We start from the raw sequence: 56,702 nt of genomic DNA on the forward strand, positions 1-56,702 counted from the left end.
ACCCAAAGAATCCAGTTCCAACCGTCTGGCAACACCCCTCTACTGCCAAATGCGATTCCCCTACCCCGCAAGGGGGGAGGGAGCATAGCTGAGCACGCGGAAACACTTCGGATCCCTTTTCGTTTCTGAAACAGAGACAATATGAAGGGCCTTGCATCACACAGGACCAACGATGACCGATAGCGACGTCGCAATCTCCATGTTCGAGCGGATCGGCGGCAGTGCCACGATTGATCGTCTCGTCGACCGCTTCTACGAGCGGATGGACACGCTGCCGGAAGCGCAAATCATCCGCGCCATGCATGCGGACGATCTCGGCCTGATCCGGGATGTGCTGAAGCGCTACCTCACCGAATGGACCGGCGGCCCGCGCCTCTATACTCCTGAGAAGGGACATCCGCGGCTGCGCCAGCGCCATATCGGCTTTGCCATTGGGGACGCCGAACGCGACGCGTGGATGCTCTGCATGCGCGGCGCGATGGAGGAGACGATCGCCGACCTCGCTGCGCGGCAGGACCTCGATAAGGCGATATCAGGCCTCGCCGATTGGATGCGCAACCGGCAGTGACGCTGCTTGCCGGGGTGTAGCCCGTACTTCCGACGCGGCTAGATCGACCAGTAGTTCGGATGCTGGTAGGGCCGCGAGCGGTCGCCCCAATCGAACGCCTCGCCATCGACTTCGCAGGGGCCGCTGCTCAATTGCTCCGACGTCAGTTCGACCTGGAAGGCCTGACGGGCCGGATCATATTTCAGTGCGCTCCACTGCACCGGATAATGGTGATGAGTACCAAGCAGGCCGCCGGTCTTGATCACGGCGTAGGCGACCGTTCCGCTCACCTTGTCGAGCATCAACCGCTCGATCGTGCCGAGCTTCGTGCCGTCACAACCATAGACGGCGACGTGCTGCACGCGATCACTGGGAACCATGGTGTGTTGCATGGCGTGCTCCCTGGTCTTGTGTGGGGCGCATTATAGTCCCGTAGCCCGGATGAGCGAAGCGACATCCGGGATTTTGCGATGGTTTCCCGGGTGTCGCTGCGCTCACCCGGGCTACGGGGCTACAGCAATTGCGAACGCACCGCCTCCGCGCCTTCCCGGAGCAGCGGCAGGAAGCGGTCGATCAGTTCCTGTGCCGGCACGCGATCGACATGGGCGCCCATGTTGATGGCGGCGACGATCACGTCGTCGTAGCGGCGGACGGGGACCGAGATCGAGCGGAAATGCGGTTCGGCCTCGCGGTCGACCAGCGCATAGCCCTGCGCACGGTCGGCGGCGATGCGCGCGAGCAGCGCCTTCGGGTCGGTCACCGTCTGCGGCGTCAGCGCCTCCCGCTTCATCGCCGTCAGGCGCGCGGCGAGATCGGCATCGTCGAGCCGGCCGAGCATGGCGCGGCCGACCGAGGTGCAGAAGGCCGGCAAGCGATAGCCGATCTCCAGCCCACCCGAGAACATGCGCGCCGGACTGCTGCGCGCGATGAACACGACCTCGTCGCCGTCGAGCACTGCGAGCGAGGAGATTTCGTTCGCCGCCGTCGCGACGCGATCGAGCACAGGCTGGAGCACCGCGACGAGCTGATTGGAGCGCAAATAGGACGCAGCCAGCGTCAGCACATGCGGCGTCAGCGAGAACAGTTTTCCGTCGCCACTGACGAAACCGCCGCGCTGAAGCGTGAACAGCATGCGCCGCGCGGTCGCGCGCGGCAGATCCGCGGCACGGGCAAGATCGCTCAGCGTCATCGGACCCGCATTGGTGCCAAAGCACTGAAGCAGGCGCAGGCCGCGATCGAGGGCCTCGACGAAATCCGTCGGGCGCTCGTCAGTCTCACTCCGCTTCAGCTTGGGCATGGCGCCGGGACAATCCTGCAAAATAGTGCTTGCTGCCGATCCAGGGCATGTCATAATTCGCCCATTCGTTCAATAGGCGAACAAACGCCACTCCACAAAGGATGCAGTCGCCATGATGAGCCAGGAGCAGAACGACCTGATCACCCGCACCGGGCCGAAGGACCCCTGCGGCAAGCTGATGCGGAGCTACTGGCAGCCGGCGGCGCTGGTCGACGAGCTGGAAGGTGCGCGGCCGATCCGTCCCGTCAAACTGCTCGGCGAGAACCTCGTGCTGTTCCGCGACGAGACCGGACGCTACGGACTGATCGACCGCCACTGCGCGCATCGCGGCGCCGACCTCGCCTTCGGACGGCTCGAGCATGGCGGCCTGCGATGCGCCTTTCACGGCTGGCTGTTCGACGCCACCGGTCAATGCATCGAGACGCCGGCCGAACCGAAGGACTCGAAGCTCTGCCAGAACATCCGCCAGCGCTCCTATCCCGTGGTGGAGAAGAGCGGCATCCTCTGGGCCTATCTCGGCGAAGGCGAGCCGCCCGCATTCCCGGAGATCGACTGCTTCATTGCGCCGGGCAGCCATACTTTCGCGTTCAAGGGTCACATGGCCTGCAACTGGCTGCAGGCGCTGGAAGTCGGCATCGATCCCGCGCACGCCTCCTATCTGCACCGCTTCTTCGAGGACGAAGACACCTCCACAGCCTACGGCAAGCAATTCCGCGGCGCCTCGGCCGGCTCCGACCTGCCGATGACGAAGATCCTGCGCGAATACGACCGCCCGATCATCAATGTCGAGCACACCGAATATGGCCTGCGGCTGATCGCGCTGCGCGAGATCGATGAGGAGCGCACCCATGTGCGTGTCACCAACCAGCTGTTCCCGCACGGCTTCGTCATCCCCATGAGCACGGAGATGACGATCACGCAGTGGCACGTGCCTGTCGATGACGAGAACTGCTACTGGTACGCGATCTTCACCAGCTACACGAACCCGGTCGACAAGCAGAAGATGCGCGACCAGCGGCTCGAGCTCTATGAGATGCCCGACTACAAATCGCGCAAGAACCGCAGCAACGATTACGGTTTCGATCCGCACGAGCAGCAGACCGCGACCTATACCGGCATGGGCAACGACATCAACGTCCACGACCAGTGGGCGGTGGAGTCGATGGGCGCGATCCAGGACCGCACCAAGGAGCATCTCGGACAGTCCGACAAGGCGATCGTGCAATATCGCCGCCTGCTGCGGCAGGAGATCGAGAAGGTCCAGGGCGGCGAGAAGCCGATGCTGTTCCTGGACGAGGCCAACGCGCGCAGCATCCAGGGGCCGGCGACCATGGACGGCATCGGGCCGACGCGGGGCTGGGAGACCTACTGGATGGAGGTCGACGTCAAGCGCCGCCGCGGCGCGCCGTGGACCGCACCGGTGCCGAAGGAGATCGAAGGCAAGGTGCATCGGCTGACAGCGGCGGAGTGACGTGCGTGCACGGACCCCGTAGGGTAGGCAAAGGCGCAAAGCGCCGTGCCCACCATGTTTCCGTGAGGACGATAGACACGGTGGGCACGCTTCGCTTTGCCCACCCTACGGCAGTTGAGGGAGTGATGAAGTGACTTTCGTCGCGCGCCATGCGCTGTGGTCGGATGAGCAGAAGGACGCCGCGGCGCGCATGCGCCGCATCGTCGAGGATAGGAACCTCGAGGTCATCCGCCTCGCCTTCCCCGACCAGCACGGCATCTTGCGCGGCAAGACCATCGTCGCAACTGAAGCGATCGCCTCGCTGGAGAGCGGCTGCTCCATCACCACGACCATGCTGGCGAAAGACACCTCGCACCGCACGGTGTTTCCGGTGTTCACGTCAGGCGGCGGCTTCGGCATGAAGGAGATGGAGGGCGCCGCCGATGTGCTGATGGTCGCCGATCCCACCACCTTTCGCGTGCTGCCGTGGGCGCCGACCACGGGCTGGGTGCTGTGCGACCTCTATTTCCAGGACGGCCGTCCCGTGCCGTTCGCGACGCGCGGGCTCTACAAGCGCGTGCTCGATGAGCTCGGCGGGCGCGGCTACGATTTCGTCGCCGGGCTCGAGGTCGAATTCCACATCTTCAGGCTCGACGACCCGCATATGCGCGCGGAGGACGCGGGACAGCCCGGCACGCCGCCGTCGGTGAGCCTGCTCAGCCACGGCTATCAATATCTCACCGAGCAGCGCTTCGATCAGATGGAGCCGGTGCTGGAGATTCTTCGACGCGATGTCATCGCGCTGGGGTTGCCGCTACGTTCGGTCGAGGTGGAGTTCGGGCCGAGCCAGTGCGAATTCACCTTCCAGCCGAGAAAGGGCCTCGAGCCCGCCGACAACATGGTGCTGTTCCGCAGCGCCGTGAAGCAGATTGCCCGCCGCCACGGCTATCACGCCACCTTCATGTGCCGGCCGAAACTGCCGAACGTGTTCGCGAGCGGCTGGCATCTGCACCAGTCGATCGTCTCGCGCACGAGCGGCGAGAACCAGTTCATGGCGAAAGAGGGCAGCGAGCCGCTCAGCGCCTTCGGCAAGTCCTACCTCGCCGGCCTGCTCGACCACGCCCGTGCGTCCACCGTGTTCACCACGCCGACCATCAACGGCTACAAGCGCTACCGCTCCTATTCGCTGGCGCCGGACCGCGCGATCTGGGGCCGCGACAATCGCGGCGTGATGATCCGCGTGCTCGGCGGCGCCGACGATGCCGCCACGCGCCTGGAGAACCGCATCGGCGAGCCCGCAGCCAACCCCTATCTCTACATGGCCTCGCAGATTCTCTCAGGCCTCGACGGCGTCGACCGCAAGCTCGATCCCGGCCCGTCGGCCGACACGCCGTACGAGACCAAGGCACCGCTGTTGCCGAAGTCGTTGCGCGATGCGGTCGCCGCGCTGAAGGACGATCCGTTCTTCCGCGAAAAGTTCGGAGCAGAGTTCGTCGACTACTACACTCACATCAAGAACGCCGAGATCGACCGTTTCCTGTCTGAAGTGACCGACTGGGAGCATCGCGAATATTTCGAGATGTTCTGAGCGCATCCGGCCCAATCCGGCACCGGCGACTTACTTCAGCGGAATCGTGTCGACGCGACCACACGGGACACAAGTATAGGCGTGCTCCGGAGGTAGTGTGACTATTCCCGGTAGTGTCGCCAGGAACTTCATTGGGCGCCTGCATTTCGAGCAGATGAGGATCGGCGGATTCTCTTCGCGATCGGAACTCATTCAACAGCCAGGCCTGAAGACGCCGCACGATACCGCCGTGCCGCGCGCGCTTCATCTCGGGACAACTACCGGCCTCTATCGGAATCCGGCCGGCCTCTGCCCGATGCAGTGCTCACACCCGTGTGAGGCGATTTCATCCGGAATGTTCCGACGACATCGCAACCATCCTGGATGAAGTCATTTTCTCTATGCCGAGAAAAACGCCGGAAAGACGCGCGGTCTATAAGTTCAGCACGTGATCAACAACGGAGTTCGGTCATGTGGGGTCGATTGTTCAGCCTGATTTATCGCCTGTCCTGCCGGGCAACCCTGATCGAGATCGGGATGCATCGGTTTACGCGTTAGTGCCGGTGTAGGCGAATTGGGTAAGACGGATTGACCAGATGATGAGGGTTGTCATGCGCAAGCTGATCCTGATCGCGGTGATGTCGCTGCTCGCAACCGGGGCTCATGCCGGCGGTTCGCGGAGCCTGAGCCTGGCAGCCAGCAGTGCGAGCCAGCAGGCGGAGCAGCCCGCCACAACAGTGGCGACGCCGCAGACCACCCAGGCCCCGTCGGCACCGCTACCGACGAATGTGCAGACGGCGACGACCGCGCCAACGTCAACAGCGACGACCGGTGCAGCGACATCGACAGCGCCTGTCACAGCAGCTCCGGCCGCCACAACGCCCGCCCGGCCCGTCGCGGCGCCGGCGGCAACCACGGCCGAAACCGCCAAGCCGAAGCGCCACCAGCCCTCCACCGAGGCGCGGGTGATCCGCGAGCTGCATCGGCATGGGATTTATTGGTGATGGCCGACGTCGTCCTGGCCTAGTGCGCAATTGCGCACGGGAGCCAGGACCCATTACCCCAAGAGGGCGTTTGGCGAAGACTCCTCACCCGGTGTTCATACTGACCACAGCCGATAGATCACGCGGTATGGGTCCTGGCTTTCGCCAGCACGACACTGAGTGTGAGGCGTCCGCATTCCACTCCTCACCTCGCCTTCCAGCTCGCTAAATCCCCAAATATTTGTGCTGCAAATCCGGCTCGGCCATCAGCTCGTTGGATGTGCCGCTCCATACGGTCTTGCCGCGCTCGATGATGAAGTGGCGGTCGCAGATGCGGGCGAGGTGGTCGACGTTCTTGTCGACGACCAGGATCGACTGCCCCCGGCTCTTGAGCAGCGACAGGCAGTGCCAGATTTCTTCGCGGATCAGCGGCGCGAGGCCCTCGGTCGCTTCATCCAGGATCAGCAGCTTCGGATTGGTCATCAGCGCGCGGCCGATCGCGAGCATCTGCTGTTCGCCGCCGGAGAGCTGGTTGCCCATGTTGGCGGCGCGCTCGGCAAGCCGCGGGAACAGGGAGTAGATCGCGGCCAGCGTCCAGGGGTTACTGCTGCCGAAGCGGTCGGCGGCAGCGGCGACAAGATTTTCGCGGACGGTGAGGTTCGGGAAGATCTGCCGGCCCTCGGGGACCAGGCCGACGCCGAGTTTTGCAATTCTGTAGGACGGCAACTGCCGCACTTCCGCGCCGGCAAAACGGATCGCACCGGCGCGTGCCGGCGTGAGACCCATGATGGAGCGGATGGTTGTGGTTTTGCCCATGCCGTTGCGGCCCATCAGCGAGACCATCTCGCCCGAGCTGATCGACAGCGACAGACCGAACAGCACCTGGGACAGGCCGTAGCAGGTCTCGATGCCGTCGACCTCGAGCAGCGCGTCAGCCATGATGCGTCACCACATGCTGATCGCCGAGATAGGCGCGCTTGACCTCTTCATTGGCGCGGATCGCGGCCGGATCGCCGGAAGCGATGACGCGGCCATAGACCAGCACCGAGATGCGGTCGGCCAGCGCGAACACCGCCGGCATGTCGTGCTCGACCAGCACGATCGAGACCTCTTTGCGCAGCTCCTGAAGCAGCTTCACCATGCGCTGCGATTCAGTCACGCCGAGGCCCGCCATGGGCTCGTCGAGCAGCAAGAGTTTCGGCTTGCTCGCGAGCGCAACCGCAAGCTCCAGCTCGCGCCGCTCGCCATGGCTGAGCCTGTTCACGACGACGTCGGCACGATGGCCGAGACCGACGCGGTCGAGTGCGGCGTGGGCGGTATCGCGCAGGCCCTTCTCCTTGCGCGCGTTAGCGAAGAAGCGGAACGAGGTGCCGGCATGCGCCTGCGCCGCCAGCGCGACGTTGTCCGCCGCGGTGAAGTCGAGCAGCAGCGAGGTGATCTGGAACGAGCGCGCGAGCCCCAGCGCGCAGCGGCGATAGGCCGGCAAATAGGTGATGTCGCGCCCGGCCAGCGAGACGCTGCCGGAATGCGGCTCGAGATGCCCGGTGAGCTGGCTGATCAGCGTGGTCTTGCCGGCGCCGTTCGGGCCGATGATGGCGTGCAGCTCACCGGCCGCGACGTCGAGCGAGACGTTGTCGGTCGCGAGGATGCCGCCGAAACGACGCACTAGCTTTTCGACGCGGAGCAAGGGTTCAGCCACGGCCAGCCCTCCCGAGCATGCCCATGATGCCGCCGCGGCCGAACAGCACGATCAGCAGCAGCAGTGGGCCCATGATCAGCGCCCAATATTCGGTGATCTGCGACAGGAACTCTTCCAGCAGCAGGAACACCACCGCGCCCATGATCGGGCCGAACAGCGTGCCCATGCCGCCGAGGATCACCATCACCATGAGGTCGCCGGAACGCGTCCAGTACATCACGGCCGGGCTGACGAAATCGGTATTGTTGGCGAGCAGCGCGCCGGCAAGGCCGCACATCGTGCCTGATATGACGAAGCAGACCAGCTGGTAGCGCTTGGCCGGAAAGCCGATCGCCTGCATGCGCTGCTCGTTCGAGCGCAGGCCCTGCACGACGAGGCCGAAGCGTGAATTGACGATGCGCCAGATCAGGAAGATCACGCCGAAGAGGCAGGCGAGACAGAGATAGTAGAACTGCGTGCGGTTACCGAGATTGATCAGCCCGGAAAAGTCGCTGCGCTTGTAGACGGTGAGGCCGTCATCACCGCCGTAACGCGCCAGGCCCGAGGCGACATAATAGGCCATCTGCGCGAAGGCGAGCGTGATCATGATGAAATAGACGCCGCGGGTGCGCAAAGAAAGCGCGCCGATCACCAGCGCATAGATCGCGGACGCCGCGAGCGCGACCGGAAACTGGACGAAGCCGGAACCGACGCCTTCCTGCGCCAGCATGCCGACCGCATAGCCGCCGATGCCGAGATAGGCGGCGTGGCCAAAGCTCATCATGCCGCCAAAACCCATGATGAGGTTGAGGCTCGCCGCCGCCAGCGCCAGGATGACGATGCGGGTGAACAGCGTCAGGATGAAGATGTTGCCTGATAGCGACGAATAAAGCGGCAGCAGCACGAGGCCCGCCAGCATCAGGGCCGTGACGGCCTTGCTCACGCTCAACCCCTTCATCGACGGTTGGCCGGAAACAGCCCCTCCGGCCGCACCACCAGCACGATCGCCATCAGGAGATAGATCAGCATGGAGGACAGCGCAGGCGCGGCGGTGGAGGCGGCGGCGCCGCTCAGCACCTGCCGCAGCAGATTGGGCAGGAAGGCGCGGCCGAGCGTGTCGATCATGCCGACGAAGATCGCGGCCAGGAAGGCGCCGCGGATCGAGCCGATGCCGCCGATCACGATGATGACGAAGGCGAGGATCAGGATGTTCTCGCCCATGCCAATCTGCACGGTGAGGATCGGCGCCTGCATCAGGCCGGCAAGGCCGGCGAGCGCGGCCCCCAGGCCGAACACCAGCGTGTAGAGCAGCTTGATGTTGATGCCGAGTGCGCCGATCATCTCGCGGTTGGAGGCGCCGGCGCGGATCAGCATGCCGATGCGGGTGCGCATCACACCGAGATAGAGCAGCAGAGCAACCAGCAGCGCCACCGCGATGATGGCGAGCCGATAGGCGGGATAGTGAATGCCAGGCAGGATCGGCACGGGCACGGTGAGCCAGGCCGGCAAAGGCAGCGCAAGGCCCGCCGGGCCCCAAATCAACCGCACGGCTTCATTGAAGAACAGGATCAGGCCGAAGGTCGCGAGCACGTGGTCGAGATGGTCGCGCCCGTAGAGATGCCGCAGCGCCGTCACCTCGAGCACGATGCCGAGCACCAGCGTGGCCCCTAACGCCATCAGCGCACCGAGCAGGAAGCTGCCGGTCCACGCCGCGAAGGTCGCGGCGAAATAGGCGCCCATCATGTAGAGCGAGCCGTGCGCGAGGTTGACGAGATCCATGATCCCGAACACCAGCGTCAGGCCGGCGGCGAGCAGGAACAGGAGCAGGCCGAACTGCAATCCGTTCAGGAACTGTTCGACGACGAGCAGCATCAAAACTCTTTCAGGCGCACGCAGCGTCGCGCCGATGTTCGAACACAGTCGCCATCAGTGAAAGAGCTCCCCCTGCCTCTTCAAGGCCGAAAAATGGGTAATGGCAGTATCGTTCCGAGGCAAGAGCGATTCGACACCAAACATGCACTTTGTTGCATCCCGGCACATGTGGGCCGCGACACGCCTCGCAATGCAAAAAGGCTGCCGCGCAGGATGGGGCAACCTGCCGCACCCAAATGACTTCACCCTCCCCCCGCTCTTCGCGGGGAGAGGGTGCGAACGTCGTCGAATGAAGCAAGGATGCGTCTAGTGCGACGTCATCTGCTGGGGAAAATCGTCCGGCTCGGCGAGCACGGTGTTGACCGTCGAAGCCTCCAGCGCCGCCATCCGGAAGAGATAGGCGAGCGTCGTCAGTCCGGAGTCGTCCGCCATCTGCGCCAGTTCGAGCGCCATGTCGGACATGTAGCCGAGGTTCTCGTCCTGGGTTTGCGCCATGATCTGGCTGTCCCGCATCATGTTCGACATCTCAGGCACTCTTTCGTTGCGCGGCAGCAAGACCGCAGAGGTTGGCACGGGCGACGGCATCGAGATGCGGGCCGTCCTGCTGCACGACGGAAGCCATGCCGATGCGACCATGCAGGGCATCGAGCGTCTCCCGGCGAATGTCGATGGTGGCCGCCATGGTCCACGCGCTCTCCACCAGGGCCGGCAGGCCGAGCGGCGTCACGACGAAACCCGCCTCGTGGAAGCGCGGCAACCACCAGGTTTCCATGATCGCGCTGACCTGCGCGATTCCCTGATTGAGGCAGAACTCCTGCACCGCCGCCATCAGTTGCAGGTTGAGAGCGCCGTCGCGGCGGTCGCGGACGACGAAGTAGCGTGACCACTCCCAGATCAGCGGATCCACGGGACAGCCGCGCACCGCCGCCAGATGCGGGAAGACCTCGCTCATCATCGAAGGCTTGGTGGTCGGGTAGAGCCGGTGGCCGCCGACGACGCGCCGGCCCTCCAGTGCAAGCAGATAGACGGTGTCCTCGTCGTCATAGGAATCCATCTCGCGGCCATCCGGCCGGCGCAGCGTCTCCCAGCGCCGCTCCTCGACGAAGATATCGTGGCGCAGCCTGAAATGTTGTTCCAGTACGTCTTCGTAAAGGTGGCGATTGACCGCGGAAATTGCGTGAATCATGAAAACCCCCATTCAGCCTCAATGGGGGAAAGAATCTGCGAAAAGACGCAGGTTCGATATTGGGAAATTTCCCAGTACGTCGGCTTAGGGATTGATGATCTTGCCGCGAATCGCCAGCGCCACCGCATGCGTACGGTTGACCGCGCCGAGCTTGCGCGCGGCGGTTGCAAGATGCTCTTCGGCCGTACGCTGCGTGATATGCAAGATCTCGCCGATCTCCCAGGCCGACTTGCCTTGCGAGGCCCACGAGATCACCTCGCGCTCGCGCGGGGTGAGACGCGTCGAGGGATACGGCGTCGGCTCGAGCAGACGGCGGATGTGGTCGAAGCCATACATCGCCATCAGGTGCAGCGCCGGCTTGCTGCGGGGATTGAGGTCGAGATGGACGCCGCCGAGCGACACCGCGGCTTCATAGCCGGTGAGCCCGTGGATCGGCACGATGAAGCCGCGCGACATGCGAAAATCGCCGGCGCGGTTCATCACCTCGGCCGCCTCAGGCTCGAGCTCGGCATCATAGGGGGCTTCCGACCACTCGAACGGGTTGACCGATTGCCGGCACAGCCGAACCACCGGATCGACGCGGTCATAGTTGTTCTGGGTGTAGAGGCTGAACCAGCCCGCGGGCCAGCGCTTGGCGAGCACCATCTGCGCAAAGCGCTGATCGGGATTCGGCAGCCCCGTCACGATGATGGTTTCGAAGCCGAAGCGACCGAACGCTGTTTCAAGCGCGTTCATCGCGTCTGGGACGGCGCGATAAGCCCCAAGGCCTTCAATGAAGTCGAGCGCCTCCCGGCCATAGTCTACGGCGGACATCGGTGCAATTCCTGACCCACACCGTCCCGTATAGCACGTATTCGAGGGCTGCCTCAATTCGCTGGTCCCGTAGTTTACCGGTAGCGACCTGCTCTAAGGCCTTAATCTACTTGTGGAAGAAGTGACGTCAAGTTACACCTAAAGGCGTAGAAAGCGGGAAAACCACGATGGACGACGAGAACATCGCCCTCAACAGCGTGCTCGGCCTGGAATTGAACCGCGTGTTTTTCGCCGTGCGCGAAACGGCAAACAAGCAGAAGATCATCGAGTTCGCGCGCGAGGTGCTGCAGAGCGAGCGCGCGGAGTTGGCGGACAGCATTTTGCCCGAGGGCCCGGCGAGCTAGAACGCAGTTGCAGCAAGCGACGCCGATGCAAAAGATCGCGCGACGACGACGCCCTTCCATCTGAACGCGCAGATTTTAGTCGAAACACTCTGACCGGGAAATTCTTTCCTTCTCCCCTTGTGGGAGAAGGTGGCGCGAAGCGCCGGATGAGGGGTCTCTCTCCGCGAATCCAACTCCCATTTGAAGTCGCGGACAGAGACCCCTCACCCGTCTCCCACAAGGGGAGAGGGTAAGAGCAGGCCACTCTCCCTCCACATTGACACACACTTGCCGCTGGATGACATCACGGCTCTCGTGAGATGATCACTTCCAAGATCGTCTTTCGGATGTCAGGACATGATGACGCTGCGCCAGGTTGAAGTGATCCGTGCCGTGATGGTGACGGGCACCATTGGCGGCGCGGCGAAGCTGCTCAACGTCTCGGCGCCGGGGATCAGCCGCCTCGTCAAATACACCGAGCGCTCGCTCGGCATCCGCTTCTTCCAGCGCCAGAACGGCCGCTACTTCCCGACGCCGGAAGCCGAGAACATCTTCGAGCAGATCAACGGCGTCTACAAGAAGGTCGACGATCTCTCCGAGATCATCTCCAAGATCGGGCGCGGCGGCCTCTCGGAATTGCGCATCGGCTCGGTGCCGAGCATCTCGCAAGTGATGGTGCCGCGCGCGATCGAGCGCGTCCGCCGCCGCTACCCCGATCTCGGCATCGACATCAACATCCTCAAGCTCGAGGAGGCCATCGACTATCTCCTGCTCGGCCGCGGCGAGTGCGTCGCGATGAGCTACCGACTCGAGCATTCCGGGCTCGACTTCATGCCGCTCGCCTCGGGCGAGCTCTATTGCATCGTGCCGCCGGGCCACGAGCTCGCCGGCCGCAAGCAGGTCTCGGCCGCCGAGATCACCCGCTATCCGCTGATCGGCATCGATCCCAACGACCCTTACGGGCGGATCATGGCCGAGATCTTCGCGCGCCACCGACTCGATTACAACATCACCATCCGCGCACGCTTCGGCACCACGGTCTGCGCGCTGGTGAAGGCGGGGCTCGGCATCGCCATCATCGACCAGTTCACGGTGGCCCATGGCGGCTATCCCGGGATCGAGCTGATCAAGATCACTGAGCCGACGCGTTTCGACACCTATATCGCGGTCAAGCGCGGCGCGCCGCTGTCGCTTCACGTCGAGTATTTCATCGAGTCCCTGCGCGCCGAGATGCGCGCGGTCGAGCCGGCCCGCGGCAACGGCAAGGCCGCCCCGGCACGCGGACGGAAGAAATAACATCATGTTAGGTTTGCAGGACAAAAGGGTAATTGTGTTAGGCAGGGGAAAGACTATCGTCGCCCCTGGAAGCCCCTTGGAATTGAGCGGATTTCTCCGCTAATGGCCGGGACTGAACGCTCCCAACGAGACGATAGCGAACCATGTCGAAGCGCGGATATGCCGCCAGCAAGAAGCTCCTCACCGGCCTGATCGGCGCGCCGATCGCGCATTCCGCCTCCCCCGCCATGCACGAGCGCGCCGCCGAGGCGCTCGGCCTGCGCGGCCATTACCAGCTCATCGAGGTGGCCGGCGCCGACACCGCCGGCCTCGCCATGATGCTGGAAGGCGTGCGGCGGCTCGGCTTTGCCGGCGTCAACGTCACCTTTCCCTATAAGGAAGCCGTGGTGCCGCTGCTCGACGAGCTGGCACCGGCTGCGGCGAGGATGGCGGCGGTCAACACCGTCGTCGTCAAAGACGGCCGGCTGATCGGCCACAATACCGACACCACGGGCTTTGCGCGCGCGGTCGCGCCGCTGCTGGCTCCCACCGGAAATGCGGTGGCCGTGATCGGCACCGGCGGCGTCGGCAAGGCGATCGCCTTTGCGCTGGCGAGCCTGAAGGTAACGGACCTCCGGATCTTCGACAGCGAGCCGGCACGCGCCGAAAAGCTTGCCGCGCTGCTGGCCAGGCATGGCGGCGCACGGGTGGCCCGAAGCGTCGAGGACGCGCTTGACGGCGCGACCGGCCTCGTCAACGGCACGCCGGTCGGCATGCTGCCGAACCGCGACACCCCGGTCCCCGCCTCGCTGCTGCGCGAAAACCTGTGGGTCGCGGACGCCGTCTATTCGCCGCTGATCACGCCGCTGCTGGCCGCGGCCAAAGCCAAGGGCGCCAAGATCATGACCGGGCGGGAGCTCGCGATCTACCAGGCGGCCGACGCGTTCGAACTGTTTACGGGCCTTGCTCCATCGACCGAAGTCATGGGAGAGGCATTCGATGAGGTGATGGCGGCACGTAGCTCAGCCTATCACGCAGCATAACGGAAGCGGCCGGACACAAGGCCGCGGACAACATCAACGACAATGGGAGGAGAGACCATGAAATCGACTTTGCTGGCAGGCGCCCTGCTTGCCTTCGCGACTGCAACCAGCGTCCACGCGCAGGCGATCAAGCTCGCCGACGTCGCCGAGCTTTCGGGCGGCGGCGCCACCGTCGGCACCAACTGGAAGAACGGTATCGATCTCGCAATCGAGGAAATCAACGCCAAGGGCGGCGTGCTCGGCCGCAAGCTCGAGGTCACCCATGCCGACTCGCAGTCCAACCCCGGCGTGGCGCGCGCCCAGGTGCAGAAGGCGCTCGACGCCGAGCCCTATGTGCTGCTCGGGCCCGGCTATTCCGGCTCGGTGAAGGTCACCGCCCCGCTCGCGGCCGAAGCCGGCATCGCGCAGATCATGGGCGGCGAAGCGGCCGAGCTGACGCAAGCCGGCAACAAGTTCCTGTTCCGCACCTCGTTCGGCCAGCAGTCGTCGATGCCGAAGGTCGCAAAGTACATTCACGACGAGATGAAGGCGAAGACCGTCGCGGTGGTCTGGGTCAACAATGACTTCGGCCGCGGCGGCCGCGACGTCGTGGTCAAGGAGCTCGACCGGCTCGGCTCCAAGGTGGTCGCGGATCTGTCGACCGAGGCGGGCCAGGCCGACTTCGCCGCCGACGTCGGCAAGATCAAAGCCGCCAATCCCGACGCCGTGTTCGTCTATCTCAACGAGGAAGAGAGCGCGCGCATCCTCAAGGAGCTGAAGCGCCAGGGCGTCACCGCACCGCTGATGGGCGAGACCACGCTGATCGGCCAGAAGGTGATCGAGCTTGCCGGCGAAGCCGCCAACGGCGCGCGCGGCCATGTCGGCCTCACCACCGATGCGCCGGTCGATCTGATCAAGGCGTTCCGCGAAAAGTTTTCCAAGAAGTACAATTACGTCCCTGACCATAACGGCCTGAAAGGCTACCTCGCCGTCTACATGGTGAAGGCCACCACCGAGAAGATGGGCAAGGTCGACCCGAAGAAGTTCGCCGACACGCTGCACGGACTGACCATCAAGGCCGCGGACGAGCCGGGCATCCTGATGGACGTCACCTTCAGCGACACCGGCGACATCGACCGCCAGAGCTTCCTGGTCGAGGTGGTCGAAGGCAAGCAGGTCGTGAAGCAGGTGCTGCCGAAGGTGAAGTGAGGCTTTCTTTGCCTCTCCCCGCTTGCGGGGAGAGGCCGGAATTTGCGTAGCAAATTCCGGGTGAGGGGGAGCCTCCACGAGTCCAACTATCAGCGACCTCGCGGAGACTCCCCCTCACCCCGACCCTCTCCCCGCAAGCGGGGAGAGGGAGAGGCGAGAGGGGAACATGTCCAACCTATTCGATCTTCTGGTCGCAGGACTTGCCACCGGCGCGATCTATGCGCTGGTTGCGGTCGGCTTCACGCTGCTGTGGCAGACCTCGCAGACCATCAATTTCGCGCAGGGCGAGTTCGTGATGCTGCCGGCGTTTCTGATGCTGGCGGCGATGCATGCGGGCGCGCCATTCTGGCTCGCGATCATCCTCGGCATCCTCTTGTCGATGATCCTGCTGGGCCTCGCCTTCAAGATGCTGCTGGTCGACCCGATGATGCGCCATGGCGTGCTGCCGCTGGCGATCGCGACCATGGCGCTGGCGATCGGCATCAAGGAAGCGGTGAAGCAGTTCTTCAGCGCAGAGGCTTCGCCCTTCCCCTCGATCGTGCCGACCGGTGACATCTCCATCCTCGGCCACGCCGTCTCGCTGCAAAGCATCGGCGTGCTCGGCGTCGCCATTCTCGCCGTCCTCGGCCTGACCACGCTGCTGAATCGCACCTCGCTCGGCCACCAGATGCAGGCGGCGGCGCAGAACCCGACGGTGGCGCGCATCATCGGCGTGCCCGTCGAGCGCATGATCCTCCTGACCTTCCTGATCAACGCCTTCCTGGTCGCGCTGGCCTCGCTGCTGATCACGCCGATCTACCTCGCAAAGTTCTCGTCCGGCGAGGTGCTGGGCCAGGCCGCGTTCATCGCCGCGATCGTCGGCGGCTTCAACCAGGTCCGCGGCGCGATCGCCGGCGGCCTCCTGATCGGCGTGCTCGACAATCTCGCGGCCGCCTATGTCTCGACGCAGTACCGCGCCGCCGTGCCGATGATCTTCCTGATCGCCGTCATCCTGTTCCGGCCGCAGGGCTTGCTCGGCCGCGCCGAGGAGCGCACCGTATGAGCGGCTTCGCCAAACCGTTGAAGATCGCGCTCGGCCTTGCCGTCATCGCCGGCCTGATCTTCGTCCCCATGAACTTCAACCGCTACGGCCTGTTCATCCTGAGCCAGTGGGCGGTGATGAGCATCGCCGCGATGGGCCTCAACCTTACGCTCGGCTATGCCGGCCAGGTCTCGCTGGCGCAGGGCGCCTTCGTCGGCATTGGCGCCTACGCCGCCGCGATCATGACGACGCATGGCTGGCCGCTGCCGGCGGCGATCCTGGTTGCGATCGCCTTGAGCTTCGCGGTCGGCTGGGTGCTCGGCTATCCCGCGCTGCGCGTCCAGCATCACTATCTCGCCTTCGTCACGCTCGCTTTCTCGACGCTGGCCTTCCTCGTGTTCCGCAACGAGAGCTGGCTGACCGGCGGCATCTACGGCATCTCAAACATTCCGCGTCCGCACATCTTCGGCTTCGCCACCAACAAGCCGCTGCCGTTCTATTATGTCTGCCTCGGCTCGCTCGCGATCGTGTCGGTGGCGGTGTGGTGGTTGATCCGCTCGCCCTGGGGCCGTGCCTTCATGGCGCTGCGCGAGAATCCCTTGCGCGCGCAATCGCTCGGCATCGACACGCGGCGCTACACGCTGATGGCGTTTGCGATCGGCTCGGCACTCGGCGGCGTCGCCGGCGCGCTCTATGCGCCGCTGACGCAATATATCGATCCTGTTCCCTTCAACCTGTCGCTCTCGCTCGACCTGTTGATGATGGTGATCGTCGGCGGCGCCGGTTTCTATTTCGGCCCCTTCCTCGGCGCGATGATCGCGGTGCTGCTGCCGGAATGGCTGCGCTTCACCGAAGGCTATTATCTGATGCTCTACGCGGTCGCAGTGATGCTGCTGCTGATCTGGTCGCCGACCGGCATTCTGGGAATCCTCGATCGTTACATGGCGGCGCGGCGGACCAAGGCGGCCTCTGCGCTCCGCGCCGTCGCCAAGTCGCGCCTGGAGACGGTGCAATGAGCGCGGTCCTCGAAGTCACCGACATCAAGAAGAGCTTTGGCGGCATCCACGCAGTCAACGGCGTCAGCTTCGACGTGCGCGAAGGCGAGATCCTCGGCCTGATCGGCCCGAACGGCTGCGGCAAATCCACGCTGTTCAACTGCATTCTCGGCCAGCTCACGCCATCAGGCGGCGAAGTGAAGCTCGACGGCCAGGTGGTCACGGGCCTGCGTCCCTCCGAGCTCAACAAGCTCGGGGTCAGCCGCACCTTCCAGCTGTTGCAGGTGTTCCCAAAACTCTCGGTGCGCGAGAACCTGATCCTCGCTGGACAGGAGCACCAGGGCAACATGGCCTCGCGCCTCGTCGGCCGCTCCGATGCCGGACTGACTGATACTGCCAACCAGATGATCGGCTTCTTCAAGCTCGACCATCTCGCCGACGAGCCCGCCGGCGGCCTCTCCTATGGACAGCAGAAGCTGCTCGATGCCGCCATGGCCTTCATGGGCGGACCGCGCCTGGTGCTGCTCGACGAGCCCGCCGGCGGCGTCAACCCGTCGATGCTGGCGGATTTGAAGGAGCGACTGGTCGCGATCAACCGCGAGAAGAACGCCACTTTCGTCGTGATCGAGCACAACATGGAGTTCGTGATGTCGCTGTGCTCGCGCGTGATGGTGATGGCGGAAGGCAAGGTGCTGGCGATGGGACGCCCCGACGAGGTCCGCAAGAACCCCGCCGTGATCGAAGCCTATCTCGGGCATTGAGGAGGTCACAATGAGCGATCCGATCCTCTCGGTCCACAACCTCGTCGGCGGCTACGGCAAGATGACGATCTTGAACGGCACCACGTTTTCGGTGCCGCCGGCCACCATCACCACCATCATCGGCCCGAACGGCGCCGGAAAATCCACCGTGTTCAAGGCGATCTTCGGCTTGCTCAAGCTGCGCGAAGGCAAGATCACTTTCGCGAACCGCGATGTCACCAATCTGAGCCAGCGCGCGCTGCTCAATGCCGGCATCTGCTACGTGCCGCAGGGCCGCAACATTTTCCCGGAGCTCTCGGTCCGCAGCAACATCGAGCTTGGCGGGGTCTCGGCCGGGAAAGGCATCGACCTGCCAAGGCGGATCGAGGCGGCCCTCGATCTGTTCCCGGCACTGCGGCGGAAATCGGCGCAACAGGCCTCGACGCTCTCCGGCGGCGAACAGAAGCAGCTCGAGATCGCCCGCTCGCTGCTGCTCGAACCCAAGCTCGTGCTGATCGACGAGCCTTCGATCGGCCTGTCACCGCTGATGGTGCAGCAGACCTTCGATATCCTGAAGAGCTTGCGTGACCGCGGCGTCACCATCCTGATGATCGAGCAGAACGCACGCTCGGCACTGGAAATCTCCGATATCGGCATCGTGCTCGAGCTCGGCCAGACCCGCATGCTTGACAAGGCGGAGCGCATCCTGAACGATCCGCGCATCGGACAGCTCTTCCTCGGCGGCGCCATGGAGGAGAGTGCGGCATGAGCGCGCCAATGCGCATTGCAGTCGCCGGCGCCGGCCTGATCGGCCGCCGCCATATCGCGCTGATCGAGGAGTCGCCGGGCTGCGTGCTATCGGGCATCGCCGATCCCTCGCCTGCCGCGAAGGATCTCGCGGAAGGACACAATGTGCCCTGGCATGCGGATCATCGCTCGCTGCTGACGCAGGACAAGCCCGACGGCCTCGTCATCGCCTCGCCCAACACGCTGCATTTGCCGATGGCGCTCGATTGCGCAGCGGCGGGCGTGCCGGCGCTGATCGAAAAGCCGGTGACGGAGACGGTTGCCACCGCGCAGCGCCTCTGCGCCGCCGTCAAGCGAACCGGCGTGCCGATGCTGGTCGGCCATCACCGCCGGCACAACCCGATCATCAAGGCTGCGCGCGAGGCCGTCGCGACCGGCAGGCTTGGCCAGCTCACCGCCGTGGTCGGGCTGTGGCTGCTGAAGAAGCCCGACGACTATTTCGAGGTGACGTGGCGGCGCGAGCAGGGCGGCGGACCGCTGCTCATCAACCTCATCCACGACATCGACAACCTCCGCTTCGTCTGCGGCGAGATCACCGAGGTGCAGGCGCTGACCTCGAACAAGGTGCGCGGCTTCGCGGTCGAAGATACCGCAGCGCTGCTGCTGCGCTTTGCCAATGGCGCACTGGGAACCGTGACCGTGTCGGATGCGACGCCGGCGCCGTGGAGCTGGGAGCTGTCCTCGGGCGAGAACCCCGCTTATCCCCGGCACGACCAGCCCTGCTACATTTTTTCCGGCACCGGCGGTTCGCTGTCCGTGCCGAATATGGAGCTGTGGTCCTATACGCGAGAGCCCGGCTGGTACGCACCGCTGTCGCGCGAGACCGTCGCGCCGCCCGCGTTCGATCCGCTGGTCGAGCAGCTTCGGCATTTCTGCGCGGTCATCAGGGGCCAGGAACAGCCGTTGATCACGGCCGCTGACGCGATGGGAACGCTTGCGGTCGTCGAAGCCGTCAGCGAGGCCGCGCGCACGGGCCACACAATCTCACCGGGGCGGATCATGGAGCAGGCAGCATGAACAAGCGCTCGATCGCGACCGTCTCTCTTTCAGGGGCGCTGGACGAAAAGCTCCGCGCCATCGCCGCCGCCGGCTTCAACGCGGTCGAGATCTTCGAGAACGATCTGCTGTCGTTCGGCGCGGGCCCGCGCGACATCGCAAAGCTGTGCAAGGACCTCAATCTCGAGATCTGCGCATTCCAGCCGTTCCGCGATTTCGAGGGCATGCCGGAGCCACAGCGCACGCGCAATTTTGCTCGCGCGATGCGCAAATTCGATCTGATGCAGGAGCTCGGCACCGACCTCTTGCTGATCTGCTCCAACGTCTCGCCCGCCTCGCTCGGCGGCATCGACCGCGCCGCGGACGATTTTCGCGAGCTCGGCGAGCGCGCCGCCAAACGTGGCCTGCGCGTCGGCTACGAGGCGCTGGCCTGGGGGCGCCATGTCAACGACTACCGCGACGCCTGGGAGATCGTGCGGCGCGCCGATCACCCCGCGATCGGCGTCATCCTCGACAGCTTTCATGCGCTGGCACCGGGCTTTCCGACCCGCGCCATGGCCTCGATCCCCGGCGACAAGATCTTCCTGGTTCAGCTTGCCGACGCGCCGAAGCTCGAGCTCGATATTCTGTCATGGAGCCGGCACTACCGCTCCTTCCCCGGACAGGGCGATCTGCCGGTCGGCGAGTTCATGACCGCGGTCGCGGCGACCGGCTATGCCGGGCCGCTGTCGCTGGAGATCTTCAACGACCAGTTTCGCGCTGGCTCGGCGGCGCAGACCGCGGTCGACGGCCTGCGTTCGCTGATCCTGCTGGAGGACCAGCTTGCACCGGACTGGCCGAAATTTGCCGGCGAGCCGCTGGCCCCGAAGGCGAAGAGCCGCGGCACCGGCTTCATCGAGTTTGCCGTCAACGAGACCAAGGCCGGCGAGCTCGCGCGGCTGTTCTCGCAGCTCGGCTTCCGCAGGAGCGGCAAGCACCGCAGCAAGGCGGTGGAGCGCTGGTCGCAGGGCAAGGTCGAGCTCGTGATCAATTGCGAGACCGACGGCTTTGCGCATTCCCACTATGTGACGCATGGCCCCGGCGTCTGCGCGATCGCGCTCGATGTCGACAATGCCGGCCGTGCCATGCAGCGCGCCGAGACGCTGAAAGCGCGCACCTTCTACCAGCCGGTCGGACCGGGCGAACTGGAGATTCCCGCGATCCACGGCGTCGGCGGCAGCCTGCTCTATTTCCTCGATCAGGCCGGCAAGAACTGGGACACTGATTTCGAACCTGTGCCGAGCGATGCAAGCGCCGACGCCCTGCTCGCCGTCGATCACATCGCGCAGTCGATGCCCTATGACGAGATGCTGTCCTGGCTGCTGTTCTACACCGGCATCCTCGACCTCAAGCGCCTGCCGCAGATGGAAATCGCCGATCCCAGGGGCCTCGTGCAGAGCCAGGCCATCATCAATGGCGATCAGAGCCTGCGCTTCGTGCTCAACGGCTCCTCCGCCAACCGCACGCTGCCGGCGCGCTTCATCTCGGAGTTTTTTGGCTCAGGCGTGCAGCATGTCGCGTTCGCATGCCAGGACATTTTTGCCACCGTCGCGGCGATGCGCAAGCGCGGCGCCGATTTCCTGGATATCCCCGACAATTACTACGACGACATCGAAGCCAAATACGACCTCGCACCCGAGCTGATGGCGCAGCTGCGCGCCAATCACATCCTCTACGACCGCGACGGCGACAGCGAGTTCTTCCAGGTCTACACCCACATCTTCGACGAGCGCTTCTTCTTCGAGATCGTGGAGCGCAGGGATTATCAGGGCTTTGGCGCCGCCAATGCCGGCATCAGGCTGGCAGCGCAAGCGCGAGAGGTGCGGCCCGCCAGCATGCCAAGGGTGTGATTACCCTCTCCCCTTGTGGGAGAGGGTGGCTCGCCGCGATAGCGGCGAGACGGGTGAGGGGTTCCGCGCGAACAACTCTCGCAAGGAATCCGCGGAGCGATACCCCTCATCCGGCGCCATAGCCGAAGCTTTGCTTCGGCGTTCTTAAGAACGGCGGCCGAAGGCCACCTATGCCACCTTCTCCCACAAGGGGAGAAGGGGCTACGTCGATCGTGGCTACACCGCGCTCACTTCATCTTGCACTTGTCGTGGAAGCGATCCTGGTCGTTCTCGACGATCGTGGCGACGGTCTTGAGCGCGAGCTGGCCTTCGGCGTCCTTGACCACGTCCTGCAGGTAAAAATTCTGGATCGGGATGTGGTTGTTGCCGTACTTGAACGGACCACGCACCGATTTGAAGTTCACCTTCTCCATCTCGGCCTTCATCGCGTCCTTCTTGCTGGTGTCGCCCTTCACGGCGACGACGGCGCTGTTGATCAGGTTCGCGGCGTCATAGGACTGCGCGCCGTAGAAGGTCGGGCGCAGGCCGGTATACTTCTTGCGATAGTCGGCGACGAACTTCTTGTTCTCGTCATTGGGCAGGTCGTTGACCCATTGCTGCGCGCCGGGCACGCCAAGCGCGTTGTCCTTCTGCAGCGGCAGCGACAATTCATCGATCGTGAAGGCGGTGTAGAGCGGGATCTGCTGCTTGATGCCGGCCTGCGCATATTGGTTCAGGAACTGGACGCCGGCCGCGCCCGGATAGAACACGAAGATCGACTCGGCCTTGGAGTTCTTGGCCTTGGTGAGCTCGGCGGAGAAGTCCAGCTGGCTCGGCCACACCGTATATTCCTCGCCGACCACCTCGCCCTTGAAGGTGCTCTTGACGCCGGCCAGCATGTCCTTGCCGGCCGCGTAGTTCGGGCCGATCAGGAACACGCTCTTGACGCCCTTCTGGTTCATGTAGGTGCCGACCGCCTGCGGCGTCTGGTCGTTCTGCCACGAGGTCGAGAACACGTAAGGGCTGCAGAGCTCGCCGGCGAGCTGCGACGGGCCGGCATTGGCCGAGATCAGGAAGGTCTGCGAGTCCACCGCGGTCTTGAGCGAAGCCAGCAGCACGTTCGACCAGATGTAGCCGACGATGAAATCGACCTTGTCGGACTGCACCAGCTTCTCGGTCTTCTGCTTGCCGACGTCGGGCTTCTGCCCGTCGTCCTCGTAGATCACCTCGACCGGCTTGCCGCCCATCTTGCGGCCGAGATGGTCGAGCGCGAGCTCGAACGAGTTGCGCATGTCGTTGCCGATCACGGCGGTCGGGCCGCTGAAGGTCGAGACGAAACCGATCTTGATGGTGTCGCCGGCGAATGCCGGGCTCGCCAGCACCAGCGCCGCTGCGCCCGCCAGCCAGAATGCCGTCCTCATAACCACTCCCCTCCTTAATTATTGGTCCCGGAAGCGGGGTGATCGCCGCCCCGGGCCTGTCTCTATTGAACGCAAAATCTGTCGAGCCGCCAATGGCTCAGCGCCTGCCCCTGCACCATATTTCGCCCCAATCGGCGATGGCAAGAAATATAATGCTACTTACTTCGGCCAAGGCCTGGTCAAGCCTGCGGCGCTTTTTCGCGCCAGGTCGATACATCAAGCCTATGCCGCGATTGATGACGGCTATTGGACCGCGGCGCCCGATCCGCACTTAAATGAAGGTGAGCAGCAGCGAGATTCGAGGGTGCATCATGGCCACAAATCCCCATCGCGTCGTTATCGTCGGCGCCGGCTTCGGCGGGCTGGAGGCGACCTATCGGCTGGCGGGCGCCCCGGTCGAGATCACGCTGATCGACCGCCGCAACCACCACCTGTTTCAGCCGCTGCTCTACCAGGTCGCGACCGCCTCGCTCGCGACCAGCGAGATCGCCTGGCCGATCCGTCATCTCATGCGTGACCGGCGCGAGGTGACGACGCTGTTCGCGACGGTCAGCGGCGTCGATGCCGAGCGGCGCTGTGTGCTGATCGACGATGGCAGCGAGGTGCCTTACGACACGCTGGTCATCGCGACCGGCGCACGGCACGCCTATTTCGGCCATGACGAGTGGGAGGCATGGGCGCCGGGCCTGAAGACGCTGGAGGATGGGACCACGCTGCGCCGCCATATCCTGGTGGCCTTCGAGCGCGCCGAGCGCGAGACCGATCCGGCGAAACGCGCCGCGCGGCTGACCTTCGTCATCGTCGGCGCCGGTCCCACCGGCGTCGAGCTCGCCGGGACCATCGCCGAGATGGCGCATCACACCTTGCCCGGCGATTTCCGGAACATCGACACGACCAAAGCGCGCGTCGTGCTGATCGAGGCCGGTCCGCGCGTGCTCGCGGGCTTTGCCGATGACCTCTCGGCCTATGCGCAGGCCTCGCTGGAAAAGATCGGTGTCGAGGTCGTGCTGGGACAGGCCGTCACCGAGATCAATCGCGAGGGCGTCGTGTTCGGCGGCAAGCTGCTCGAGGCAAAGACAAGAATCTGGGCCGCCGGCGTCCGCGCCTCGCCCGCCGCCGAGTGGCTCGGTGCGCCGGCCGATCGCGCCGGGCGCGTCCAGGTCGAAGACGATCTGACGATCCCAGGTCATCCCGAGATCTTCGCGATCGGCGACACTGTCAGCATCAACGCCTGGGACGGCAAGCCGGTGCCCGGCATCGCACCGGCGGCCAAGCAGCAGGGACGTCATGTCGCCGAGACCATCAAGGCGCGGTTGCACGGCACGCCAACGGGCCCGTTCCGCTACAAGCACGCCGGCAGCCTCGCCCAGATCGGCAAGCGCCTCGCGGTGATCGATTTCGGCAAGATCAAGCTGCGCGGCACCATCGCGTGGTGGATCTGGGGCATCGCCCACATCTACTTCCTGATCGGCCTGCGCCACCGCCTCAGCGTCGCGCTGAGCTGGCTCTGGATCTACGCGCGAGATCAGCGCGCGGCGCGGTTGATTACGCAGGGAAGCAGCAAGGTGGTGTAGCAGTGCTCTCGTGTCCCGGACGCGGCGCGGCATGAAATGACGCGACGCAGAGCCGGGACCCAGAATTGTGGGCCCCGGCTCTGCGGTGCATCGCTTCGCGCTGCATCGCGCCCGGGGCACGGGACCAACTATTTCACCAGCTCACACCCGCCCTCCGCCAGCGGGCGGAACGCCTGCTCCGCGGGAATCGTCGAAACCAGCTTGTAATAGTCGTACGGATATTTCGACTCCTCCGGCTTCTTCACCTCGAACAGGTACATCGGATGCACGACGCGGCCGTCCTGGCGGATCGTGGTATCGCCGAACAGCTTGTCCTTGCCTCTGAACTTCTTCATCTCGGGCACGGCGTCCTTGGCATTGTCGCTGCCGGTCGCCGCGACCGCGTTGAGATAAGCGAGCGTGGAAGCATAGACGCCGGCCTGGTTGCCGCTCGGCATCTTGCCGTTCATGCCGGGCCGCGCGGCGAACCGTTTTGCGAAGGCGCGGGTGTCATCGTTCATGTCCCAGTAAAAGGCTTCCATGAGCTGGAGGCCCTGCGCGACCTTGATGCCCATGCCGTGGACGTCGTTGATGAAGAGCAGGAACGCGACGAGCTTCTGCCCGCTCTGCTGGATGCCGAACTCGGCGGCCTGCTTCACCGCATTGATGGTGTCGCCGCCGGCATTGGCCAGCCCGATCACCTGCGCCTTCGAGCTCTGCGCCTGCAACAGGAAGGACGCGAAGTCGGAGGTGCCGAGCGGATGTTTTGACGAGCCGATCACCTTGCCGCCATGCGACTCGATGTACTTCTGCGCTTCCGACTCGATGCCCTTGCCGAGCGCGAAGTCGACCGTGAGGAAGTACCAGTCCTTGCCACCGCGCGACACCATCGCGGCCGCCGTGGTGTTGCCGGTCGCCCAGGTATCGTTGACCCATTGGATGGTGTTGGGCGAGCAGGCCTTGCCGGTGAGATCGGAGCTTGCGGTCGAGGATGCCAGGAACGTCATGCGGCTGTCGCGCAGCAGCGTGTTGATGGAGAGGCCGACGGCCGAATTCGGGACGTCGACGATGGCGTCGACGCCTTCGACGTCGAGCCATTTGCGCGCGATGGCATTGCCGACATCGGCCTTGTTCTGGTGGTCGGCATAGACGATCTCCACCTTGATGCCCTTAGCCCCGCCGTTGAAATCCTCCGCCGCCATGCGCGCGGCCTCGACCGAGCCCATGCCGTTGGTGTCCTGGAAGATACCGGAGATGTCGTTGAGCACGCCGACGCGCACGACATTGTCGGAGATCTCGGCACTCGCGGCGCCGGTCACCAGGCTCGCGGCCAGCGCGAGTGTCCATTTCAGATGCTTCATCATTCCCTCCCCTGCTTTTTGGTTGCCGGTCGTTGCCGGCGCGTCGAAATTCAGACCTGCCGCTCCGGCAGACGCAGCACGAGCCCATCGAGTTCGGGCGTGATGTTGATCTGGCAAGACAGCCGGCTGTTCGGCCGCCGCTCGGCGGCGGTGCCGTCGAGCAGCGCATCCTCATCGTCGGCCATCGCGGGCAGGCGCCCGAGCCAGGCCTCGTCGACATAGACGTGGCAGGTCGCGCACATGGCGTTGCCGCCGCATTCGGCCAGAACGCCGTCGAGACCGTGATGGGTTGCGGCCTGCATGGCGCTCTCGCCGCCTGCGGTCTCGACGCGGTCGGACTTGCCGTCGGAATGGATGAAGGTGATGGCGGGCATCAAGACTCCTCGTCAGGCCGGGGTGATGGTGACAGGCAGGCTGTCGAGCCCGCGCAGCGTGTTGTTGAAGCGGCGCTTCGGCTCGCCCGTGATCTCGATCTTCGCGATGCGCCGCGCCAGCGCCGTCAGCATCACCTCGCCTTCGAGGCGGGCGACGAGCTGGCCGACACACATGTGGATGCCGGAGCCGAAGCCGACATGGCCGGAGGTGCGGCGGGTGATGTCGTAGCTGTCGGGGCTGTCCCAGCGCCTGGGATCGCGATTGGCGGCGGCAAGGAACATCAGCACCTTCTCGCCCTCGCCGATCGTTGCACCCGACAGCTCGACCTCGCGCGTCGTCGTGCGGAAGAAGGTCTGCACCGGGCTCTCGAACCGCACCGCCTCCTCGAAGGCGCCACGCGCCAGCGAGAGATCGCCGCGCAGGCGCTGCCATTGATCGGGGAAGCGGGCAAGGCAGTACACGGCCGCGCCGATGCCATTGACCGTGGTATCGAGACCGGCCGAGAGCAGCGAGCGCACCAGCAGCGGCGCCTCGGTGGCCGTGATGGCGCCCTCGTCGACCTGGGCATGGATACAGGCGCCAAAGCCGCCGGGTGCGAGATTCTCGCGCTGGCATTGCTCGGCGACATAGGCCTGGTGCGGCATCGAACGTTCGATCGCCTCCTGACGCAGCCGGTTGGGCGGGCCGAAGGCGTTGAACACGACGCTCGCATAGGGAATGAGATGCTCGCGGCCTTCGGGTTTCAGGCCGAGCGCATCAGGAAAGATCGACAGCGGGTAGGCCTCGGCGAGGTCGGTGATTGCATCGAAGCTGCGCTTTTCGAGCAGCGCATCCACCCGCTCCTCCGCCGCCGCGGCAAAACGATCGCGCACCTGCTTCATCACCGTCGGTGACAGCACCTTTGACAGCACCGCACGCGTCCGGGTGTGCGCGGGCGGATCGGCCTCGAGGATCAGGCTCGGCGGCCGCCACGGCGTCTCCTTCTTGAAATCGGACAGGCCGACGCCGCGGCTGGAGCAGAAGGTCGCGGGATCGTTCAGCACGGCATGGACCTCGGCATAGCGCGCCACGCCGTAGACCTTCCATTTGTCGAGATAGACCACCGGCCCCGCCTCCCGCAGCAGCTGATGCGTGGGATAGGGGTCGGCAAAAAATGTCATGTCGAAGGGGTCGACGTCGAGATGCGGGACGCCTGATACGCCGGAGCCGGGTGCGCTCATTGAAGTCCTCCCTCATTTTGATCTTGTGAAAGGCCGGCGCATGCCCTTAGGTCTTTCGGCACGCCGCGAGTCAGAAACCCGATATGCCGCCGTCTTCGACCAAAGCCCGCCAAAAGCCCGCGCCCACGGATGCGGGGCCGACGCTCGATCTCGAGCGTTACGTGCCGGCGTTCATCACCTTCATCGCCAACAAGCTCTCGAACAGCGCGACCGCGTTCTATCAGAAGCAGTTCGGCGTCAACGTCACGGAATGGCGGATCATGTCGCTGCTGGCGATCGAGCCCGGCATTCCGGCCTCGCGCATCTGCCACGTCATCGGCTTCGACAAGGGGCCGGTGAGCCGGACGCTGGCGGGCCTCGAGAAGCGCGGGCTGATTTCGATCCGCACCGATCCCAACGACGGCCGCACCCACTCGATCTCGCTGACGGCAAGGGGCCGCGCCACGCATGACAAGGTGATCGTGGCGGCGTTCGAGCGCGAGCGGCGCCTGTTGTCCTGCCTGAGCAAGGACGAGCGCGAGGTGCTGATCGACCTGCTTCGCCGCCTGCACGAGAATCTCGGCGCCGTGACGGACAGCAGCTACACCTGACGCGCCGCATCGCGGGCGCGTCGTGCCGACGTCTTTAGGCATGCGCCCGCGTTTGCCCGCGGCACCATCCCTGCCGAGCATTGTTTCCTCCGAGATCGGACGCGGCGGTTCCTCCGCCGTCGTCCTTGTCCGGAAGGGTTCGCACAAATTAGTTGCTTAGGCAACAAAAGAATCGGCAGGATATTGCGACAGGATGGCTGGCGTATCCCGCTCGCCATTCCGGGGCGCGCGCAGCGCGAACCCGGAATCCATCGTGCAACACCTCTGCGGTGAAATGGATTCCGGGCTCGCGCCAAGAGGCGCGCCCCGGAATGACAGCGGAATGTGGCTTCGCTACCTCGGCCGCTACAGGCCGATCCATTCCCCCGACGCATCATCATTCAGCCGCGTCACGGCCTCCGCGCGCCGCATCAGGACGGCGCGCTGGTTGATGTAGCCCTTGTCGGTGATCTCGCCGCCGTCGACCGATGGCGGCTCGGCGAGCAGCAGCGCGCGCGTGGCATGGCCGGAGGAGTTGGCGCTCTGCTGCTTCAGCTTTGCGAGACCCTGCGCGATGGCGCTGCGGACCCTGGCATGCGCCAGCACATCGCTCACAGCCGCCGTCTCGGGCAGGCCGGCATGAGCACGGCAGGCCGCGATATTCGGAAATACCAGGAAGCGCACCTCGTCGCCGCCATGACCTGCCACGACGATGTCCTGCGCGAGCGGCGCCAGCGCGGCAATGCCGGCAACGCGCAGCGTGCCAACACTGACCCAGGTGCCGGAATTGAGCTTGAAATCCTCCGCAACGCGGCCGTCGAAGAACAGGCCGCGCTCCGGCCGCGCGCTATCGGCAAGCTTCACCGCATCGCCGATGAGATAAAACCCCTCCTCGTCGAACGCCTGCTTCGTGAGTTCGGGCGCCTTCCAATAACCCGGCGTGACATTGGGACCGCGCACGCGCACCTCGAGCTTGTCGCCTGACGCGACGAGCTTCAGCTCCGTGCCGGGAATTGGCACGCCGATATTGCCGGAGCGCTCGGCGAGGAAATGACAGTCGGTGGCGAGCGGCGAGGTTTCGGTCGAACCCCAGGCCGACACCATCGGCAGCGGGCGGCCGACGGCCTCGACGGAGAGCTCTTCGAGCGCGTCCCAGAGATTCTGCGGCAGCGCCGCACCGGCATAGAAGGCGAACTTCACCTCGCCGAAGAAGCGGCGACGCAACGCCTCGTCACCGCGCAGCGCCGCGATCAGCATGTCGAAGCCGCGCGGCACGTTGAAGTAGACCGTCGGCATCACGCTTTTCAGATTCGCGAGCGACGTCGCAAACAGACCGGGGGCGGGCTTGCCGCCGTCGATATAGAGCGAGCCGCCGTTGCGCAGCACGAGGTTGAAATTGTGATTGGCGCCGAACGTATGGCTCCAGGGCAACCAGTCGAGGATGACAAGATCGCCGCGCTCCTGCTCGAGAAAGGTCCAGGTCTGCGCCTTGGCCTGCTGGCTCGAGGTCAGCATGCGCTGGGTGTTGATGACGGCTTTCGGCGTGCCGGTCGAACCCGACGTGAACAGGAATTTTGCGATCGTATCAGGCGTGAGTGCAGCGAAGGCTTTTGCGACGTCAGGCGTTTCAGCCGTTGTCGCGATGGTGCGGAACGCGAGCGCATCGGCGTCATCGGCATTGCCGCTGATGATCTGCGCGTTGTGCAGCGGCTTGATCGCGGCCAGCGCTGCGGCAAATGGCTTGGCCGCGGAAACATAGATTGCACCCGGCTCAAGCAACGCGATCATGCTCTTGAGCTTGTCGAAATCTTTCGACATCAGCGAATAGGCCGGCGAGATCGCGGCCGAGGGCACGCCGACATGCTGGGCGGCAAGCGCGAGCAGCGCGTGGTCGATGCTGTTGTCGGAGAGGATCGCGAGCGGACGTTCCGCGCTGAGGCCTTGCGCCAGGATCCATGACGCCGCGCCGCGCACCTGCCGCAACGCCTGAGCATAGGTGACGGTGGTCCATGGCGCGTCGATGCTTCCACGCTCGGCGAGGAAGATCGCGTCGGGCGTCTGCCGCGCAAAATGCTCCAGCCAGTCACCGATGCAGCGCGCGCTCTCGCGCAGAGGCTCGGGCGAACGCAGCAGGATGCTGCCGTCCGCGCGATGCTCCGCGACGGTCTTTGGCGCTGCGAACAGGCTCGAAGCTTCACCGCGTGCGGCGGCTGTCATGGTTTCCTCCTCGCCCGGATCAGGGATCGGCCGCAGCCTCGTTCCGGGCTGCTTTGGTCATAATGTTGGTCTGGACAATTGTTGTCGTCAACAACAATCTTTCGCTTGAACCGCCAAGGCGCTAAGGTTGCGCGGCAGGAGACAAGATGTGACAGCCACCGCAGCCCGGACTTCCCCACGCAAACGCGCGAGCAACGGTGCGGCGCGGCGGACCGACGCCGACGAGATCGGCCTCGACGCCCTGGTCGGCCACGCCGGCTACGCGGTGCGACGCTTCCAGATCTGGATCTTCCAGGACTTCATCAAGACGCTCGGCAATGTCGACATCCGGCCGACGCAATATTCGGTGCTGACGGTGATCGGCGCCAATCCCGGCCTGTCGCAGATGGCGGTGGCAAAACGCCTCGGCATCGAGCGCGCCCGCCTGGTGCACCTGCTCGACAGCCTCGAGCAGCGCAAGCTGGTGAAGCGGATCAAGTCGAAAGAGGACCGGCGTTCGCACGCGCTGCATCTGACCGCGCAGGGCGCCACCGCGCTGGCGAAATTCAAGCGTCTCGCCGCCGAGCACGAGCGGAATGTCGAGACCAAGATCGGCAAGGAGAACCGGGAGCAGCTGCTTCGGATCCTCGCGGGCTTCACCTGATCCGGCCCGCCCAATATTTATGCAGATGCCCGTAACAGGGCGTTGGCACGACGACCTGAAGTGCCGCCAAAATATCCCCCAACCTACTGATCTCACGATAGTATCCGGAGCGACCGTTCTGCCCGGATTCTGTACACAATGGCACATCGCTTGCTTCAATCCGGGTGAAGCATGTTGCCGGAGTTTGGACGCCATGGGGGCTGAGCAGCCTGAAACGATCGCCGCGATTGTGGCCGCGCATCGCGCGGGCACGATGACGCCGGCAGAGACGATCGCGCGGACCTACCAGCGCATCCGCGATTACAACGATCCGGCCGTCTTCATCAGCCTGCGCGACGAGAAGGACGCGATCGCCGAGGCCGAGAAGCTTGCGACGAAGGATGCCGCAAGCCTGCCGCTCTATGGCGTGCCGGTCGCGGTGAAGGACAATATCGACGCGCTGGGCTTTCCGACCACGGCGGCCTGCCCGGCCTTCTCCTACACGCCCGCGCACGACTCGACGGCCGTGGAGCGCCTGCGCGCGGCGGGCGCCATCATCATCGGCAAGACCAATCTCGACCAGTTCGCAACCGGCCTCGTCGGCGTGCGCTCGCCTTACGGCATCCCCCGCAATTCGATTCGGGAGGATCTGATTCCCGGCGGCTCGAGCTCGGGCTCGGCGACCGCCGTCGGCGCCGGCCTCGTCCCGCTGTCGCTCGGCACCGACACGGCCGGCTCGGGCCGCGTGCCGGCGATGCTCAACAACATCGTCGGTCTGAAGCCGAGCCTCGGCATGATCTCGACCGCGGGCCTCGTGCCGGCCTGCCGCACGCTTGACTGCATCTCGGTGTTCGCCCTGACGGTGGACGACGCCGCGCTGGCGCTGTCGGTGATGGCGGGGCCGGACCGGGCCGATCCGTTCTCGCGCGACCGGCCGCTCGGCGCGCTCACGCCGTTCCCCGCGAATTTGCGCCTCGGTGTGCCGCGCAATGGACAGCTGATCTTCTTCGGCGACAAGAAAGCGGACGCCGGCTATGCCGATGCGCTGAAGCGCTGGACCGCGCTTGGCGCGACACTGGTCGAATTCGACCTCGAGCCGTTCTACGAGACGGCGCGGCTGCTCTACGAGGGGCCCTGGGTCGCCGAACGCTATCTGGTGATCAAGAATCTGCTGGCGTCGGCGCCTGACGCAATCCATTCGGTCACGCGCGAGATCACTGCGGCCGGGGCGCGGCTCACCGCGGCCGAGACCTTCTCGGCGCTCTACCGCCTGCAGGGCCTGCGCAAGATCGCCGAGCGCACGTTTGCGAACATCGACGCGCTAGTGCTGCCGACCGCACCGACCGCCTACATGACCGCGCAGGTGCTGGCCAACCCGATCGAGCTCAACAGCCGGCTCGGCACCTATACGAACTTCGTCAACCTGCTCGATCTCTGCGGCCTCGCCGTGCCGGCATCGATGCGCGCCGACGGCATTCCGTTCGGCATCACGCTGCTCGCGCCCGCCGGACGCGATGCGATGCTGGCAAGCATCGGGCGCGTGTTCCATGCGGACACGAAGCTGAGCGTCGGGGCAAAGGGCGTCGCGCAGCCCGCGCTCGCGCCGCTGCCTGCAAGCGGCGGCGACGAGATTCCGATCGCGGTGGTTGGCGCGCATCTGTCCGGCATGGCGCTGAACGGCGAATTGAAGGCACTGAACGGAAAGCTGGTCGAGGCGACCAAAACCGCACCGGACTACAAGCTCTATGCGCTCAAGACCACGCCGCCGAAGCCGGGCCTGCTCCGCGTGGAGGCCGGCAAGGGCGCGTCGATCGAGCTGGAGCTCTGGTCGCTGTCGGCGGCTGCGTTCGGCAAGTTCGTCAACGCGATTCCGGCGCCGATGGCGATCGGCACGGTGCGGCTTGCCGATGGACGCAACGTGAAGGGATTTCTCGTCGAGCCGGAAGTGCTGGGCGAGGCGCGGGACATTACGGCGTATGGTGGCTGGCGCGCCTTCATGAAGGAAGCCGCGGCAACGTAGGTCTCGTAGGGTGGGCAAAGCGAAGCGTGCCCACCATTCCGTCCATCATGAAGAAGATCGTGGGCACGGCGCTTTGCGCCTTTGCCCACCCTACGGCACTGTGTGTGCGGCCCTACACCGACACCGCGTAGATCTCATACTCCCCGCGCACCAATTCGATATGCGCGCGCATGGCGGCGGCGGCGCCCTGCTTGTCGCCGCGCATGATGGCGACGACGACGCGGTCGTGTTCGGCCTGCGACTTGGCGAGGCGGCCGAGGTTGCGGAACTGGGCGCGGCGGAACGGCTGCACGCGCACGCGCGTCGCCAGCGTGATCTCGGCGATGTAGCCGTTCTGCGAGCCCGCATAGATCGTGTTGTGGAAGCGCTCGTTGACCTCGTGGAAGCGCTCGGGATTGCCGGCGTAGCTCAGCAGCCGCAGCTCTTCGTGGACGGCCTCGAGGGCATGGCGCTCGCCAGGGGACATGCGCTCGGCGGCAAGGCCGGCGCACAGCGCCTCGAGCTCGGCCATCGCCTCGAACATGCTCTTCAGCCGCTCGATCGAGGGCTGCGCCACCACCGCGCCGCGATGAGGCCGCGCCTCGACCAGGCCGCTCGCCACCAGCTGCCGCAACGCCTCGCGCACCGGCGTGCGCGACACGCTGAAGCGCCGCGCGATGTCGGTCTCGTCGAGCGGCGCGCCGGGCGCCAGGGTTCCACGCACGATCTCGTCGGCAAGCTGAAGCCGCAGTTCCTCGGCGCGCGTGACCTTCTGCACCGACGGCAGCGCCCGGTCGACGCGGGGCACCACCGGCTCGGCCGGCAGTGTCCCGGGCGGAAGATCGTCAAGCGTCATTCGATCAGGCCTCTTTCGGCTCGTCGATGATGCTGACATGAGCCGCGACGACGCGCCAGCCCTCCGGGAAACGAATCCACGTCTGCATCTGCCGGCCGACCTTGCCGGGCGCCGTGTCGCGATAGAACAAGGTGGAGGCCACGGCCGTGTCGCGGCCATAGCTGGTGATCACGGTTTTCGCGGTGCGGCGGTTCAGGCCGACCGGCGAACGGCCGGCGCGGAAGCCGGAGATCGCCTCATAACCATAGAGGTTCTCGCCGATGCCGTAGCGCAAAGTGCGGGGATCGTTGCGGAACAGCTCGCCGAGCACGGCGACGTCGTTGCCGACGAGGGCCTGCTCATAGCGCTCGAACGCGGCTTTGACTTCCGCGATCACCTCGGGGAGATCGATCTCCATTTCAGAATCCTCTCGGCGCGGGCGCGGCGGCGACGCCCATCTGTTCCAGGGCGTAGGCGACACGCAGCGCGACGTCCTCGCGCCAGGGCGCGGCGATGATCTGCACGCCGATCGGCAGCGGCTCGAGCGGCACCGGCACCGCCACGACCGGCAAGCCGATGAAGGAGATCGGCTGGGTGTGGATGCCGATATTGGCGCGCACCGGCAATTCGACGCCGTCGAGATTGAAATTGACCTGGCCAAGTTTTGGCGCGGTGCAGGGCGTCGCGGGTGCGATCAGCACGTCGACCGACCTGAAGATCTCGGCGAGCTGGGCCCGATACCAGCGGCGGAATTTCTGCGCGCGGTCGACCAGCGCTGCCGGCACCATGGCGCCGGCGATCAGGCGGTCGCGCACGGCGGGATCGAAGTCGTTCGGACGCTGGCGCAGGCGATCGAGATGCAGCGAGGCGCCTTCGGTGGTGGTGATGACGTAGGCTGCCGCACGGGCGCGCGAGGCTTCGGGTACATCGATCACCTGCGTTGCGCCAAGCGCCTTGGCGACGCGGCCGACGGCTTCGACAGCTTCCGGAAACACGTTCTTCTGGAAATGGCCGCCGGCAATCGCGACGCGCAAGCCCGATATGGACTCAGCCAACAGTGGCGTGACTGGCTCTAACCCACGCGTCGTGCAGGCGCCGTCGTCCGCGTCCGGCCCCTGCATCACATCGTAGGCGAGCGCGAGATCGGTGACGGAACGCGCGAACGGCCCGAGATGATCGAGGCTCGCGACGAACGGGAACGAGCGCGCACGAGAGAGCCGGCCATAGGTCGGCTTCAGGCCAAAGATGCCGCAGAACGAGGACGGTACGCGGATCGAGCCGTTGGTGTCGGAGCCGAGCGCGATCGGCACCAGCGCGCCGCCGACGGCGCTGCCCGAACCACCCGACGAGCCGCCGCTCATCCGCGTGGTGTCATGCGGATTGCGCGAGGGGCCGTCATGGACGTTCTCGCCGGTGAAGTCGTAGGCGTATTCGCCCATGTTGAGCGCGCCGACGAGGACGGCGCCGGCCGCCTCCATCCGCTCGATCAGCGTGGCGTCCCGCTTCGCGGGCGCGAGATCACGGTTGATCTTCGAGCCCGCGCGCGTGGCAAGGCCCGCGACGTCGAACAGGTTCTTCACCGCAAAGGGCACGCCGGCGAGCGGGCCGACTTTCTTGCCCGCGGCAATGTCCACATCGATCGCGCGCGCTTTCGCGCGGGCGCGCTCGGCGGTGACGTCGGTGAAGGCATTGAGGATGGTGTCGTGCTGCTTGATGCGCGCGAGCGCAGCTTCCGTGGCAGCGAGCGCGGACAATTGGCCGCCGGCCACCGCTTTCGCGATGTCGGCAGCATTCATCTCTGGCTTGGCGGTCATGGCGGCGTCAGGCGGTGAAGATCGGCGCCGGCTCGGTCTCGTCCGGCAGCGCAAATTCATCGACGAGGCGGGCAAGCCGCAACGAGACTTCGAGGTTGGCGCGAACCGCCGGTCTCCAGGCGTCCTCGACCGGCAGCGCCAGCGCTTTCGATACGGCGTCGATGTAGTCGTCCAGTGGTTCGGCGGCCATTACTCTCTCAAACTGTCCGTCGGGCTCATCAGTGCACCGGCAACGGCGGATGCGGGATCGCCGTCAGCAGCTCCTTGGTGTAGTCGTCCTTGGGATCGCTGAGGACCTGCTCGGAAGAGCCTTCCTCGACGATTCGACCGGTCCGCATGACAATGACACGATCGCACAACAAGCGCACTACATTCAAATCATGCGAGACGAACAGATAGCTCATACCTAGCCGCGCCTTGAGATCCTGCAGCAGGTTGAGGACCACTGCCTGGACCGAGACATCCAGCGCGGCCGTCGGCTCGTCCAGGATGACGAGTTTTGGATGCAGGGTGATGGCCCGGGCGATGCCGACGCGGGCCTTCTGGCCGCCGGACAATTGGTGCGGGAAGCGGTCGAGCAGGTTGTGCGGCAGACCGACCATGGTGGCCAGTTCCTCGCAGCGGGCGCGGAGCGCGCCACGTCCCCTGATGTCGCCCAGTTGCATGATCGGGTCGGCGATGGCGCGCGCAGCGGTGAAGCGCGGGTTGAGGCTGTCGGTCGGATCCTGGAACACCATCTGGATGCGGCTGCGCTGCGGCAGCCGGGCAAAGGCGGCAGGTGCGATGCCGCCGATGTCCTCGCCGTCGAACTGGATCAGGCCGGAGGTCTGGTCAAGGAGCCGCATCACCATCATCGACGTGGTCGATTTGCCGCAGCCGGATTCGCCGACGAGGCCGACGCTCTCGCCATGGCCGATCGCAAAGCTGATGCCGTCGACCGCGCGGAACACGTCCGGCTCGACCGGCGGCTTGCGGCCGAACAGCTTTCCGAGCGTGGCCGTGGCGCCCTGGCGGGGATATTCCTTGACGAGCTTTTCGATAAGGAGGAGGGGCGTCTCGCTCTTCGCGCCATCTTGCGAGGCGTGATGGATGGCCGGCTCGGGCCCGGCCATGACGGATGCGGACGGAGACGCGCCCTCCTCTTCCGGCAGCAGATCCCGCAAGGACACCCCGAGCCGCGGCGTCGCGCGCATCAGCTTCTTGGTGTAGGGGTGCTGCGGGTTGGCGAAGATGTCGGCGGCCTTGGCGGTCTCGACCACGCGGCCCTTCTCCATCACAACGACGCGGTCGCAATAGGCGGCGGCAAGGCCGAGATCGTGGGTGATGAGGATGGTCGACATCGCCCGGCGTTTTGTCAGCTCGACGATCAGGTCCATCACCGCCTTCTGCGTGGTGACGTCGAGGCCAGTCGTCGGCTCGTCCGCGATCAGGAGCTGCGGATTGCAGGCGAGCGCGAGCGCGATGACGACGCGCTGGCACATACCGCCGGAGAGTTCGAACGGATAGGCATGATAGCGTTCGCGCGGGCGGGCGATCTTGACCTGCTCCAGCGCCTCGATCGCCTTCTCGCCGTGATCGGCGACCTGGGCCTGCTGCACATGGGTGCGCAGCACGTCCTCGATCTGGTCGCCGACTTTCCGGATCGGGTTCAGCGCCGCGCGCGGGTTCTGGAAGATCATCGAGACTTCGCGGCCGCGCAGGTCGCGCATCTGGTCTTCGGTCGCCGCCTTCACGTCGATGCCGGAGAACATCACCGAGCCTTCGGCGATCTTGCCGGCGCGGTCGAGGATGCGCATCACCGCGTAGGACGTCACCGACTTGCCGGAGCCGGACTCGCCGACGATGGCGAGCGTCTCGCCCTTGGCGACGGAGATGTTGACGTGCTGGACCGCCTTCACGATGCCGCGGCGGGTGGTGAATTCGACCGTGAGGTCCTGGACGTCGAGCAGGGGCTGGGCGGTCATGGGTGCCTGCCAATCAAAAAGGTCGAAAACAACCCCATGCACAGTAGAACGAGATTGATTTCATTGGTGAATTTTTGATGAGGATTCGCGTGTGAGGGAGGCACCGGCCTCGCGCTCCCTCCCCCCTTGCGGGGGAGGGTTGGGGAGAGGGGTGGCTCCGGGAGAGGTCGGAGTTCGTGGCTACCCCCCTCCCTGCCCCTCCCCCGCAAGGGGGGAGGGAATGAGAGAACAGTGCCCACCTCACATGCGTGCTTCGCGCTCCTCTTGCCGCGCCGGAGATCAGCCATCACGTCCTCCGCTGGGGGTCGACGATGTCGCGCAGGCCGTCGCCGAGGAGGTTGAAGCAGAACACGGCGATCATCAGGGCGAGGCCGGGGAACAGCGCGATCCACCATTCGCCCGACACCATGAAGCCCGCGCCTTCCGCGACCATGATGCCCCATTCCGCGGTCGGCGGACGGACGCCGAGGCCGATGAAGGACAGGCCCGCGGCATTGAGGATGGCGTAGCCCATGGTCAGCGACATCTGCACGATCATGATCGGCATGATGTTGGGCAGGATGTGCACCAGCAGGATGCGGAACTCGCCGTTGCCGGAGAGACGCGCGGCCTGCACGAAGCCGGCGTTGCGGCGGACATTGGCTTCGGCGCGCGCGACGCGGGCATAGAGCGGGAAGTTCACGATCGCGGTGGCGAGGATGATGTTCTGCACGGTGTTGCCGAGGGCTGCGACGATGCCCATGGCGAGCACGAACAGCGGAAAGGCCATGATGGTGTCGGCGATGCGGCCGACGATGCGATCGGTCCAGCCGCCGAAATAACCGGCCGCGATGCCGGCGAGGCCGCCCATCAGGAACACGAGCACGACGGAGGCGACCGCGATAAAGGTGTCGAGCCGCGTCGCCACCACGACGCGGCTGAAGATGTCGCGGCCAAGTTGGTCAGTGCCGAACCAGTGCGCGGCCGAGGGCGGCTTCAGTGCCGCGGCGGTGTCGGAGGCGAGCGGATCATACGGCACCACATAGGGACCGAAGATCGCCGCGATCAGAATCACGATCAGCAGCGCGAAGGCGAAGCCGGTGACCTTGTTCTCGCTGAGAACGTAGCGGGTCTGTTCGAGGATAGCGGTGAGTCCCGACGTTCGCGCGGGGCCGACAGGTTCAACAGCAGGCGCAACGGAGCTCATGGGACCACCCGGATGTTGTTTGACCGAACCTGCAAGCCGCCGGGGTGCCTTACCTCTCCCGCTTGCGGGGGAGGTCGGCGCAACGCGCCGGGTGGGGGCTCTCTCCGCATCGGGACTCTCGCCCGCGGAGATACCCCCTCCCCAACCCTCCCCCGCAAGCGGGAGAGGGGGCGCACCTTCATCGGAGTTTGCATCGGACGAAACCTCATGATGGTTCAGCCCTCCAACCTGACGCGCGGATCGATCACGCCATAGAGGATGTCGATCACGAGATTGAGCAGCACGTACATGACCGCCATGGTCAGCACGAAACCCTGCACCGGTGCGAAGTCCGACGAGATCAGCGCTTCCACCGCGTAGGAGCCGATGCCGGGCCAGGCGAACACCTTTTCGACCAGCACGTTGGCGCCCAGCAGGAACGAGAACACCATGCTGAGCGTGGTGATGACGGGCAGCATCGCGTTGCGGAAGGCGTAGGTGACGATGACGGTCGCCGGCGACAGGCCGCTGGCGCGCGCGGTGCGGACGAATTCGGAGGCGAGCACCGCCAGCATCGAGGCACGCGTCATGCGCGCAATCGGGGCCAGCGAGAAGATCGCGAGCGTCGTCGCCGGCAGGATGAGCTGGCTCAGCGCCGAGCGGAACGCCTCGAGATCGCGCGCGATCAGCGTGTCGATCAGATAGAAGCCCGTCACCGTCGGCGGCGCGCTGTAAAACACGTCGAGGCGGCCGAGCGGCGCCGGCGACCAGCCGAGCCGGAAGTAGAAGACATAGACCAGCACGAGACCGGTGAAGAACACCGGCAGCGATACGCCGGCTGTTGTTGTCACGCGGCATAAATGGTCGACCCATGACCCTGGTCGCGTTGCAGCCAGCACGCCGAGCGGAATGGCGATTACGATGGAGACGATGAGGCCGAGCAGCGTGAGCTCGGCGGACGCTGGCAGACGGTTGCGGATTTCCGCGGCGACCGGCTGGCCCGTCGTGAGCGAGTTGCCGAAATCGCCGTGCGCGAGATCGTTGGTGTAACGGAAGAACTGCTCGATCAGCGGCCTGTCGAGACCGAGTTTTTTCCGGATCTGCTCGACGGCTTCCTTCGTTGCGGCGGGACCGGCGAAGTAGGCGGCGGGATCACCGGGCAGCGCGCGCGTCAGCAGGAAGGTGACGATGACGACGCCGACCAGCGAAGGAATCGCAAACATCAGGCGCTTGCCGATCATAGTCAGCATGATGGGTTCCTCGTGCGCGTGTTGGGCACGCTGCCAGCCGCGAGCGTTGCTGCGTTCCCTCCCCCCTTGCGGGGGAGGGCTAGGGAGAGGGGTGGCCGCGGGAGAGGTCTGAGTTCGTGGCTACCCCTCTCCCCAACCCTCCCCCGCAAGGCAGGGCTATCGCATATGGATTTCACGAAGATTGTCCGCGGGCTTGCTCCGCCTCTCCCGCTTGCGGGAGAGGCCGCCGCGCTCGCAGAGCGCGGCGGGTGAGGGCTCTCGCCGCGCAGAGACGTCCTCCACAATCCTCGACAATCCCAACGCGGAGACACCCCCACCCCAGCCCTCCCCCGCAAGCGGGAGAGGGAGCCCAGCGCCGATGCCGCAGCACCGTGCACGCCATATGCGATTGCCCTGCCCCGCAAGGGGGGAGGGAGCCTGAAGAGCGTGCTCACCTCACTCGACCAAGAGACATCGAGAGACGCGGACATATCGCTCGCGCCAATCATGACTCACCCCTTCGCCATCGCGCGATAGTCGAGCCTCCGGTGGAACCAGTACTGATACCCGCTGATGTTCTTCTGCATCGCGACGTTGACGAAGGGCTGGTACAGCGGGATGCGCGGGACGTCGGCGAAGGCGAGATCGACGAAACCCTTCACAGCCTTGTCGTAGGTCGCGGTGTCGCCGGTGGCGGCGGCGGTGCGCGCGCCGTCGATGAACTTGTCCATCTCCGTCGACTTGTAGCTCATGGTGTTGAAGACGGAATTGTTGCCGTGATAGCACCAGTAGAAGAAGTACTCGGGGTAATCGAGCCAGCCCGAGAACACGTTGGTGAAGAGCGGCATCTCCTTCTTGTTCAATTCGGTGCGCCAGTTGGCGCCGGGCACCTTGTTGATGGTGGTCTTGATGCCGAGCTGGGCGAGGCTCTCCTGCACCAGCACGCAAAGCGGCTCGTTGACGCCGGCGAAGTTGAGATCGAACGAGATCGTGGTCTCGAAGCCGTTGGCGTAGCCGGCCTCGGTCAGCAGCGCCTTCGCCTTCTCCATGTCGGTGTTGTATTTGTGCGGCTGCGGCCAGGCGACTTCGGTGGCCTTGTCCGCAGGTGCGCCGAACATGGGATTGCCAAGGCCGAACAGCACGGCATCCATGATCTTCTGATACGGCAGCGCATAGGCGATGGCCTGCCGCACCTTGACGTTATCGAACGGCGGCTTGGTGACATTCATGCCGATATACTGGATGCCGTTGGAGAACGGCAGCGACACCACGTTGAGCTTGCCGCTCGCCTTCATCTCCTGGAAGTCCTTGAACGGCAGCTCGTAGGAGATGTCGGCGTCACCGCGCTCCAGCAGCGCGCGGCGGTTGCCGGCCTGCGGCACCATGCGCCAGATCACGCGCTTGATCTTCGGCAAGGGACCGCCGACCCAATCCTCGTTGCGCTCCATGATCACTTCGGTGCCGGCGGTCCACTTCGTCACCTTGTAGGCGCCGGAGCCGGCGGTCTGCTGCTTGGTGAACTCGAGGCCCCAGGGATCCTTCTCGCTGGCGTTCTTCTTCACCAGCTCGGAGTTGACGATGCAGGGCACGATGACGGCGAGGTCGGGAATCGTCAGGCGATCCTTCTTGGCGAAGTCGACGCGCACGGTGGCATCGTCGACCACCACGAACTGCTCGGGTTTCGTGAGCGAGCCCGCGCTCATCTGGAAGGTCGGGAAGCCGCCGACGCTGACGGCGCGGTCGAGCGACCATTTCACGTCTTTCGCCGTGACCGGCGCGCCGTCGTGGAATTTGGCGTTCTTCTTCAGCTTGAAGGTGACCGACATGTCGTCGATCTTGAAATCGTCGGCGAGCTCGCCCTTGAACTTGTCGCGGTCGTAATAGGGCACGCCGCCGGGGCCGCTCTTCATCTCGTGGCTGATCAGCCGGTCGTAGCAATTCCAGGACACCTCATAGCCGGGCACGTTGGTGCCGACGCCGTGGATGTCGAGATTGTTGGGGCCACCTTCCGAGACGATCAGCAGCGTCTCCGAGCGCGCATCGGCCCTGGCGGAGGAGATCACGGACGGCATGGCCGGAAGCGCCGCGCCAGCGGCCAATCCGGAAACGGACTTGAGGAAATCGCGGCGCTTCATGAAATCGCTCCAACACAAAAGTTTCTGGTTGGAACTGGATTCGCAAGGTTCGTGCCAAGGCTTAAGGGGTGTTTGCGACTAGGCTAAGTGACTGAAATATATACAGAAATATGATCATTGGGGCACGCGACCTTCACGCCCAAGCGATGCTATTGCATACAAAGATCGTCATTTGCACATAAAATAGACTGCTGCTGTCGCCGGCTCATTTGGTGAGCGCACCCTCTCCCCCGGCGTCGTCCTGGCGAAAGCTAGGAATCGCTTCGCTGCGCTTGTCCAGGACGACGGCGGAGGTTGAGCGCGGGCGATCACTCCGCCCAGATTAACTCCTGCAGCTCGACCAGATCCTCCGCCTGCTCCTGCCAGCCGTCGATGCAGATGTGGCTGTTGAGGTCGCTGGCCTGGTGCAGCAGCATCAGGGCCATCAGGCGGCGCTTGAGCGTGCCGTCCAGCTTTGCATAGCCAAAACCTTCGAGCAGGCTGCGCACCCTGCCCGGCCGGCCTGCGGCCATGAAGGCGCTGGGGCCGAGCAAATCGTAGTCGCGCCAGCCGGCGCGCACGTCGCCGAAGTCGAACAGGCCTTTGAGCGACCACGTGCCGTCATCGCAGCCGAGCAGGAAATTCTCGGGGATGTATTCGCCGGTCAGGATCACCGGCGGCGCCTCCATCGGAATCAGCGCGGCTGCGTCGCGCAGGAGATCGTCGAGGCCTTCGAGGAATTTTGGCGCAAGGCCGAGGCGCTCGTGCCGGCTACGACAACCGCGCATCTGGGTGCGCATGAAGTCGTCCCAGCGCGGCTCGATGTGTGCGAGCGGACCGAGCGGGGCGCGCTGCACCGACGCGATGGTCTCGCCGATCTGGCGCAGCACGCGCTCCTTCTGGTCTTCGGCTAGGGATGGCCAGACCTCCGAGCCGAGCGTGCCGGCAAGGCGCGTGATGACGAGATAGGGCCAGCCGTCGCGCACCCCTTCCGCGACGATCTCGGGGATCGGCAAGGTCAGCCGGCCCTTGAGCTGAGTCAGCGAACCGCGCTCGGAGAGGAATTGTGCGCGAAGCAGCGGCGGGAAGATCTTCAGGATCAGGCGCTCGCCGAGCCCGACCACGAGATTGGTGCCGGTTACGAAGACTTGCGGCGCGCTGACATCGAGACCGTGGCCGCGCGCGATGTCGAGCGCGATCGGCAGCCATCGCGCACGGTCGGCGCGCAAGGCGCGGTAGGCGTTGAGGCTCGTCGACGCGGACATGCCCCAAACGCCCGCGGACTCCGGCGGCAGCGTCCCCTCCATCACAGCGCCAACCCGCCCCTATTCCAAGACATCCCTGACGCTGCTCTTGATGGCCGAGGGGACCGCGTGCTCGGGGACTTCGATCGTCTGCGCGCCGCGCGTGATCCGATAGCTGAACGCGTCGGCCTGGCCCCGACGCGCAGCGGGGACCTTGCCCGGATCGGCAAACAGCTGCTCCACCGTCTTCTGATCGGCAGCCGACAGATCCGACAACGCCACCTCGCCGCGGCTCTTGAGATGAGGGCCGCCGAAGCCGGCGAACCCTCCGACGCGCTCGATCTTCAAGCGATCCACGCTTGCTTCCTTTCGTAACGCGCTCTGCGTGACGCGCGCTCTGCGACGCGCTGCAACTAGAGCCCGACCTTCTTCCATCCCGCATCGACGGCGGCGAAGACCGCGGCGTCGCCGGGATACAGGGTGTGGGCACCCTGCCGGGTCCGCGCCGCGAACGCCTTCATCGTCATGTTCGGCGCCGGCCCGAAACCGGTGAGCGAATGGTACCACACCTGGCCGATCCTGGCCCAACTGTATCCGCCGAGCGTGGTGCAGGCCGTGTAGAAGGCAAGGTTCGGCGGGCCGCTGGCGTAATGCGGGTCCATGCCCGGCGTGATTTGCGAATATCTGGTCGGTTGCGGCGCCAGGCAGTGCTTGGCCGCGGGATCGGCCATGTCGCGCAGGCAGGTGAACCCTTTCTTCTTGGCGCCCGATCCCATGATGTCCTTGCCGATCAGCCAGTCGGCCTTCTTGACGTCCTGCTTGGCCTCCCACTGCCGGAACATCGAGCCGAAACAGTCGGAGATGCTCTCGTTGAGGCCGCCGGCATCGCCGCTATAGGCGAGCTGGAGGCTGTGCTGGGTGACGCCATGGGTGAGCTCGTGGCCGATGACGTCGTTGCCTTTGGTGAAATCGACGAAGATGCTGCCGTCGCCATCGCCATAGATCATCTGCGAGCCGTTCCACATCGCGTTGTTGTACTTCTCGCCGAAGTGAGCCGACGACATCATGGTCATGCCGTGGTCGTCGATCGAATTGCGGTTGAAGACCTGCTGGTAGAATTTTGCGACCTTGGTGGTCTGGTTGAAGGTGCGCTTGATCGACGCATCCGAAGACGTCTTCGGCTTCGGGATGGGCGTGCCCGGCAGCGTCTGGGTGTGCTTGCAATCGTAGACGGTGACGGACGGCGCCGCCGCCAGCGTGACCAAACCTCTGGCACGCGCGGCGGTGACGCTGGTGAGTTTCGCGGCCTGGTTCCGCAATTCGCGCAGTTCATGGCTGATCTGGACCGTGTCGACCAATTGCTTGCGCAGCGGCGCAGACAGCTTCTTGTCCTGGGACAGCCTGGTCAGAACGTCATTCGGGATGATGCAACACGTGCAGGGCATCGATGATCTCCAGTGCACTTTTTCGAAAATGGGCAGATGAAACGATCTCGAGAGTATTGCTGCCGGCGAGCGGCAGGCGCCGGCGCCAGCCGGGCGTCACGCATGCGGGATTATCGCAGGCGCAGGACCTGTTGCGTGTGAGATCGCACACACTTCCGGGTTGCGTGATGTCGGATCGGATTCGCGGGCCGATGAAATCGCGCCCGCGCGGGAGCTATCGCTCCGGGCTGGCGCGCTCGAACTGGCGCAGCAGCTTGTTGCCGCGCTCGACGGCGGAATCGAGCGCTTTCTGCGCACTCTTCTGGCCGGCGAAGGCCTGCTCGAGCTCGTCCTCGATCACGCCGCGGATCAGGACGAAGGAGCCGAGCCGGATGCCCTTCGAATTCTGCGTCGGCGGATGCAGCGTGATCTCCTCGAACGAGATCGCCGAGCCCGGATTGCGCTCGTAAAAGCCTTGCGCCCGCGTCAGCTCGAAGGCGGCGCGGGTGACCGGCAGATATCCGGTGTTCTGGTGCCAGGCGGCCTGCACGCCGGGCTGCGACAGATAGGCGAAGAACCGGGCCACGCCCTTGTATTCCTCGCGCGGCCGGTCGCGCAGCACCCACAGCGTGGCGCCGCCGATGATCGAGTTCTGCGGCGCGTCCTTCACGTCCGGCCAGTACGGCATCATGCCGTAGCCGATCTCGAACTTCGAATTCGCCTTGATGTCGGCGCGCGTCGCCGAGGAGCCGATGAAGATGCCGCATTCGCCGTTCTGGAAGCGCGGCTCGGCCGCTTGTCCGCGGCCGCCATAGTCGAACAGCTTCGTCTTCTGCCACTCGCTGAGCGCTGCGATGTGATGCACGAGCGACGGATTGTTGATGGTCAATTCCGCATCCAGCCCGGCAAAGCCGTTGGTGCGGGTCGCGAGCGGCAGATTGTGGAAGGCGGAAAAATTCTCGATGTGAATCCAGGACGGCCAGGACGTGGTGAAGCCGCAAGGCGCACCGCGGTCGCGCAGGCGCTTCGCAGCCAACCCGAGCTCGGGCCAGGTCTTCGGCGGCGTCTCCGGATCGAGGCCGGCGTCGCGGAACATGGTCTTGTTGTAATAGAGAATCGGCGTCGAGGAATTGAACGGGAACGACAGCAGGTTACCGGCCGCGTCGGTGTAATAGCCGGAGACCGCGGGAAGGTAGTCGTTGAGCGAGAACGGCTCGCCCTGGTCGCGCATCAAGCTGAACACCGGATAGATCGCGCCTTTGGCCGCGGTCATGGTGGCGGTGGCGACCTCGTTGACCTGGACGATGGCGGGCTGGCTGCGCGAGCGGAAGGCGAAGATCGCGGCCGTCACCGTCTCGGTGTAGCTGCCCTTGTAAGCCGGGACGATGCGGTAATCCGGCTGCGAAGCGTTGAAGTCGGCAGCGAGCTTGTCCAGTTGCCGGCCGAGTTCGCCGGACATGGCGTGCCACAGCGCAATGTCGGTGGCGGCGCGCACCGGGGCGGCCAGCGCGACAGAAGCGAAGACGGCGAGGACCTGCATAAGGCGCGATGCTGACGTCACGATGGCTCTTCCCGTGTCGCACGACGAAAGGCGGCTGCCCCTGCTTAAGGCGCGGCATTTGCGGTTTCAACGGGAATGAGAGGCGGCCGCGCCGCACAATCAGCCCGCGGACCGGGCGCGGGATGGCCTTCCCTTAACCATCTGCTAGATTGCATTGAACCTTTTCCTCCTGCCATAGACTCCACCACTGAGGGGTTGAGTGTGCCAGTGTTGAGCCGTGCCGAACTCTCGCGGACCGGGGTGGTTTTCGTCGCGCTTTTGCTCGCGCTCTGCGCGACGGATGCCGTTGCGCGCGAATTCCGCGCCGCCGACACCCAGACCGAGGATTACCCGACCGTGCAGGCGCTGCGCTACATGGGCGCCCTGATCGCCGAGCGCACCGGCGGCCGGCACGAGGTCAAGGTGTTCCACTCCCGCCAGCTCGGCGAGGAGAAGGAAACCATCGAGCAGACCCGGGCCGGCGCGATCGACCTCAACCGGACCAATGTCGCCCTGATCGGCAATTTCGTTCCGGCGATGAACGTGCTCGCCATGCCGTTCCTGTTCCGGTCCATCGAGCACATGCAGAAGGTGCTGGACGGACCGATCGGCGGTGAGATCCTGAGCAGTTTCGAGCCCTACGGCTTCGTCGGGCTGTGCTTCTACGATTCCGGCGCGCGGTCGATCTACAACGGTGTCCGCCCTATCCGGAGCATCGAAGACCTCCGGGGCCTGCGGATCCGGGTGCAGCAGTCGGAGTTGATGAGCCAGATGATCCGCTCGCTCGGCGCCGAACCGGTCGAGATGCCCTACGGGCAGGTGCTGACCGGGCTTGCCAACCACCTGATCGACGGCGCGGAGAACAACTGGCCATCTTTCGTGACGACCGACCATTACAAGCATGCCGGGCACTACACGCTGACCGAGCACACGATGAGCCCGGAGGTGCTGGTGATCTCGCTGAAGGCCTGGCGGAGCCTCTCGGCGGAGGACCAGACCATCTTCAGGGAGGCCGCGCGGCGCTCCAGCCGGTTCATGCGCGAGAAGTGGCGCGACCTCGAGGAGCAGTCGCAGCGCAAAGCGGAGGCGGCCGGCGTCAGCATCGTCAGGGATATCGACCGCAAGCCGTTCGAGGACGCCATGGCCGCGATCTACACCAAGGCCGCCCAGGACCCCGCCGCGGCGGCTCTGATCGAACGCATTCGCAAGGTGGAGTGAGGCCCGTTGCCCGCGCTTGGACACAGCGAGCACGCAGACAGGCCGCCCGGCCCGATCGGGCGGGTGCGGGCGCGGCTCGTCGGCGCGCTCCGGGCCGTGCCGATCCGCTGGCGCATCCTGTCGATTGCGGCACTGAACTCCGCGGTCGTGGTGGTGCTGGTGGCGCTGATCTGGAACGGTTCGCAGGTGCTGGGCTCGGCCTGGGACGACGTGCGCCAGGTGCGCGAATCCGACCGCATCCTGGCGCTGCTCGAAAGCGAGACCGGACGCCTGCACAATCTGATCCACCGCTACATCAACCAGCCAAGCCCGGACCTGTTTGCCGAGATCCTCCTGCTGCGCGAGGCGGTGCTGGGCACGCTCAGCAACCGCGCCGCCAAGGACCCGATGCTGTCGGGCTCGGTCGAGGAGCTGGAGCGCACCACCGAGCGCTTCCTCAACGGCTTTGGCGAGCTGCGCAGCGTGCAGGCGACGATCGCGAAGACCTATGAGGACCAGGTGCAGGGCCCGGCCAGGGACATGGCGGGGCTCTATTCCATCATCGAGGGCGCCACCGGCCACCGCGACGCGCTGATCTGGCCCTCGCTCGGCAAGTCCCGCGAGGCCTTCACGGCGATGCTGGTCGCGGCCAATTCCTACTATCTGTCGCAGTCATCGGGCGCCGCGGACGATGCGCGCCGCCACACCGAGACGATCGAGAAGACCATTCCGGTCATGATCGATCTCGCCGACAACGACCTCCAGCGCATGGCGCTGCAACGGCTCGCGGCCCGCACCGCGTCCTTGCGCGAGGGCTTTGCAAAACTCTCCGAGCAGCTGACGAGCCGCACCGAGCTGCTGCGCAACACCATCGACGCCAGCCAGGCCGAGGCGATCGGCGCCATCGACGATCTCTCCACCAAGATGCGCCAGCGCGAGCAGAAGGCGCAGGAGACCTTTGACCGCACGCTGGCGGATATTTCGCGGCGGGTGCTGTCGATCGCGGTGATCTTCCTCGGCATCATCCTCACCGCCGGGGTGCTGATCGCGCTGTCGATCCGGCTGCCGCTGCAGCAGATCATGGCCGCGATGCGCGCGATCACGCTCGGCAATCTCGACCGCGAGGTGCAGGGCACCAAGGCACGCGACGAGGTCGGCGCCATGGCGCGCGCGGTGGAGGTGTTCCGCGAGAACGCCATCGCCAAGCGGCAGACCGAGGACGAGCTGCGCGCGTCGAAGGAGAAGGCCGAGAGCGCACTGCTCGAGCTCAATACCGCACAGCAGAATCTGATCGATGCCGAAAGGCTCGCCGCGCTCGGCGGTCTCGTCGCCGGCGTCGCCCACGAGGTCAACAACCCCATCGGGATCAGCCTCACCGTGGCGTCGAGCTTTGCCCGGCGCAGCGAGATTTTTGAAGCCCAGCTCAAGGGCGACGGCGGCTTGCGCCGCTCGCAGCTGGAGGAGTTCGTGCAGTCCTCGCGCGACGCCTCGCAGCAGCTCGTCGCCAACCTCACCCGCGCCGGCGAGCTGATCCAGTCGTTCAAGCAGGTCGCGGTCGACCGCTCCCATGCCGAGCGGCGGCAGTTCTCACTGAGCGAAGCCACCGACCAGATCATCGCGAGCCTCAGGCCCGTGCTGAAGCGCTCGCCGATCACGCTCGAGGTCGACGTGCCCGAGGGGCTGCTGCTGGACGGCTATCCCGGCTCCTACGGCCAGATCCTGACCAACCTCTTCCTCAACGCCGCCAACCATGCCTTCGCCGACGGGCGCGCCGGCACCATCACGATCTCGGCGCGGCCGCGCGGGGCCGACGACATCGAGATCATCTTCACCGACGACGGGGCCGGCATGACTCCGGACGTGCAGCGCCAGGCCTTTGACCCATTCTTTACCACCCGGCGCAATGAAGGTGGCACGGGACTCGGGCTGCATATCGTCTATAACCTCGTCACCCAGCAGCTTGGGGGGCGGATGATGCTGGAATCCAAGCTGGGACAAGGCACCACTTTTCGCATTATCATGCCCCGGGTCGCCAAGGGCGGCGCGCAAAGCACAGAGACTGACGGGACTTCTCAATGGCCGAACAGGACGATGTCCTCCACCTGATCGACGACACCGGTACCACGTCGGAGGACCAGAACGCACGGAAGTGGAAGATCGCCGTCATCGACGACGATCCGGCCGTGCATGACGGCACCCGTTTCGCGCTGTCCGACTACAGCCTCAACGGCCAGAGCCTGGAGATCCTCTCCGCCTATTCCGCGGCGGAAGGGCGCAAGCTGATGGCCGCCCACAGCGACATCGCCGCCGTGCTGCTCGACGTCATCATGGAGACGGATGTGGCCGGGCTCGAGCTGGTCGAGTTCATCCGCAACGAGATCAGGAACGAGACCGTGCGCATCATCCTGCGCACCGGCCAGCCCGGCCAGGCGCCCGAGCGGCGCGTGATCGTGCAGTACGACATCAACGACTACAAGGCCAAGACCGAGCTGACCGCGGACAAGCTGTTCACCTCGCTGACCGCGGCGCTGCGCTCCTACCAGCAGCTCGAGCGCATGGTGCAGACGCGGCGCGGGCTCGAGATCATCATCGACGCGGCGTCGACGCTGTACGACTTCAAGTCGATGCAGCGGCTCGCCGAGGGCGTGCTGACCCAGCTCGCCTCTCTGCTCAATGCCGATTGCGCCGGTATACTGGTCCTGCGCGACAATGGCGGCGTGGACCCCGAGCTCTCGGTGCTCGCCGGCAGCGGCTGCTACAGCCGCTTCATCGGCACGACGTCATCCAAGGCACTCGACCCCGATCTGCGCGCGATGGTGGAAGCCGCCTTCCAGGGCCGCAAGAACGAATTCGCCGACCATCGCAGCGTGATTTATTTGCGCACCGGATCCGGCCGCGAGGTCGTGGTGCTGCTGCAGGCCGAGCGCGAGCTGTCGGAGACCGACCGCTCGCTGGTCGAGATCTTCTCCTCTAGGCTCTCGATCGCCTTCGACAACGTCATCCTCTACCAGCAGCTGCAGGACGCCAACACCCAGCTGGAGGACCGCGTCGCCCAGCGCACCCGCGCCCTGATGCAGGCCAACCGCCGCCTCTCGGCGCAATGGCTGCGGCTGCAGCGCGCCAACGGCTTCAAGAACGAGATCCTGGGCACCGTCGCGCACGATCTGAAGAATCCGCTCGGCGTCATCCTCGGCCGTACCGAGATGCTGAAGGAGCTGATCTCGACCGGCGCATCGGAAAGCGGCGTGGTCGCCCAGGTCGACCACATCCGCGACGCCACCAAGCGCCTGACCACGATGGTCGACCATCTGATCTCGGATGCGATGGCCGATGCCTTCGACATCACCATCCGCCGCGAGCCGGTCGACGTCGCAGCCCTGGTCAAGGAGGTCGCCGAGGCCAACCAGCCGCTCGCCGTCAACAAGCAGCAGGCGATCAGCGTCACCGCGCCGCCCAACATCGTCACCATGTGCGACACCGACCGCATCCGCGAGGCGATCGACAACCTCATCAGCAACGCCATCAAATACTCGCCGATCGGGGGCAAGATCGGCGTCGCCGTCGTCCACGAGGGCAGCGACACCATCGTCCGCGTCAGCGACGAGGGCGCCGGCCTGTCGCCGGAGGATCTCGGCCGCCTGTTCGGCCGGTTCCAGCGGCTGTCCGCCAAGCCGACCGCCGGCGAGAGCTCAACGGGGCTTGGGCTTTCCATCGTGAAGCGTATTATCGACATGCACGGCGGCGAGGTGACCGCCGACAGCGACGGCCCCGGCAGGGGCTCGACCTTCACCATCACCCTGCCCGCGACCGAGATGCCGATCTAGAGACCATGACCCAAAGCCAGCACATCATGATCGTCGACGACGAAGCTCCAGCCCGGGAGATGGTCGGCGATTACCTCAAGATGCACGGCTTCACCGTGACGCTGTGCGACGGCGGCAAGTCGCTCCGCGCCGCGATCCAGGGCAGCATGCCCGATCTCGTCGTGCTCGATCTCAACATGCCCGAGGAAGACGGGCTCTCGATCATCCGCGACCTCAAGAGCCGCAACAACGTGCCCGTGATCATGCTGACGGCGACCGCGAGCCCGATCGACCGCGTCGTCGGCCTCGAGCTCGGCGCCGACGATTACGTGGCAAAACCCTGCGAGCTGCGCGAGCTGATGGCGCGCATCCGCTCGGTGCTGCGGCGGAGCACGCCGGCGAAGGCCGCCGCGGCAGACGCAGCGGCTGCGAAATCCGACAAGGAGCAATTGGTGCGCTTCGGCACCAAATGGCTCGACCTCGAAGCGCAGGCGCTGCGCGACGACGAGGGCAATGAGCATCCGCTGACCGCATCCGAGTTCGGATTGCTCAAGGTGTTCGCGGCCAATCCGAAGCGCGTGCTGTCGCGCGAGCGCCTGCTCGAGCTCGCCAATGCGCGCGACGCCGAAGCCTTCGACCGCGCAGTGGATCTGCGCATCATGCGCATCCGCCGCAAGATCGAGCCCGATCCGGCCAAGCCCGCCGTGATCCGCACCATCCGCGGCGGCGGCTATCTGTTCTCGCCTGGGGGCGAGAAAACGTAAGGGCGCGCGGCACCCACCGCTGTCGTCCCGGCGAAGGCCGGGATCCATAACCACAGGGAGTGGTTATGACGCCGAGCCGGCAACTCCGAGTCTTCGTCAAACTGCATCCGGTGGTTATGGGTCCCGGATCGGCGCGCGCTTTTGGCGCGCTTGTCCGGGACGACATCGAGATTGGGGCGCGACCAAACGCAATCCCCCGAAATACGTTCCCGGCGCCGCCGACCGTCCCCAAATCCCCGCCCCGTATTTTCCGTATATTGAAATTCCACGACTTTTTGCCCCGAATGTTTCGTGGCGCCCTCTGGGACGAAACAATTTGGCCGCGCACGAAACCATTTTCCACTTTTCGCGCAGACGTCCCGAAACGGTGGCTGATTAACACTTTGGTCCAAGGAAACGCCGCTCGGTTGCGGCGCTACGGGGAGCCAAGTCCATGCGGAACGTCATCGCCATCAACGCCCAAGCCAGCCAGAGCATCATTGCCGCTCAGGCGACCTCGGACGACATGCTCCTCGAAAGCATTGCCGACGGCAACCGGACGGCCATGCACATCCTCTACTGCCGCCACAATGTGAGGGTGTACCGCTTCATCCTGCGCATCGTGCGCGACGCCACCACGGCGGAAGATCTGGTCAGCCAGGTGTTCCTCGACGTGTGGCGCACCGCCGGCCAATTCCAGGGCCGCTCGCAGGTCTCGACCTGGCTGCTCTCGATCGCCCGCTTCAAGGCGCTGACCGCGATGCGCCAGCGCCGCTTCGAGGACATCGACCAGGAAGACGTGCGCCAGATTCCCGATGATTGCGATACGCCCGAGACCTCGCTCGACCGCAGCGACACCAGCGCCATCCTGCGCGCCTGCGTGGCCAAACTGTCGCCCGCGCATCGCGAGATCATCAACCTCGTCTACTACCACGAGAAGTCGGTGGAGGAGGTCGGGCAGATCATCGGCATCCCCCAGAGCACGGTGAAGACCCGCATGTTCTACGCCCGCAAGCAACTCGCCGATTTGCTTAAGGGCGCCGGCGTCGACCGTTTCGCCGCGTAAGGACAATGATTTCAAGGGGATAGGACTGAACTTACGGCCCTATCCCCGGACACGGAAGCGTTACCACTGATGAAACAATTGAAACAAACGACAACATCAGGCGGAAAAACTTCCCCCCTATAAAGCTCGCATACGGTTTCGTTAAACCTCCCAAGACCTCCAACGACCCGGACGATGCCCCCGTCCGGGTCGTTTTGTATTTGGGGGGTCAGGCAGCCGCCGCGGGCTCCCGCCTCTCCCGCTTGCGGGAGAGGCCGACGCACTCGCAGAGTGCGGCGGGTGAGGGTTCTTTCCTCTGGGGGAGAGTCTCTCTGCGGAGACACCCTCTCCCCGGCCCTCCCCCGCAAGCGGGGGAGGGAGCGCACCTCCCGCGCCGTTAGCAATTGCCCGAAACAGCCCCGTCACGAAGCCGTGACGCGGCGTAACGCGTGACGCACCCGATCCGAACTGCCCTCGTGACCTCCATCACGAGTGCCCCGATGCTCGAACTTCTCTTCGCCGTCCTTGCCGGTGTCCTCACCATCGCCGCGCCCTGCACGCTGCCGATGCTGCCGATCCTGCTTGGCGCCTCGATCGGGCGCGCGGGGCACTTGCGCCCCGCGATGATCGCGCTCGGCTTCGTCGTCTCCTTTTCCGCCGTCGCGCTGCTGCTCGGCGCTCTGACACGGCTGTTCGATTTCGATCCGAACGTGCTGCGCGAGGCAGCGTCGATCCTGCTGCTCGGCTTCGGTCTGTTGATGCTGTGGCCGGCGCCGTTCGAGTGGCTGTCGATCCGCCTCAATGGCTGGCTCGATCTCGGCAGTTCGGGCGGCGTACAGCGCGAGGGCGCGCTCGGCGGGCTCGTGCTCGGCACCACGCTGGGCCTGGTCTGGACGCCCTGCGCAGGGCCGGTGCTCGGCTCGATCCTGACGCTGGTGGCAACCTCGAAGAACCTGGCCTGGGCCGGCACGCTGCTGGTCGCCTACGCCATCGGTGCGGCGATCCCGATGCTCGCGATCGCCTATGGCGGACAGGCCGCGACCACGCGCGTGCGCAGCCTCGCGCGCATCTCGCCGCGGCTGCAGCAGGGCTTTGGCGTGGTCGTGATCGCCTTCGCCGTTGCCGCCTATTTCCAATACGACACGCTGATCGTGGCGTGGCTCACCGGCTTCTATCCCACCGGCCAGATCGGCCTGTGATCACCCCTCATCTTCACTGGAGGACGCTTCCATGACTCTCAAGCTGCTCGCCGTATCTGCTGCCATTGCCGGCTTCGCTGTCACCGGCGCCGTCATCCCCGGCGTCTGCGACGAGGCCGCGCGTGCGACGCCGATCACCGTCGCCGCCGCGAGCCAGCAGATCGCGCCCGACTTCACCGGCATCACCAACTGGTTCAACTCGAAGCCGCTGAGCCTTTCCGACCTGCGCGGCAAAGTCGTGCTGGTCGACTTCTGGACCTATGGCTGCGTCAACTGCGTCAACACGCTGCCGCACGTCACCGACCTCTATGCCAAGTACAAGGACAAGGGCCTCGTCGTGGTCGGCGTGCACACGCCGGAATTCCCGTTCGAGCGCTCGGCCTCCAACGTGCAGGCCGCGCTGAAGCGCCACGGCATCACCTATCCGGTGGCGCAGGACAATGATTCCAGGACCTGGAACGCCTACAGCAACCAATACTGGCCGGCGCAGTACATCATCGACCAGAGCGGCAAGATCGTGTTCCAGCACGCCGGCGAAGGCCGCTACGACGAGATCGACCGCACGGTGGCCAAGCTGCTGAACGCCAGCAGCTAGCGCCGAGCGCGCATTACGCGGCTGGTTTCGCCTAACGCCCTTGTTGCTTGACTCCACGGACGCGTCCGTGGAGTTTCGCGCGATCGGAATCAGCCGCCCGCAATGGCCGACGCGAACACCAGCACCGACATTCGCCTTCGTGAAGGCTCCTCGATCGCGCAGCGGCTGGTCATGTCCGGCTTTGCGGCGGCCGTCGCTCTGTGCTTCACGCCGGGCCTGTTCACGCACGACACCCTGGAGATCGTCATCTCGGTGGTGGCGCTGCTGGTGGGAGCCGGGTTCGTCGTCGGCATCATGATGGCGCCGGCGGTGGTGTGGATCATCACGCCTGACGAGATCCTGATCGGACATCAGCGTCCGTTCGGAAAACTCCAGACGCGGATCGTCACGAAGGACGAGATCAGCGGATTGCAGGTTCCCGGCAGCAAGAGGGTGAAGGCCCGCTTTCAACTTGTCTTCACGCTTGTCTCGGGAGAGCGCCTGACGTCGCCGCCGATCTCCGACGTCACGCATGTTCGTGACACCGTGGCGCGGATCGCCACGCAATTCGACGTCCCCAATGTCGAGGAGCCCGTCAATCCGCTCGATGCCAGCAATCCCGAGATGCGTCTTGGCGAGCCGCTCGAGGCGTTTTCCGCGCGGGACATAAGGATCGTCGCGTTGATTGCCGTCGCGTTGTCCGCCGTGCCCTACGCCTACAAGCTCTGGCGCGGATGGCCGCCCAGCCATGTCGATATCCTGCTGCTGCCGCTCGGCGCGCTCGCGGCATTCGCGGTCTACAGATACGCCAACCTCGCGACCGGCGCATTCTGGGTCATCCGGCAGGGCGACATCCGCGTCGAACGTCTCTGGGGCGACGGCACCCCGCGCACGGACACCATCGAGGGGCACGAGGTGAAGACGATCACCGTCGACCGCCGCGGCCGGTCCGAAGACGAGCACTGCATCGTCACGATCCGCCTGCGCTCGGGGCGGCGGTTTCGCAGCCCCCGGATCGGCTCGCGGCTCGAGGCCCGCGCCGTGGGCACCGAGATCGTGCGGCGGCTCGGGATCGCGCCGGAGAGCAACAAGATCTAGCTGGCATGCATTGCCAGTTGTCGAGATTGATCGTACCGCGAGCCCGGTCTGAGCCTCTCCCGCTTGCGGGAGAGGTCGCCGCGTAGCGGCGGGTGAGGGTTCTTTCCTCTTGGGGAGTGTCCCATTGCGGAGACACCCTCTCCCCGACCCTCTCCCGCAACGGGAGAGGGGAGCCCAGCGCCGATGCCGCAGCATCGTGCACGCCATATGCGAGGCGGGGGAGGGAGCGCACCACCACCGCGGTACCGGTCTAAGCTTTTCGCGCCATCCCCTGTTTGTGGCATTGCCCCGGCCCCGTCAAAAAACCAAAGCATTCTCGTGACATATCAGGGCAGCGCGCCATCAACTTGCCATGAACATGCCCCTGAGATTTGATGGCTTTGAATGATTTGCGCTGTGGCAGCGGGGAGAGCTTGAAATGACGGATTATCGTCGCCTGACCGGGGCGTTCATCGCGGCCCTCAGCCTGGTTCTGACCACCTCATACGCCTCCGCCCAGCAGCCCGACCGCGGCGACGAGCCGGGCCTGATCGCGGACGATGCCTACCAGCTCGATCCGGAATGGCAGAAGCAGGTCGTGTACTTCCGCACCACGGAAGCGCCGGGCACCATCATCGTCTCGACTGCCGAACGGCACCTCTATCTGGTGCAGCCCGGCGGGCGCGCGATCCGCTATGGTATCGGTGTCGGCCGCGACGGCTTCCAGTGGCAGGGGCTGGTGACCATCA

General features: G+C 65.2%; 53 protein-coding genes (1 of these 53 running past the window's edge). 27 read left to right on the forward strand and 26 right to left on the reverse strand.

What is annotated here, in order from left to right; all coding sequences use genetic code 11:
• The first annotated feature begins 172 nt into the window (after positions 1 to 172).
• Positions 173 to 568: a group II truncated hemoglobin gene (locus tag JQ635_RS35695; protein ID WP_211414454.1), complete on the forward strand. Its 396-nt coding sequence runs from the start codon at positions 173 to 175 to the stop codon at positions 566 to 568.
• Between the two features lie 38 nt (positions 569 to 606).
• Here JQ635_RS35695 and JQ635_RS35700 read toward each other — a convergent pair whose 3' ends face one another.
• Positions 607 to 939: a PRC-barrel domain-containing protein gene (locus tag JQ635_RS35700; protein WP_211414455.1), complete on the reverse strand. Its 333-nt coding sequence runs from the start codon at positions 937 to 939 to the stop codon at positions 607 to 609.
• Positions 940 to 1,058: 119 nt separating this feature from the next.
• Complete coding sequence (locus JQ635_RS35705) at positions 1,059 to 1,844, reverse strand: IclR family transcriptional regulator domain-containing protein (protein WP_211414456.1); 786 nt, start codon at positions 1,842 to 1,844, stop codon at positions 1,059 to 1,061.
• Between the two features lie 112 nt (positions 1,845 to 1,956).
• Here JQ635_RS35705 and JQ635_RS35710 point away from each other — a divergent pair, with 112 nt between their 5' ends.
• From JQ635_RS35710 to JQ635_RS35720, 3 genes are all read left to right on the forward strand, one after another.
• The gene (locus JQ635_RS35710; RefSeq protein ID WP_211414457.1) at positions 1,957 to 3,315 is read left to right on the forward strand and encodes an aromatic ring-hydroxylating dioxygenase subunit alpha; all 1,359 of its coding nucleotides are present in this window, start codon (positions 1,957 to 1,959) and stop codon (positions 3,313 to 3,315) included.
• Between the two features lie 130 nt (positions 3,316 to 3,445).
• Complete coding sequence (locus JQ635_RS35715; protein WP_211414458.1) at positions 3,446 to 4,882, forward strand: glutamine synthetase family protein; 1,437 nt, start codon at positions 3,446 to 3,448, stop codon at positions 4,880 to 4,882.
• A gap of 575 nt (positions 4,883 to 5,457) precedes the next feature.
• Complete coding sequence (locus JQ635_RS35720) at positions 5,458 to 5,865, forward strand: hypothetical protein (protein ID WP_246583986.1); 408 nt, start codon at positions 5,458 to 5,460, stop codon at positions 5,863 to 5,865.
• A gap of 204 nt (positions 5,866 to 6,069) precedes the next feature.
• On the opposite strand, the gene JQ635_RS35725 is transcribed toward JQ635_RS35720, so the two are convergent.
• The 7 genes from JQ635_RS35725 to JQ635_RS35755 all read right to left on the reverse strand — a co-directional run bounded on the left by JQ635_RS35725 (position 6,070) and on the right by JQ635_RS35755 (position 11,393).
• Positions 6,070 to 6,783 (reverse strand): ABC transporter ATP-binding protein, encoded by a 714-nt coding sequence (locus JQ635_RS35725; protein ID WP_211414459.1) that lies wholly within the window; start codon positions 6,781 to 6,783, stop codon positions 6,070 to 6,072.
• Positions 6,776 to 7,543 carry an ABC transporter ATP-binding protein gene (locus tag JQ635_RS35730; protein WP_211414460.1) on the reverse strand — a complete coding sequence of 256 codons (768 nt, stop codon included), beginning with the start codon at positions 7,541 to 7,543 and terminating at the stop codon, positions 6,776 to 6,778. Before JQ635_RS35730 ends, JQ635_RS35725 begins: the two co-directional genes overlap by 8 nt.
• The gene (locus JQ635_RS35735; RefSeq protein ID WP_211414461.1) at positions 7,536 to 8,480 is read right to left on the reverse strand and encodes a branched-chain amino acid ABC transporter permease; all 945 of its coding nucleotides are present in this window, start codon (positions 8,478 to 8,480) and stop codon (positions 7,536 to 7,538) included. Before JQ635_RS35735 ends, JQ635_RS35730 begins: the two co-directional genes overlap by 8 nt.
• Entirely contained in the window at positions 8,477 to 9,394 is a 918-nt protein-coding gene (locus JQ635_RS35740; protein ID WP_018644491.1) for a branched-chain amino acid ABC transporter permease, read from the reverse strand. Before JQ635_RS35740 ends, JQ635_RS35735 begins: the two co-directional genes overlap by 4 nt.
• Positions 9,395 to 9,700: 306 nt before the next feature.
• The gene (locus JQ635_RS35745) at positions 9,701 to 9,919 is read right to left on the reverse strand and encodes a hypothetical protein (protein ID WP_211414462.1); all 219 of its coding nucleotides are present in this window, start codon (positions 9,917 to 9,919) and stop codon (positions 9,701 to 9,703) included.
• Between the two features lies 1 nt (position 9,920).
• Positions 9,921 to 10,580 carry an acyl-homoserine-lactone synthase gene (locus tag JQ635_RS35750; RefSeq protein WP_211414463.1) on the reverse strand — a complete coding sequence of 220 codons (660 nt, stop codon included), beginning with the start codon at positions 10,578 to 10,580 and terminating at the stop codon, positions 9,921 to 9,923.
• Between the two features lie 84 nt (positions 10,581 to 10,664).
• The gene (locus tag JQ635_RS35755) at positions 10,665 to 11,393 is read right to left on the reverse strand and encodes a LuxR family transcriptional regulator (RefSeq protein ID WP_211414464.1); all 729 of its coding nucleotides are present in this window, start codon (positions 11,391 to 11,393) and stop codon (positions 10,665 to 10,667) included.
• Positions 11,394 to 11,560: 167 nt separating this feature from the next.
• Between JQ635_RS35755 and JQ635_RS35760 the strand changes: the two genes are divergently transcribed.
• From JQ635_RS35760 to JQ635_RS35805, 10 genes are all read left to right on the forward strand, one after another.
• Positions 11,561 to 11,737, forward strand: coding sequence for a hypothetical protein (locus tag JQ635_RS35760; protein ID WP_211407829.1), 177 nt, complete (start codon positions 11,561 to 11,563; stop codon positions 11,735 to 11,737).
• Positions 11,738 to 12,073: 336 nt separating this feature from the next.
• Positions 12,074 to 13,012, forward strand: a complete 939-nt coding sequence (locus tag JQ635_RS35765) for a LysR family transcriptional regulator (RefSeq protein ID WP_211414465.1) — start codon at positions 12,074 to 12,076, stop codon at positions 13,010 to 13,012.
• A gap of 143 nt (positions 13,013 to 13,155) precedes the next feature.
• Positions 13,156 to 14,034, forward strand: a complete 879-nt coding sequence (locus JQ635_RS35770; protein ID WP_211414466.1) for a shikimate dehydrogenase — start codon at positions 13,156 to 13,158, stop codon at positions 14,032 to 14,034.
• 57 nt (positions 14,035 to 14,091) lie between these two features.
• Positions 14,092 to 15,222, forward strand: a complete 1,131-nt coding sequence (locus JQ635_RS35775; RefSeq protein ID WP_211414467.1) for an ABC transporter substrate-binding protein — start codon at positions 14,092 to 14,094, stop codon at positions 15,220 to 15,222.
• A 166-nt stretch (positions 15,223 to 15,388) separates the two neighbouring features.
• Positions 15,389 to 16,264, forward strand: coding sequence for a branched-chain amino acid ABC transporter permease (locus JQ635_RS35780; RefSeq protein ID WP_211414468.1), 876 nt, complete (start codon positions 15,389 to 15,391; stop codon positions 16,262 to 16,264).
• The gene (locus JQ635_RS35785) at positions 16,261 to 17,259 is read left to right on the forward strand and encodes a branched-chain amino acid ABC transporter permease (protein ID WP_211414469.1); all 999 of its coding nucleotides are present in this window, start codon (positions 16,261 to 16,263) and stop codon (positions 17,257 to 17,259) included. Before JQ635_RS35780 ends, JQ635_RS35785 begins: the two co-directional genes overlap by 4 nt.
• On the forward strand, positions 17,256 to 17,999 hold the full coding sequence (locus tag JQ635_RS35790; RefSeq protein WP_211414470.1) for an ABC transporter ATP-binding protein: 744 nt from the start codon (positions 17,256 to 17,258) through the stop codon (positions 17,997 to 17,999). The genes JQ635_RS35785 and JQ635_RS35790 overlap by 4 nt, the downstream gene beginning before the upstream one ends.
• Before the next feature lie 10 nt (positions 18,000 to 18,009).
• The gene (locus JQ635_RS35795) at positions 18,010 to 18,747 is read left to right on the forward strand and encodes an ABC transporter ATP-binding protein (RefSeq protein WP_211414471.1); all 738 of its coding nucleotides are present in this window, start codon (positions 18,010 to 18,012) and stop codon (positions 18,745 to 18,747) included.
• Positions 18,744 to 19,802, forward strand: coding sequence for a Gfo/Idh/MocA family protein (locus JQ635_RS35800; RefSeq protein WP_211414472.1), 1,059 nt, complete (start codon positions 18,744 to 18,746; stop codon positions 19,800 to 19,802). Before JQ635_RS35795 ends, JQ635_RS35800 begins: the two co-directional genes overlap by 4 nt.
• Positions 19,799 to 21,670, forward strand: a complete 1,872-nt coding sequence (locus JQ635_RS35805; RefSeq protein ID WP_211414473.1) for a bifunctional sugar phosphate isomerase/epimerase/4-hydroxyphenylpyruvate dioxygenase family protein — start codon at positions 19,799 to 19,801, stop codon at positions 21,668 to 21,670. Before JQ635_RS35800 ends, JQ635_RS35805 begins: the two co-directional genes overlap by 4 nt.
• A gap of 227 nt (positions 21,671 to 21,897) precedes the next feature.
• On the opposite strand, the gene JQ635_RS35810 is transcribed toward JQ635_RS35805, so the two are convergent.
• Positions 21,898 to 23,070 carry an ABC transporter substrate-binding protein gene (locus JQ635_RS35810; protein ID WP_211414474.1) on the reverse strand — a complete coding sequence of 391 codons (1,173 nt, stop codon included), beginning with the start codon at positions 23,068 to 23,070 and terminating at the stop codon, positions 21,898 to 21,900.
• Between the two features lie 311 nt (positions 23,071 to 23,381).
• Between JQ635_RS35810 and JQ635_RS35815 the strand changes: the two genes are divergently transcribed.
• The gene (locus JQ635_RS35815; RefSeq protein ID WP_211414475.1) at positions 23,382 to 24,644 is read left to right on the forward strand and encodes an NAD(P)/FAD-dependent oxidoreductase; all 1,263 of its coding nucleotides are present in this window, start codon (positions 23,382 to 23,384) and stop codon (positions 24,642 to 24,644) included.
• Positions 24,645 to 24,772: 128 nt separating this feature from the next.
• On the opposite strand, the gene JQ635_RS35820 is transcribed toward JQ635_RS35815, so the two are convergent.
• Genes JQ635_RS35820 through JQ635_RS35830 form a run of 3 tightly spaced genes read right to left on the reverse strand, consistent with a single transcriptional unit; the run spans position 24,773 to position 27,579 of the window.
• Entirely contained in the window at positions 24,773 to 25,984 is a 1,212-nt protein-coding gene (locus tag JQ635_RS35820) for an ABC transporter substrate-binding protein (RefSeq protein ID WP_211414476.1), read from the reverse strand.
• 50 nt (positions 25,985 to 26,034) lie between these two features.
• Positions 26,035 to 26,358 carry a 2Fe-2S iron-sulfur cluster-binding protein gene (locus JQ635_RS35825; RefSeq protein ID WP_211414477.1) on the reverse strand — a complete coding sequence of 108 codons (324 nt, stop codon included), beginning with the start codon at positions 26,356 to 26,358 and terminating at the stop codon, positions 26,035 to 26,037.
• A gap of 12 nt (positions 26,359 to 26,370) precedes the next feature.
• Positions 26,371 to 27,579, reverse strand: a complete 1,209-nt coding sequence (locus tag JQ635_RS35830) for a cytochrome P450 (protein WP_211414478.1) — start codon at positions 27,577 to 27,579, stop codon at positions 26,371 to 26,373.
• 83 nt (positions 27,580 to 27,662) lie between these two features.
• Here JQ635_RS35830 and JQ635_RS35835 point away from each other — a divergent pair, with 83 nt between their 5' ends.
• Positions 27,663 to 28,169, forward strand: coding sequence for a MarR family winged helix-turn-helix transcriptional regulator (locus JQ635_RS35835; protein ID WP_211414479.1), 507 nt, complete (start codon positions 27,663 to 27,665; stop codon positions 28,167 to 28,169).
• Positions 28,170 to 28,514: 345 nt separating this feature from the next.
• On the opposite strand, the gene JQ635_RS35840 is transcribed toward JQ635_RS35835, so the two are convergent.
• Positions 28,515 to 30,365 carry a feruloyl-CoA synthase gene (locus JQ635_RS35840; RefSeq protein ID WP_211414480.1) on the reverse strand — a complete coding sequence of 617 codons (1,851 nt, stop codon included), beginning with the start codon at positions 30,363 to 30,365 and terminating at the stop codon, positions 28,515 to 28,517.
• Positions 30,366 to 30,513: 148 nt separating this feature from the next.
• On the opposite strand from JQ635_RS35840, the gene JQ635_RS35845 reads away from it, so the two are divergent.
• Together JQ635_RS35845 and atzF are read left to right on the forward strand one after the other, a co-directional pair.
• Entirely contained in the window at positions 30,514 to 31,008 is a 495-nt protein-coding gene (locus JQ635_RS35845) for a MarR family winged helix-turn-helix transcriptional regulator (RefSeq protein ID WP_211414481.1), read from the forward strand.
• Between the two features lie 193 nt (positions 31,009 to 31,201).
• Entirely contained in the window at positions 31,202 to 33,007 is a 1,806-nt protein-coding gene (gene atzF / locus JQ635_RS35850; RefSeq protein WP_211414482.1) for an allophanate hydrolase, read from the forward strand.
• 112 nt (positions 33,008 to 33,119) lie between these two features.
• On the opposite strand, the gene JQ635_RS35855 is transcribed toward atzF, so the two are convergent.
• The 12 genes from JQ635_RS35855 to ugpB form a co-directional block, all read right to left on the reverse strand.
• On the reverse strand, positions 33,120 to 33,842 hold the full coding sequence (locus JQ635_RS35855; protein WP_211414483.1) for a GntR family transcriptional regulator: 723 nt from the start codon (positions 33,840 to 33,842) through the stop codon (positions 33,120 to 33,122).
• 4 nt (positions 33,843 to 33,846) lie between these two features.
• Positions 33,847 to 34,239 (reverse strand): oxalurate catabolism protein HpxZ, encoded by a 393-nt coding sequence (hpxZ, locus tag JQ635_RS35860; protein WP_211414484.1) that lies wholly within the window; start codon positions 34,237 to 34,239, stop codon positions 33,847 to 33,849.
• A 1-nt stretch (position 34,240) separates the two neighbouring features.
• Positions 34,241 to 35,635 carry an AtzE family amidohydrolase gene (locus tag JQ635_RS35865; protein WP_211414485.1) on the reverse strand — a complete coding sequence of 465 codons (1,395 nt, stop codon included), beginning with the start codon at positions 35,633 to 35,635 and terminating at the stop codon, positions 34,241 to 34,243.
• A 7-nt stretch (positions 35,636 to 35,642) separates the two neighbouring features.
• Entirely contained in the window at positions 35,643 to 35,825 is a 183-nt protein-coding gene (locus tag JQ635_RS35870; RefSeq protein WP_211414486.1) for a DUF4089 domain-containing protein, read from the reverse strand.
• A 28-nt stretch (positions 35,826 to 35,853) separates the two neighbouring features.
• The gene (locus tag JQ635_RS35875) at positions 35,854 to 37,599 is read right to left on the reverse strand and encodes a dipeptide ABC transporter ATP-binding protein (RefSeq protein WP_211414487.1); all 1,746 of its coding nucleotides are present in this window, start codon (positions 37,597 to 37,599) and stop codon (positions 35,854 to 35,856) included.
• Positions 37,600 to 37,885: 286 nt separating this feature from the next.
• Entirely contained in the window at positions 37,886 to 38,785 is a 900-nt protein-coding gene (locus JQ635_RS35880; RefSeq protein WP_211414488.1) for an ABC transporter permease, read from the reverse strand.
• Positions 38,786 to 39,000: 215 nt separating this feature from the next.
• On the reverse strand, positions 39,001 to 40,014 hold the full coding sequence (locus tag JQ635_RS35885) for an ABC transporter permease (protein WP_211414489.1): 1,014 nt from the start codon (positions 40,012 to 40,014) through the stop codon (positions 39,001 to 39,003).
• Between the two features lie 491 nt (positions 40,015 to 40,505).
• Positions 40,506 to 42,128, reverse strand: coding sequence for an ABC transporter substrate-binding protein (locus tag JQ635_RS35890; RefSeq protein ID WP_211414490.1), 1,623 nt, complete (start codon positions 42,126 to 42,128; stop codon positions 40,506 to 40,508).
• Positions 42,129 to 42,436: 308 nt separating this feature from the next.
• Positions 42,437 to 43,372 carry an aminoglycoside phosphotransferase family protein gene (locus JQ635_RS35895; protein ID WP_211414491.1) on the reverse strand — a complete coding sequence of 312 codons (936 nt, stop codon included), beginning with the start codon at positions 43,370 to 43,372 and terminating at the stop codon, positions 42,437 to 42,439.
• A 60-nt stretch (positions 43,373 to 43,432) separates the two neighbouring features.
• Positions 43,433 to 43,699: a protealysin inhibitor emfourin gene (locus JQ635_RS35900; protein WP_211414492.1), complete on the reverse strand. Its 267-nt coding sequence runs from the start codon at positions 43,697 to 43,699 to the stop codon at positions 43,433 to 43,435.
• 65 nt (positions 43,700 to 43,764) lie between these two features.
• Complete coding sequence (locus JQ635_RS35905; RefSeq protein WP_211414493.1) at positions 43,765 to 44,796, reverse strand: M4 family metallopeptidase; 1,032 nt, start codon at positions 44,794 to 44,796, stop codon at positions 43,765 to 43,767.
• A gap of 214 nt (positions 44,797 to 45,010) precedes the next feature.
• The gene (gene ugpB / locus JQ635_RS35910; protein ID WP_211414520.1) at positions 45,011 to 46,315 is read right to left on the reverse strand and encodes a sn-glycerol-3-phosphate ABC transporter substrate-binding protein UgpB; all 1,305 of its coding nucleotides are present in this window, start codon (positions 46,313 to 46,315) and stop codon (positions 45,011 to 45,013) included.
• 222 nt (positions 46,316 to 46,537) lie between these two features.
• Between ugpB and JQ635_RS35915 the strand changes: the two genes are divergently transcribed.
• From JQ635_RS35915 to JQ635_RS35955, 9 genes are all read left to right on the forward strand, one after another.
• Positions 46,538 to 47,533 (forward strand): TRAP transporter substrate-binding protein, encoded by a 996-nt coding sequence (locus JQ635_RS35915; RefSeq protein ID WP_211414494.1) that lies wholly within the window; start codon positions 46,538 to 46,540, stop codon positions 47,531 to 47,533.
• Between the two features lie 54 nt (positions 47,534 to 47,587).
• Positions 47,588 to 49,618, forward strand: coding sequence for a sensor histidine kinase (locus tag JQ635_RS35920; RefSeq protein WP_211414521.1), 2,031 nt, complete (start codon positions 47,588 to 47,590; stop codon positions 49,616 to 49,618).
• The gene (locus JQ635_RS35925) at positions 49,588 to 51,336 is read left to right on the forward strand and encodes an ATP-binding response regulator (protein ID WP_211414495.1); all 1,749 of its coding nucleotides are present in this window, start codon (positions 49,588 to 49,590) and stop codon (positions 51,334 to 51,336) included. Before JQ635_RS35920 ends, JQ635_RS35925 begins: the two co-directional genes overlap by 31 nt.
• 5 nt (positions 51,337 to 51,341) lie before the next feature.
• Entirely contained in the window at positions 51,342 to 52,079 is a 738-nt protein-coding gene (locus JQ635_RS35930; RefSeq protein ID WP_211414496.1) for a response regulator, read from the forward strand.
• Positions 52,080 to 52,512: 433 nt separating this feature from the next.
• The gene (locus tag JQ635_RS35935; RefSeq protein WP_063686293.1) at positions 52,513 to 53,124 is read left to right on the forward strand and encodes a sigma-70 family RNA polymerase sigma factor; all 612 of its coding nucleotides are present in this window, start codon (positions 52,513 to 52,515) and stop codon (positions 53,122 to 53,124) included.
• A 479-nt stretch (positions 53,125 to 53,603) separates the two neighbouring features.
• Positions 53,604 to 54,302, forward strand: a complete 699-nt coding sequence (locus JQ635_RS35940) for a cytochrome c biogenesis CcdA family protein (RefSeq protein WP_211414497.1) — start codon at positions 53,604 to 53,606, stop codon at positions 54,300 to 54,302.
• A 31-nt stretch (positions 54,303 to 54,333) separates the two neighbouring features.
• Positions 54,334 to 54,897 carry a thioredoxin family protein gene (locus JQ635_RS35945; protein WP_211414498.1) on the forward strand — a complete coding sequence of 188 codons (564 nt, stop codon included), beginning with the start codon at positions 54,334 to 54,336 and terminating at the stop codon, positions 54,895 to 54,897.
• A gap of 102 nt (positions 54,898 to 54,999) precedes the next feature.
• Positions 55,000 to 55,974: a hypothetical protein gene (locus JQ635_RS35950; RefSeq protein WP_211414499.1), complete on the forward strand. Its 975-nt coding sequence runs from the start codon at positions 55,000 to 55,002 to the stop codon at positions 55,972 to 55,974.
• A gap of 418 nt (positions 55,975 to 56,392) precedes the next feature.
• Positions 56,393 to 56,702, forward strand: the 5' portion of a protein-coding gene (locus JQ635_RS35955; RefSeq protein WP_211414500.1) for a L,D-transpeptidase. Its footprint extends 284 nt past the window's final position; the window shows 310 of its 594 coding nt (coding positions 1-310); the start codon lies at positions 56,393 to 56,395; its stop codon lies beyond the right edge, outside the window.

It is taken from the genome of Bradyrhizobium iriomotense (genome assembly GCF_018130765.1).
Classification (GTDB): Bacteria; Pseudomonadota; Alphaproteobacteria; order Rhizobiales; family Xanthobacteraceae; genus Bradyrhizobium; species Bradyrhizobium iriomotense_A.

Bases quoted from the DNA above. Each gene is read 5' to 3' on its own strand.
- JQ635_RS35790 (WP_211414470.1), top strand. From the start codon at position 17,256: ATGAGCGCGGTCCTCGAAGTCACCGACATCAAGAAGAGCTTTGGCGGC.
- JQ635_RS35875 (WP_211414487.1), bottom strand. From the start codon at position 37,599: ATGACCGCCCAGCCCCTGCTCGACGTCCAGGACCTCACGGTCGAATTC.
- JQ635_RS35825 (WP_211414477.1), bottom strand. From the start codon at position 26,358: ATGCCCGCCATCACCTTCATCCATTCCGACGGCAAGTCCGACCGCGTC.
- JQ635_RS35810 (WP_211414474.1), bottom strand. From the start codon at position 23,070: ATGAGGACGGCATTCTGGCTGGCGGGCGCAGCGGCGCTGGTGCTGGCG.
- JQ635_RS35785 (WP_211414469.1), top strand. From the start codon at position 16,261: ATGAGCGGCTTCGCCAAACCGTTGAAGATCGCGCTCGGCCTTGCCGTC.
- JQ635_RS35855 (WP_211414483.1), bottom strand. From the start codon at position 33,842: ATGACGCTTGACGATCTTCCGCCCGGGACACTGCCGGCCGAGCCGGTG.
- JQ635_RS35750 (WP_211414463.1), bottom strand. From the start codon at position 10,580: ATGATTCACGCAATTTCCGCGGTCAATCGCCACCTTTACGAAGACGTA.
- JQ635_RS35865 (WP_211414485.1), bottom strand. From the start codon at position 35,635: ATGACCGCCAAGCCAGAGATGAATGCTGCCGACATCGCGAAAGCGGTG.
- JQ635_RS35940 (WP_211414497.1), top strand. From the start codon at position 53,604: ATGCTCGAACTTCTCTTCGCCGTCCTTGCCGGTGTCCTCACCATCGCC.
- JQ635_RS35820 (WP_211414476.1), bottom strand. From the start codon at position 25,984: ATGAAGCATCTGAAATGGACACTCGCGCTGGCCGCGAGCCTGGTGACC.
- JQ635_RS35725 (WP_211414459.1), bottom strand. From the start codon at position 6,783: ATGGCTGACGCGCTGCTCGAGGTCGACGGCATCGAGACCTGCTACGGC.
- JQ635_RS35705 (WP_211414456.1), bottom strand. From the start codon at position 1,844: ATGCCCAAGCTGAAGCGGAGTGAGACTGACGAGCGCCCGACGGATTTC.
- JQ635_RS35745 (WP_211414462.1), bottom strand. From the start codon at position 9,919: ATGTCGAACATGATGCGGGACAGCCAGATCATGGCGCAAACCCAGGAC.
- JQ635_RS35885 (WP_211414489.1), bottom strand. From the start codon at position 40,014: ATGCTGACTATGATCGGCAAGCGCCTGATGTTTGCGATTCCTTCGCTG.
- JQ635_RS35815 (WP_211414475.1), top strand. From the start codon at position 23,382: ATGGCCACAAATCCCCATCGCGTCGTTATCGTCGGCGCCGGCTTCGGC.
- hpxZ (WP_211414484.1), bottom strand. From the start codon at position 34,239: ATGGAGATCGATCTCCCCGAGGTGATCGCGGAAGTCAAAGCCGCGTTC.
- JQ635_RS35695 (WP_211414454.1), top strand. From the start codon at position 173: ATGACCGATAGCGACGTCGCAATCTCCATGTTCGAGCGGATCGGCGGC.
- JQ635_RS35935 (WP_063686293.1), top strand. From the start codon at position 52,513: ATGCGGAACGTCATCGCCATCAACGCCCAAGCCAGCCAGAGCATCATT.
- JQ635_RS35930 (WP_211414496.1), top strand. From the start codon at position 51,342: ATGACCCAAAGCCAGCACATCATGATCGTCGACGACGAAGCTCCAGCC.
- JQ635_RS35840 (WP_211414480.1), bottom strand. From the start codon at position 30,365: ATGACAGCCGCCGCACGCGGTGAAGCTTCGAGCCTGTTCGCAGCGCCA.
- JQ635_RS35880 (WP_211414488.1), bottom strand. From the start codon at position 38,785: ATGAGCTCCGTTGCGCCTGCTGTTGAACCTGTCGGCCCCGCGCGAACG.
- atzF (WP_211414482.1), top strand. From the start codon at position 31,202: ATGGGGGCTGAGCAGCCTGAAACGATCGCCGCGATTGTGGCCGCGCAT.
- JQ635_RS35950 (WP_211414499.1), top strand. From the start codon at position 55,000: ATGGCCGACGCGAACACCAGCACCGACATTCGCCTTCGTGAAGGCTCC.
- JQ635_RS35800 (WP_211414472.1), top strand. From the start codon at position 18,744: ATGAGCGCGCCAATGCGCATTGCAGTCGCCGGCGCCGGCCTGATCGGC.
- JQ635_RS35765 (WP_211414465.1), top strand. From the start codon at position 12,074: ATGATGACGCTGCGCCAGGTTGAAGTGATCCGTGCCGTGATGGTGACG.
- JQ635_RS35925 (WP_211414495.1), top strand. From the start codon at position 49,588: ATGGCCGAACAGGACGATGTCCTCCACCTGATCGACGACACCGGTACC.
- JQ635_RS35805 (WP_211414473.1), top strand. From the start codon at position 19,799: ATGAACAAGCGCTCGATCGCGACCGTCTCTCTTTCAGGGGCGCTGGAC.
- JQ635_RS35720 (WP_246583986.1), top strand. From the start codon at position 5,458: ATGATGAGGGTTGTCATGCGCAAGCTGATCCTGATCGCGGTGATGTCG.
- JQ635_RS35775 (WP_211414467.1), top strand. From the start codon at position 14,092: ATGAAATCGACTTTGCTGGCAGGCGCCCTGCTTGCCTTCGCGACTGCA.
- JQ635_RS35780 (WP_211414468.1), top strand. From the start codon at position 15,389: ATGTCCAACCTATTCGATCTTCTGGTCGCAGGACTTGCCACCGGCGCG.
- JQ635_RS35700 (WP_211414455.1), bottom strand. From the start codon at position 939: ATGCAACACACCATGGTTCCCAGTGATCGCGTGCAGCACGTCGCCGTC.
- JQ635_RS35710 (WP_211414457.1), top strand. From the start codon at position 1,957: ATGATGAGCCAGGAGCAGAACGACCTGATCACCCGCACCGGGCCGAAG.
- JQ635_RS35735 (WP_211414461.1), bottom strand. From the start codon at position 8,480: ATGAAGGGGTTGAGCGTGAGCAAGGCCGTCACGGCCCTGATGCTGGCG.
- JQ635_RS35895 (WP_211414491.1), bottom strand. From the start codon at position 43,372: ATGTCCGCGTCGACGAGCCTCAACGCCTACCGCGCCTTGCGCGCCGAC.
- JQ635_RS35945 (WP_211414498.1), top strand. From the start codon at position 54,334: ATGACTCTCAAGCTGCTCGCCGTATCTGCTGCCATTGCCGGCTTCGCT.
- JQ635_RS35905 (WP_211414493.1), bottom strand. From the start codon at position 44,796: ATGCCCTGCACGTGTTGCATCATCCCGAATGACGTTCTGACCAGGCTG.
- JQ635_RS35755 (WP_211414464.1), bottom strand. From the start codon at position 11,393: ATGTCCGCCGTAGACTATGGCCGGGAGGCGCTCGACTTCATTGAAGGC.
- JQ635_RS35795 (WP_211414471.1), top strand. From the start codon at position 18,010: ATGAGCGATCCGATCCTCTCGGTCCACAACCTCGTCGGCGGCTACGGC.
- JQ635_RS35890 (WP_211414490.1), bottom strand. From the start codon at position 42,128: ATGAAGCGCCGCGATTTCCTCAAGTCCGTTTCCGGATTGGCCGCTGGC.
- JQ635_RS35770 (WP_211414466.1), top strand. From the start codon at position 13,156: ATGTCGAAGCGCGGATATGCCGCCAGCAAGAAGCTCCTCACCGGCCTG.
- JQ635_RS35740 (WP_018644491.1), bottom strand. From the start codon at position 9,394: ATGCTGCTCGTCGTCGAACAGTTCCTGAACGGATTGCAGTTCGGCCTG.
- ugpB (WP_211414520.1), bottom strand. From the start codon at position 46,315: ATGCAGGTCCTCGCCGTCTTCGCTTCTGTCGCGCTGGCCGCCCCGGTG.
- JQ635_RS35830 (WP_211414478.1), bottom strand. From the start codon at position 27,579: ATGAGCGCACCCGGCTCCGGCGTATCAGGCGTCCCGCATCTCGACGTC.
- JQ635_RS35835 (WP_211414479.1), top strand. From the start codon at position 27,663: ATGCCGCCGTCTTCGACCAAAGCCCGCCAAAAGCCCGCGCCCACGGAT.
- JQ635_RS35760 (WP_211407829.1), top strand. From the start codon at position 11,561: ATGGACGACGAGAACATCGCCCTCAACAGCGTGCTCGGCCTGGAATTG.
- JQ635_RS35870 (WP_211414486.1), bottom strand. From the start codon at position 35,825: ATGGCCGCCGAACCACTGGACGACTACATCGACGCCGTATCGAAAGCG.